Origin of the sequence: Actinomyces sp. oral taxon 448 str. F0400 (genome assembly GCF_000220835.1) — a bacterium.
Lineage (GTDB): Bacteria > Actinomycetota > Actinomycetes > Actinomycetales > Actinomycetaceae > Actinomyces.
In genome coordinates this window covers 2,306,841-2,355,429 of sequence record NZ_GL985606.1, presented here as the reverse complement: position 1 = coordinate 2,355,429, position 48,589 = coordinate 2,306,841, and the positions used below count along the sequence as shown (strand labels likewise).

At 70.4% G+C, this 48,589-nt stretch carries 39 protein-coding genes and 1 tRNA gene; 24 read left to right on the top strand and 16 right to left on the bottom strand.

All coding sequences use genetic code 11. The features are described from left to right. Positions 1-527 precede the first annotated feature (527 nt). Positions 528-1,625 carry an NAD(+) diphosphatase gene (gene nudC, locus HMPREF9062_RS10010; protein WP_009750010.1) on the top strand — a complete coding sequence of 366 codons (1,098 nt, stop codon included), beginning with the start codon at positions 528-530 and terminating at the stop codon, positions 1,623-1,625. 118 nt (positions 1,626-1,743) lie between these two features. Then, the gene (locus HMPREF9062_RS10005) at positions 1,744-3,897 is read left to right on the top strand and encodes an ATP-dependent helicase (RefSeq protein WP_009750009.1); all 2,154 of its coding nucleotides are present in this window, start codon (positions 1,744-1,746) and stop codon (positions 3,895-3,897) included. On the opposite strand, the gene HMPREF9062_RS10000 is transcribed toward HMPREF9062_RS10005, so the two are convergent. Both HMPREF9062_RS10000 and HMPREF9062_RS09995 read right to left on the bottom strand, forming a co-directional pair. Continuing rightward, positions 3,788-4,879: a hypothetical protein gene (locus HMPREF9062_RS10000; protein ID WP_009750008.1), complete on the bottom strand. Its 1,092-nt coding sequence runs from the start codon at positions 4,877-4,879 to the stop codon at positions 3,788-3,790. The genes HMPREF9062_RS10005 and HMPREF9062_RS10000 overlap by 110 nt on opposite strands. 189 nt (positions 4,880-5,068) lie before the next feature. Continuing rightward, entirely contained in the window at positions 5,069-6,382 is a 1,314-nt protein-coding gene (locus HMPREF9062_RS09995) for a YlbL family protein (protein WP_009750007.1), read from the bottom strand. A 194-nt stretch (positions 6,383-6,576) separates the two neighbouring features. Between HMPREF9062_RS09995 and HMPREF9062_RS09990 the strand changes: the two genes are divergently transcribed. Continuing rightward, entirely contained in the window at positions 6,577-8,013 is a 1,437-nt protein-coding gene (locus tag HMPREF9062_RS09990) for a zinc-dependent metalloprotease (RefSeq protein ID WP_009750005.1), read from the top strand. A 129-nt stretch (positions 8,014-8,142) separates the two neighbouring features. On the opposite strand, the gene HMPREF9062_RS09985 is transcribed toward HMPREF9062_RS09990, so the two are convergent. Then, positions 8,143-8,727 (bottom strand): PPA1309 family protein, encoded by a 585-nt coding sequence (locus HMPREF9062_RS09985; RefSeq protein ID WP_009750004.1) that lies wholly within the window; start codon positions 8,725-8,727, stop codon positions 8,143-8,145. Positions 8,728-8,957: 230 nt separating this feature from the next. Between HMPREF9062_RS09985 and HMPREF9062_RS09980 the strand changes: the two genes are divergently transcribed. From HMPREF9062_RS09980 to HMPREF9062_RS09970, 3 genes are all read left to right on the top strand, one after another. Further along, positions 8,958-12,335, top strand: coding sequence for a UPF0182 family membrane protein (locus HMPREF9062_RS09980; protein ID WP_034254957.1), 3,378 nt, complete (start codon positions 8,958-8,960; stop codon positions 12,333-12,335). 150 nt (positions 12,336-12,485) lie between these two features. Further along, positions 12,486-12,559: transfer RNA gene (locus HMPREF9062_RS09975), tRNA-Met, on the top strand. A 135-nt stretch (positions 12,560-12,694) separates the two neighbouring features. Then, entirely contained in the window at positions 12,695-14,452 is a 1,758-nt protein-coding gene (locus HMPREF9062_RS09970; RefSeq protein ID WP_034254149.1) for an alpha/beta hydrolase, read from the top strand. 50 nt (positions 14,453-14,502) lie between these two features. Here HMPREF9062_RS09970 and HMPREF9062_RS09965 read toward each other — a convergent pair whose 3' ends face one another. Next, on the bottom strand, positions 14,503-14,946 hold the full coding sequence (locus HMPREF9062_RS09965; protein WP_009750001.1) for a MerR family transcriptional regulator: 444 nt from the start codon (positions 14,944-14,946) through the stop codon (positions 14,503-14,505). Between the two features lie 116 nt (positions 14,947-15,062). Here HMPREF9062_RS09965 and HMPREF9062_RS09960 point away from each other — a divergent pair, with 116 nt between their 5' ends. Beyond that, a complete protein-coding gene (locus HMPREF9062_RS09960) occupies positions 15,063-16,043 on the top strand; it encodes a zinc-binding dehydrogenase (protein ID WP_034254147.1) in 981 nt (326 codons plus the stop codon). A gap of 97 nt (positions 16,044-16,140) precedes the next feature. Here HMPREF9062_RS09960 and HMPREF9062_RS12215 read toward each other — a convergent pair whose 3' ends face one another. Beyond that, a complete protein-coding gene (locus HMPREF9062_RS12215) occupies positions 16,141-16,692 on the bottom strand; it encodes a hypothetical protein (protein ID WP_009749999.1) in 552 nt (183 codons plus the stop codon). A gap of 223 nt (positions 16,693-16,915) precedes the next feature. Here HMPREF9062_RS12215 and fumC point away from each other — a divergent pair, with 223 nt between their 5' ends. Then, positions 16,916-18,343 carry a class II fumarate hydratase gene (gene fumC / locus HMPREF9062_RS09950; RefSeq protein WP_009749997.1) on the top strand — a complete coding sequence of 476 codons (1,428 nt, stop codon included), beginning with the start codon at positions 16,916-16,918 and terminating at the stop codon, positions 18,341-18,343. A 128-nt stretch (positions 18,344-18,471) separates the two neighbouring features. Here the strand turns inward: fumC and HMPREF9062_RS09945 are convergent, their stop codons facing one another. Further along, entirely contained in the window at positions 18,472-18,912 is a 441-nt protein-coding gene (locus HMPREF9062_RS09945; protein WP_009749996.1) for a VOC family protein, read from the bottom strand. A 192-nt stretch (positions 18,913-19,104) separates the two neighbouring features. On the opposite strand from HMPREF9062_RS09945, the gene HMPREF9062_RS09940 reads away from it, so the two are divergent. The 4 genes from HMPREF9062_RS09940 to HMPREF9062_RS09925 all read left to right on the top strand — a co-directional run bounded on the left by HMPREF9062_RS09940 (position 19,105) and on the right by HMPREF9062_RS09925 (position 22,560). Further along, positions 19,105-19,875, top strand: a complete 771-nt coding sequence (locus tag HMPREF9062_RS09940) for a DeoR/GlpR family DNA-binding transcription regulator (protein WP_034254145.1) — start codon at positions 19,105-19,107, stop codon at positions 19,873-19,875. 194 nt (positions 19,876-20,069) lie between these two features. Then, a complete protein-coding gene (locus tag HMPREF9062_RS09935) occupies positions 20,070-20,948 on the top strand; it encodes a GDSL-type esterase/lipase family protein (protein ID WP_009749994.1) in 879 nt (292 codons plus the stop codon). Then, positions 20,948-21,355 carry a DUF1304 domain-containing protein gene (locus tag HMPREF9062_RS09930; protein ID WP_009749993.1) on the top strand — a complete coding sequence of 136 codons (408 nt, stop codon included), beginning with the start codon at positions 20,948-20,950 and terminating at the stop codon, positions 21,353-21,355. Before HMPREF9062_RS09935 ends, HMPREF9062_RS09930 begins: the two co-directional genes overlap by 1 nt. 41 nt (positions 21,356-21,396) lie before the next feature. Further along, a complete protein-coding gene (locus HMPREF9062_RS09925) occupies positions 21,397-22,560 on the top strand; it encodes a low temperature requirement protein A (RefSeq protein WP_034254143.1) in 1,164 nt (387 codons plus the stop codon). A 113-nt stretch (positions 22,561-22,673) separates the two neighbouring features. Here the strand turns inward: HMPREF9062_RS09925 and HMPREF9062_RS09920 are convergent, their stop codons facing one another. Further along, on the bottom strand, positions 22,674-23,654 hold the full coding sequence (locus HMPREF9062_RS09920) for a zinc-binding dehydrogenase (protein ID WP_009749991.1): 981 nt from the start codon (positions 23,652-23,654) through the stop codon (positions 22,674-22,676). A 32-nt stretch (positions 23,655-23,686) separates the two neighbouring features. Next, positions 23,687-24,271, bottom strand: a complete 585-nt coding sequence (locus HMPREF9062_RS09915; RefSeq protein WP_009749990.1) for a PadR family transcriptional regulator — start codon at positions 24,269-24,271, stop codon at positions 23,687-23,689. Between the two features lie 100 nt (positions 24,272-24,371). On the opposite strand from HMPREF9062_RS09915, the gene HMPREF9062_RS09910 reads away from it, so the two are divergent. From HMPREF9062_RS09910 to HMPREF9062_RS09895, 4 genes are read left to right on the top strand one after another with little or no spacing between them, the layout of a single operon-like run. Beyond that, complete coding sequence (locus HMPREF9062_RS09910) at positions 24,372-25,277, top strand: ABC transporter ATP-binding protein (RefSeq protein ID WP_009749989.1); 906 nt, start codon at positions 24,372-24,374, stop codon at positions 25,275-25,277. Beyond that, positions 25,274-26,044: an ABC transporter permease gene (locus HMPREF9062_RS09905; RefSeq protein WP_009749988.1), complete on the top strand. Its 771-nt coding sequence runs from the start codon at positions 25,274-25,276 to the stop codon at positions 26,042-26,044. The genes HMPREF9062_RS09910 and HMPREF9062_RS09905 overlap by 4 nt, the downstream gene beginning before the upstream one ends. Further along, the gene (locus HMPREF9062_RS09900; RefSeq protein ID WP_009749987.1) at positions 26,041-26,715 is read left to right on the top strand and encodes an ABC transporter permease; all 675 of its coding nucleotides are present in this window, start codon (positions 26,041-26,043) and stop codon (positions 26,713-26,715) included. Before HMPREF9062_RS09905 ends, HMPREF9062_RS09900 begins: the two co-directional genes overlap by 4 nt. Further along, complete coding sequence (locus HMPREF9062_RS09895; RefSeq protein ID WP_009749986.1) at positions 26,715-27,653, top strand: ABC transporter substrate-binding protein; 939 nt, start codon at positions 26,715-26,717, stop codon at positions 27,651-27,653. The genes HMPREF9062_RS09900 and HMPREF9062_RS09895 overlap by 1 nt, the downstream gene beginning before the upstream one ends. A gap of 78 nt (positions 27,654-27,731) precedes the next feature. Here HMPREF9062_RS09895 and HMPREF9062_RS09890 read toward each other — a convergent pair whose 3' ends face one another. The 5 genes from HMPREF9062_RS09890 to HMPREF9062_RS09870 all read right to left on the bottom strand — a co-directional run bounded on the left by HMPREF9062_RS09890 (position 27,732) and on the right by HMPREF9062_RS09870 (position 31,271). Then, on the bottom strand, positions 27,732-28,313 hold the full coding sequence (locus HMPREF9062_RS09890) for a dihydrofolate reductase (RefSeq protein WP_156790020.1): 582 nt from the start codon (positions 28,311-28,313) through the stop codon (positions 27,732-27,734). 82 nt (positions 28,314-28,395) lie between these two features. Continuing rightward, positions 28,396-29,262, bottom strand: coding sequence for a thymidylate synthase (locus HMPREF9062_RS09885; RefSeq protein ID WP_009749984.1), 867 nt, complete (start codon positions 29,260-29,262; stop codon positions 28,396-28,398). Then, positions 29,259-29,948: a hypothetical protein gene (locus HMPREF9062_RS09880; protein WP_009749983.1), complete on the bottom strand. Its 690-nt coding sequence runs from the start codon at positions 29,946-29,948 to the stop codon at positions 29,259-29,261. Before HMPREF9062_RS09880 ends, HMPREF9062_RS09885 begins: the two co-directional genes overlap by 4 nt. 109 nt (positions 29,949-30,057) lie before the next feature. Beyond that, entirely contained in the window at positions 30,058-30,504 is a 447-nt protein-coding gene (locus tag HMPREF9062_RS09875) for an OsmC family protein (RefSeq protein WP_009749982.1), read from the bottom strand. A 269-nt stretch (positions 30,505-30,773) separates the two neighbouring features. Next, on the bottom strand, positions 30,774-31,271 hold the full coding sequence (locus tag HMPREF9062_RS09870) for a DUF2505 domain-containing protein (protein ID WP_009749980.1): 498 nt from the start codon (positions 31,269-31,271) through the stop codon (positions 30,774-30,776). A 53-nt stretch (positions 31,272-31,324) separates the two neighbouring features. On the opposite strand from HMPREF9062_RS09870, the gene HMPREF9062_RS09865 reads away from it, so the two are divergent. Next, the gene (locus HMPREF9062_RS09865; RefSeq protein ID WP_009749979.1) at positions 31,325-32,800 is read left to right on the top strand and encodes a sensor histidine kinase; all 1,476 of its coding nucleotides are present in this window, start codon (positions 31,325-31,327) and stop codon (positions 32,798-32,800) included. Between the two features lie 102 nt (positions 32,801-32,902). Then, a complete protein-coding gene (locus HMPREF9062_RS12975; protein ID WP_009749978.1) occupies positions 32,903-33,079 on the top strand; it encodes a hypothetical protein in 177 nt (58 codons plus the stop codon). A 228-nt stretch (positions 33,080-33,307) separates the two neighbouring features. Here the strand turns inward: HMPREF9062_RS12975 and HMPREF9062_RS09860 are convergent, their stop codons facing one another. Further along, entirely contained in the window at positions 33,308-33,556 is a 249-nt protein-coding gene (locus HMPREF9062_RS09860; protein ID WP_009749976.1) for a WhiB family transcriptional regulator, read from the bottom strand. Between the two features lie 221 nt (positions 33,557-33,777). Continuing rightward, positions 33,778-36,990, bottom strand: coding sequence for an FtsK/SpoIIIE domain-containing protein (locus HMPREF9062_RS09855; RefSeq protein WP_050795282.1), 3,213 nt, complete (start codon positions 36,988-36,990; stop codon positions 33,778-33,780). Positions 36,991-37,172: 182 nt separating this feature from the next. On the opposite strand from HMPREF9062_RS09855, the gene HMPREF9062_RS09850 reads away from it, so the two are divergent. Together HMPREF9062_RS09850 and ligA are read left to right on the top strand one after the other, a co-directional pair. Beyond that, the gene (locus tag HMPREF9062_RS09850; protein WP_009749974.1) at positions 37,173-37,928 is read left to right on the top strand and encodes an SOS response-associated peptidase; all 756 of its coding nucleotides are present in this window, start codon (positions 37,173-37,175) and stop codon (positions 37,926-37,928) included. A 53-nt stretch (positions 37,929-37,981) separates the two neighbouring features. Continuing rightward, complete coding sequence (ligA, locus tag HMPREF9062_RS09845; protein ID WP_156790019.1) at positions 37,982-40,408, top strand: NAD-dependent DNA ligase LigA; 2,427 nt, start codon at positions 37,982-37,984, stop codon at positions 40,406-40,408. A gap of 132 nt (positions 40,409-40,540) precedes the next feature. On the opposite strand, the gene HMPREF9062_RS12640 is transcribed toward ligA, so the two are convergent. After that, the gene (locus HMPREF9062_RS12640) at positions 40,541-42,067 is read right to left on the bottom strand and encodes a L,D-transpeptidase (protein WP_253270699.1); all 1,527 of its coding nucleotides are present in this window, start codon (positions 42,065-42,067) and stop codon (positions 40,541-40,543) included. A gap of 1,048 nt (positions 42,068-43,115) precedes the next feature. On the opposite strand from HMPREF9062_RS12640, the gene gatC reads away from it, so the two are divergent. From gatC to HMPREF9062_RS09815, 4 genes are all read left to right on the top strand, one after another. Continuing rightward, positions 43,116-43,421 carry an Asp-tRNA(Asn)/Glu-tRNA(Gln) amidotransferase subunit GatC gene (gene gatC, locus HMPREF9062_RS09830; RefSeq protein WP_034254950.1) on the top strand — a complete coding sequence of 102 codons (306 nt, stop codon included), beginning with the start codon at positions 43,116-43,118 and terminating at the stop codon, positions 43,419-43,421. Further along, a complete protein-coding gene (gene gatA, locus HMPREF9062_RS09825) occupies positions 43,418-44,947 on the top strand; it encodes an Asp-tRNA(Asn)/Glu-tRNA(Gln) amidotransferase subunit GatA (RefSeq protein WP_009749969.1) in 1,530 nt (509 codons plus the stop codon). Before gatC ends, gatA begins: the two co-directional genes overlap by 4 nt. Position 44,948: 1 nt before the next feature. Further along, positions 44,949-46,454: an Asp-tRNA(Asn)/Glu-tRNA(Gln) amidotransferase subunit GatB gene (gatB, locus tag HMPREF9062_RS09820; protein WP_009749968.1), complete on the top strand. Its 1,506-nt coding sequence runs from the start codon at positions 44,949-44,951 to the stop codon at positions 46,452-46,454. A 284-nt stretch (positions 46,455-46,738) separates the two neighbouring features. Further along, positions 46,739-48,121, top strand: coding sequence for an NAD-dependent malic enzyme (locus tag HMPREF9062_RS09815; protein ID WP_009749967.1), 1,383 nt, complete (start codon positions 46,739-46,741; stop codon positions 48,119-48,121). Positions 48,122-48,589: the final 468 nt, after the last annotated feature.

The following is a 48,589-nucleotide window of genomic DNA, read 5'->3' as shown; positions in this document are numbered from 1 at the left end:
GCGGGCCTCGGCGAGCATCGCCCCCACCCGCCGCCCCGAGGCGTGCTGGGCGGCCGGGTTCGCCCAGCCGCCCAGCCCGGCGCGCAGGTCCGCGGCCACCTGCTCGGCGACCTCCGGACGCACGGGCGAAGTCGCGGCGTGATCGAGATAGGTACGGGTCGCCTGCGGGATGCTCACGGACTCACTGTAGGGCCGCCCCCCTGAAGATCGGATGGTCGGGACCAGTATCGTCACTCTCTCAGACGCCGCCGGGTCGGTGCAGGCCTCTCTTACGAATATCGCCCGCTTCCGCCTGAAGCGTCCTTCAGCTGAAAATTTCCCCGGGGATCGTCTACGCCGCCGTTCCGGTAACCGGGAGGGGCACGCAGTCCTCCTACGCCGCTGCGGAGGAGCTCGCACATATGCTCGAAGACGGACGGCCGGTAACCGACTTCTCCACCTGTCCGGATCCCTCACATACGCGTCCTGCCGTTGGGCGATGGTGGCGGTGAATCCTTCGCGTCGCCGATCGCGCTTACGCTGCCCCCATGACACGCACGGCCGCACGTTCTCTGTCCCGCTCCACCACCGACCGCGACGCGGCCCGCCGCACTGAGCCCGGCCTGCTCGCCGACCTCGCAGCAGATCCCGCTACCCGCCTGGTGCTGATCGACTCGCGTGGACGCGTCGCCCTGGACGCCCCCGCCATCCATCCCGACCTGCCCGAGGACGGCCTGACTCCGCCCGGCCCCGCGGGCCGCGACCGCGACGCGCAGGGAACCGGCGAATCCGCAGACCCTGTCGCCATCGCCTCGCGTCCCCGCCTCGCCCCGTTGCACGTCGCCGACCTCGGCGTCGGCGCCATAGCTCATCTGACAACCGTCTACCTCGGGCGCGAGTCGGGCACCGGCGTCGGGAATGCCGCCGGGGCCTCGTGGTTGGCCGTCGTCGTCCCCGACGCGCCGGCGGCCCCGACCGACGCCGAGGGCGCCGACCGCGCCCACGCCGAGCTCGCCGACCTGCTCGCGCGCTATCCCCTGTCCGCCCTTCGCGCCGTCGGCCAGGACCTCAGCGCCCACGACGCCGGTCTGGCCACGCCCGCCGTCGCCCTGGCCGCCTGGCACGCCCGCGCTCGCTTCTGCACCATGTGCGGCGCCCGTACCACGGCCGACCAGGCGGGGTGGGCTCGCCGCTGCACCGCCTGCGGCACCATCGACTTCCCGCGCACCGACCCGGCCGTCATCATGGCCGTTACCGACGACATCGGCCGCATCGTCCTGGTCCACGGGGCCCGCTGGGACACCGGGCGCTACTCGACTGTCGCCGGCTTCGTGGAGGCGGGGGAGTCCGGGGAGGCCGCCGTCGTGCGCGAGGTCGCCGAGGAGACCGGGCTGCGCGTGGAATCGGTCGAGCTCGTCGCCTCCCAGCCCTGGCCCTTCCCCCGTTCCCTCATGCTCGGCTACCGCGCCCGCCTCGCCCCCGGAGAGCACCTGGCTCGTCCTGACGGCGGTGAGGTCACCGACGCCCTCGTGCTCTCGCGCACCGAGCTGGACGAGGCCCTGGCGGCCGGCACCGTGGTCCTACCGGGTCCCGCCTCCATCGCTCGCATGCTCATCGAGGACTGGTACGGCGGGCCCATCCGGTGAGGCCCGCAGCGCTCGCCCGTGTCCGTGCAATCGCAGTGCGAATCCGGTCGCCGCGACCTCGTCGGTCGGTCTGCGCCCGCGCATCCGCGGCGCCGATACCGTGGCAGGCTGGCCCGTGATGAGTGAGCACGCCCCCCGCCGCCCCGGTATCCTGCCCAGCCCCGCCGCGCTGCTCGACGCCCTGGACCCCGACCAGCGTCAGGTCGCTGAGCACCTCGAGGGCGCCCTGTGCGTCCTGGCCGGCGCCGGCACCGGCAAGACCCGCGCCATCACCTACCGCATTGCCCACGGGGTCGCCGTCGGCGCCTACCAGCCCACCCAGGTTCTGGCCGTCACGTTCACCGCTCGCGCCGCCGGCGAGATGCGCTCGCGCCTGGCCGACCTGGGGATCGTCGGCACCCAGGCCCGCACCTTCCACTCCGCCGCCCTGCGTCAGCTCACCTACTTCTGGCCCATCGCGATCGGAGGCCGGCGCCCCGAGATCGAGAAGTTCAAGGGTCGACTCGTGGGGACCGCCGCCCGTCGCCTGGGCCTCGCCGCCGACCGCGCCCTCATCCGCGATCTCGCTGCCGAGGTCGAGTGGGCCAAGGTCACCACGACCCTGCCCGAGGACTACGCTCAGCGGGCCGCCGCCCTGCGCCGCGAGCCCCCGGGCGGGTTGGAGATCGCCACCGTCGCCCAGGTGCTGGCCGCCTACGAGGAGGCCAAGAACGAGCGCGGCGTCATCGACTTCGAGGACGTCCTGCTCCTCATGATCGGCATCCTCCTGGACCGCGAGGACATCGCCGAACAGGTGCGCGGCCAGTACAAGCACTTCGTGGTCGATGAGTACCAGGACGTCTCCCCCCTCCAGCAGCGCCTGCTGGATCTGTGGCTGGGGAGGCGCCGCCAGCTGTGCGTCGTCGGGGACGTCTCCCAGACCATCTACTCCTTCACCGGTGCCACCCCCGACTTCCTGACCGGCTTCGCCTCCCGCTACAGCGGTGCTCGCACGATCAGGCTGAGTCGCGACTACCGCTCCACCCCACAGATCGTCTCGCTGGCCAACAGGGTCCTCTCGCGCTCGCGGCGCGGGGGAGGGGCCCTGACCCTGCCGGCCGGCGCCGTCGAGCTCGTCGCCCAGCGGCCCGGCGGGCCCGCTGTGCGCTTCGAGACCTACGATGATGACGTCGCGGAGGCCGCCGGCGTCGTCGGGCACGTGGAGCGGCTGCGGGTCCGCGGCGTGCTGTTGAGCGGGATCGCCGTCCTGTACCGCACCAATTCCCAGTCCGAGGTGATCGAGCGCGCTCTGGCCGACGCCGGGATCGGCTACCTGGTGCGCGGCGGAGAGCGCTTTTTCGAGCGCGACGAGGTCAAGCGCGCTGTCGTCATGCTGCGCGCCGCCGCCCGCACCGAGCGGGCCGACCTCACCGGCGATGTCGGCCTGGATGCTCGCATGGTCCTGGGCAGGGAGGGGTGGAGCGAGCGGCCGCCGGCCCCCCGCGGCGCTGTGCGCGAGCGGTGGGACTCCCTGAACGCCATCGTCGAGTTGGCGGATGAGCTGGGCGCCAGGCGCGGTGCGGACCTCGACGCTCTGGTCGCCGAGCTGGGTGAGAGGGCCGCCGCCCAGAACGCCCCGACGGTCGAGGGAGTCACCCTGTCCTCCCTGCACGCGGCCAAGGGTCTGGAGTGGGACGCCGTCCTGCTGGTCGGCGCCAGTGAGGGCCTCCTGCCGATCTCCTTGGCCGAGGGGCACGCCGCCATCGAGGAGGAGCGTCGTCTGCTGTACGTGGGCGTGACCCGCGCCCGCGAGCACCTGGTCATCTCCTGCGCTCGGGCCCGCAACCCCGGCGGGCGCGCCTCGCGCAGACCCTCGCGCTTCCTGGACGGAATCTGGCCCGCTGACGAGGCGGGCCCGGACCGACAGTGCGGGCGGGGCGCATCATCCCGGGCCTCCCAATCCCCCCGGGCGCGCGCCAGGAGAGCCGCCGCCGAGTTCGAGGCCGACAACGACCCGGTGACCGTCGCCCTGTTCGAGGCGTTGCGGGCCTGGCGGGCTCAGGTCGCAAAGGAGCGCTCGCGACCGGCCTACACGGTGTTCCCCGACACCACCCTGCGCTCCGTCGCGGTGGTCAGACCGAGCGTCCTGCCCCAGCTGTCCCTGATCCGCGGTATCGGGGCGGTCAAGCTCCAGGAGTACGGGGCGGACGTACTTCGCGTAGTACGCGAGTTCCAGGAGGCGGACTCGGCGGGGGGCCGTCCTGACGGGGCGGGCGCCGCGGATCGGGAGTAAGGGTCTCGGGCGCCCGCGGACCGTCGGATGCTCGCGGGCGGTCCGCACTCTCGCCCGGCGCCGCCGTCCCGTTCTCGTCCGGCTCGCCGCACAGGCATTCGGGGTGGGGCGCCCACAATCGTTCGAGGCCCACGGCTTCCACGCCCGAGACTTCGACGCTGCGCCCGCGCCATCGTCGGTCGCAGCCGGTCAGAACGTCGGTGGCCGCGCGCGCTGCCAGCGCCGCCGCCTGATGGATCAGCAGCGACTCGGTCTGCGGCGGTGCCATGAGGCGCAGTTGAGTCGCCACCGCCGGCCACTGCGGGTCCACGTCGCGCTCCCACAGGTCCAGGCACGTGGCGCAGGGCGGGGAGTCGGGCCCCAGGAAGGGGCCCACTCGCACGCTGACCTCCCGGACGACCACGGGCAGGTGGCCCACCTCCGCAACGGCCAGGCCGCGCGCCCGCACCGGTTCGATGAGATGGGCCTCGACGGTGAGTACGAGGTGGGGGCGCGTTCCCAACGGCATCCGGGTGCGCACCGGCGGGTCCAGCGTGCGCGCCCAGGCGCTCAACTCCTCGTCCTCGGGCAGGATCGCGCCCACGCCGGCCTCGGCGAGCAGGGCGAGGATCTCGCGGGTGAGCCGGCCGGCTCCGACGATCCCCACGACGGCGCTCCGCAGCGCACGCGTGCGCGCCCGCGGGCTGTCGGCCAGGCGCTCCCAGTAGATCTCGTCGCCGCTGGTGGGCGCCGGAGCGTCTCGGGTCAGGACGCCGGCCTCATCGAGGAGGGAGAGGATCTGACGGACGCGGGAGAGCGGCACTTCGCTCCGTCGTGCCGCCCGGTGGAGGCCGTCGGGCGACAGGTCGGCCGGCAGACGGTCCAGGAGCTGCTGCTCCTGCGGACTCAGGCCGTCGATGACAACGGCGTGGCCCGGCTCGGCTCCGAGCTGCGACTGCCCGACGCGACGCCACAGGATGGGGGACTGGCCTCTGACTCGCATGGGTGCTCCAGACTGCGTCCGGTTCGGGACGGCGGGGCGGGTCGCCGCGGACGCTCAGACGCAGCGTGGCACGGCGTCCTTTGATGACGCCACGGATTCGCACCCTGTGGAAAAGTGGGAAGTTCGGAAGTCCGCTCGCCGGGCGGACGTCGCCCCGCCGTACCGCGGGTCACCGCGAGCGATTGCGGGTCATTGGCTCTGGATCGTTTCGCAGGTGGGCGCCGCCGAGGCGTCCCCGGCGGCGATCGCCTCGACGGTGGTAACCGCCTCATGCAGCGTTGAGACCGCGTAGACGTCCAATCCGTCGGGGATGTTGCCCGTCACCTCCCCGCAGTTTGAGGCAGGGGCCAGGAAGTACCCGGCGCCGTCGTTCCTGGCGCCGGCCATCTTCTGGGCGATGCCGCCGATGGGACCCACGGATCCGTCCAGGGAGATCGTCCCTGTTCCGGCGATGTCCCTGCCGCCGGTGAGATCCCCGGGCGTGAGTTCGTCGACGATCCCCAGGGCGAACATGGAGCCGGCGCTCGGCCCCCCCACGTCGGAGAGCCCGAAGGTCGCCTCGATGTCGGAGTCCGCCCGAGCCGACAGATACAGGCCCAGCAGCGATCCCTCGGAGTCGGGCTGTCCGTCGGAATCCGCGTCGGAAGGTTCGATGGTGGTCAGCGTGACCGTCGTCGGCTCGCCGTCGCGCTCAATGCCCAGCTCGACGCTCGTCCCCGCGGGAATCGTCGTCAGCAGCTGGCGCAGCGCGGCGTAGGTGGTGACAGGCGTCGTCGGCTGTCCGGCCGGGGTGACGGAGGTGAGAATATCGCCCTGCTGGACTCCGATGTCGGCCTGGGAGTCGCTGGCGCCCTCGATGGTGAGGATCATGCGGGTGGCGAGCCCTGTCTCCATGAGTGCGGCGACCACGGCGGTGTCCTGAGAGCTGGTCATCTGCGCCTGGTTCTCCTGCTCGACATCCTCCTGGCTCAGTGACGAGGGGCACACCTGGTCGCGCTCCAGAACCGTCTTGTTGCGTGAGAGCCGGGCTCTCAGGACGTCGAAGAAAGTGACCGGGTAACCGGGGCACCCCGAGACGGACACCGTCGTCATCCGCAACGCCCCGTCGGCGGGGTAGGTCTGTGCGCCGCTGACGGTGATGACGTCCTGGGAGGAGCCGTCGCGCGAAGCGGCGAGCACGTTGTAGGTGGGTCCGGGCGCCTCGATCACCTTGCTGACCGGCACCGTGATACCGGCGACGATCAGGCCCACGGCGAGCAACCCGGCCCCGATACCGGCTGCGAGCCCCGTACCCCGGCGACGGAAATACCGGCTGTCGCTGTAGTCGTCATCGGAGTCCGGCTCATCCGGCTCGTCGACCGGCTTCGGCTCCGATCCGCTCGCGCCGCTCGTTCCGGGCTGCGCGTCCGGTTCGGGGCCCGGGGCCGGTCGGGCGGCGGAATCCTCCCCGGGCTCGGCCGCTCGGGCGGAGGGCTGGGTCTCGTGGTGCTGTTCCTGCGTCACGCCCCCATCATGCGTCCTGTTGGGGGGAGAGCGCCCCGCCGGACCGGGCAGAGGGCCGTTGATGTCGTCATCGCCACGTTCTGCGACGGGCATCTCACGGCTCGCACCCAGGAATTGGTGGCAGGCTGAGAGTGTTGCGCCAGCAGGATCTCATGCCGCTTAGTCCGGCGCCCGCACCACCGAGAGGAACCCCAATGAGCGAGGACCCCTTCGAGGATATCGAGAAGATGCTCTCCACCCTTTTCGGCGCGCAGGTCGCCGGCGACGCCGTCGCGGCGCTGCGCTCTTCCGGCATCGACCCCACTCAGCTCGCCCAGATGAGCGGGGTGGACATGTCCCGGATCACCCCCGTGCAGTTGCTGGCCGTTCAGGAGCAGATGCAGAGGATGATGAAGGACGGCCAGGAGGGCCCGGTCAACTGGACCATGGGGCGCGACCTCGCCCTTCAGGGGGCCCGCCGGGGCGGCGACCCCGCCATCACGGCCTCCGACGCCGAGGCGACGCGCCAGGCGCTGCGCGTGGCCGACCTGTGGCTGGACGCGGCCACCGACTTCATGCCCGCGCCCGGCGAGCGCGAAGCGTGGTCCCGCACCGAATGGGTTGAGCGGACTCTGCCGGTGTGGCAGGACGTGTGCTCCCCTGTCGCCGACGCGGCCACCGCCACCCTGGCCACGGTTCTGGAGAGCCAGATCGGGTCCCTGCCGGCCTCCGATCAGGAGTCGGGGGCCGCCGCTCGGCAGGTCGGCGCCCTGACTCAGGTCATGCGATCGATGGCGGGCACCGCTTTCGGTCTCCAGGTCGGGCACGCCGTCGGCGAACTCGCCGGGCAGGCCGTGGCCGCCACCGACGTCGGGCTGCCGCTGACGCGCGAGCCCGGCACCGCGCTCGTGTCCGCGAACGTGAAGGCCTTCGCCGATGGTCTGGAGATCGACGTCGAGCAGGTGCGCATGTTCCTGGCGGTGCGCGAGGCGGCGGCTGCGCGCCTGTACGCCCACGTCCCGTGGCTGCGCGGCCAGCTGCTGGGCGCCGTCGAGGCCTATGCGCGCGAGATTGGGATCGATGCCGGTGCTATCGAGGACGCCGTCGCGCAGGTGGACCCCTCCGACCCGGAGGCGATTCGTTCCGCGCTGGAGTCCGGCGTGTTCTCCCCTCAGCAGACGCCCGCCCAGGCTGGAGCGCTGGAGAGGCTGGAGACGCTGCTGGCCTTGGTGGAGGGCTGGGTTGAGGTCGTCACCTCCCACGCCGCCGCCCCGCACCTGCCGCACGTGGTGCCGCTGCGGGAGATGGTGCGTCGTCGGCGGATCCAGGGCGGGCCCGCGGAGAAGGTCTTCGCCCGTCTCATTGGACTGGAGTTCCGGCCTCGGCGCGTGCGCGAGGCGGCGCGTCTGTGGGAGCTGCTGGGAGCCGAAGTCGGTGAGGGGGAGCGCGACGCGTTCTGGCGGCACCCCGACGTCATGCCGACGGCATCCGAGCTGGCCGACCCCGAGGACTTCCTGACTATGCGGAGGGCGGCCCAGGACATGGACGCGGAGGTGGATGCCGATCTCGCGTCGCTGCTGGACGGCACGCTCGGCTACGCGGGGAGCGCCCGCGACGCCGACGAGAACCGCCCCGAGGAGCCGGATGATTGATCGACGACCGATCTCCGCACCCGCCCGCCGGGCCGATCGCATCTGCGTCCGTTCGGAACCGGCTCCGTGAGTCCCCGAGAGTTTCTGCCGGCCTCTGCGTCTCCGGTCGCGGCCGGGGTCGGCGGGGGATCAGTCGAGGGTCGCGTTCAGGGCCTCGATCAGCCCCGGTACGAGGACGTCGCCGGTCACGACCCGGTCGGATGAGTCCTGCGTCCGGGAACGGATCGCGCACCAGGCCTCGCCGTTGCGCAGCACTCCGACGACCATTCGCACGTCCTGGCGGTCGGGGTGCGCATTGAGGAAGGCCATACGCTCCTCGGCGTCCCCGATCGCGGCGGCCTCCCGCTCTGCGGCGGGCGGCAGCGCCACCCGCTCGACGGCCAGGGCCGCGCCGTCGACGCTTTCGGGCCAGGCGATCCGGCCCAGCAGGTCCTCCAGGTCCGCGGCGGCGGGCAGATCCTCCTGCTCGATGACAGTCAGAGCCTGCGGGTCGTGCCGGGCATCGGTCAGCGCCATGTCGTCGAGCGCCTCCGCCAGGGCCGGGTCCCGGGCCAGGGCCGCGGCGGTGCGCACTAGCGCGAAGATCCCGACAGGGGCGTCCCAGCCGCGCCGGGCGACGTACTCCTCAAGCTCGACAACGGCGCGGGCGAGGGCCGCCTGACGCGGCGTCGCGGGTGTCGAGATGGGCCGGTGGGCGGGCGTCTGCTCGATCATACGGTGAGCTTATGCGGATCGCTCGTGCCGCCGCCCGCCCCGCACGTGGGAGGCCGGGCCCGAGCGCGCGCAGATGCCTGTCAGTGACGACCCGCCCGCCCCGCACGTGGGAGGCCGGGTTTTGTGAGTCCGGTGGGACCTGTGGGACGATGGTTGCGTCCGGCGTTTCGACGTCGGAGTCCGCATGCGCGCTCGATCGCGCATTCCCCGCAACGACACGGAGCGTGACCGTGAGCACCAGGCCCGACGACGAGTCCGACGACAAGCGCGAGCACTCCGCGCTCGAGGAGTCCTCCCCGTCCAGTCGCGAGGACCGCGTTCGCAGCGGCTTCTTCCAGGGCGATGACGCCGGCGGCTCCTCCAAGCGGCTTCACGAGGCCCCCGACGCTACCGCTGGCGGCTCCCGCGAGGATGGCGGGGACGGGGCCGAGGATGATGGCCCGCTGCACGGCTTCGACCCCGCCTCCTTCCTCTTCGGCGGGGCCGCCCCCTTCGGCGCCCGGCGGTCGGAGGGAAGGAGCGGCCCCCGTAAGGGGGGCTCGTCCGGTTCGGGCGGATCCTCGCGTCCCGTGTCCGGAGGCGAAGGAGGCCGGAGGCGTCCCGGCCCATTGGCCTGGACCCTGGCGATCCTCGCCGCGCTGGCCGCGGTCCTCCTCTTCCTCTCGCGCACCTGGACCGAGGTGCTGTGGTTCAACCAGCTCGGTTTCGCACGCGTGGTGTGGACCCAGTGGATCACCTCCGGCGTCCTGCTCGTCGTCGGCTTCGTCATCATGTTCTCCGCGGTGTTCGCCGCCATGACACTGGCCTACCGCTCGCGCGAGATCACCCTCCCGCACGACGAGGCCACCCGCAACCTCGAGGCCTATCGGACCGCGGTGGAGCCCATGCGGCGTGCACTGACCTGGGGCGTGCCCGTGGTGCTGGCGCTGCTGACATCGGCGTGGGAACTCGCCCCTCACTGGCGGGAGGCGATGCTGGCCATCCACACCCAGTCCTTCGGCACGGCCGACCCACAGTTCGGCCGGGACATATCCTTCTACGTTTTCATCCTGCCGGTGCTTAAGATCGCGGTCTCCTTTCTGACGCGCGTCGTCGTCTTCGCCGGCATTGCCAGTGTCGTCGTCCACTACCTGTACGGCGGGATCTCCGTGGCCCGTCGCCCGCACTTCACCCGGGCGGCGCGTCTGCATCTGACAGTCCTCCTCGCCCTGTTCTCCCTCCTCCAGGGCGCGAACTACTGGTTGGGTCGCTACTCCTCCCTGTACGCTTCGAACACGAAGTTCGATGGCGCCGGCTACACCGACGTCCACGCTTCCATTCCGGCTTCGGCGATCTTGGCCGCGATCAGCGTCGCCGTCGCCGCGCTGTTCGTCGTCTCGGCGCGCACCAGTTCGTGGCGTCTGCCGATCACGGGGGTAGCGGTCATGATCGTCTCCGCTCTGCTCGTGGGCACGGCCTACCCGGCGGTGATTCAGAAGTTCGTCGTCGACCCCAATGCTCAGCGCGAGGAGTCCCAATACATCAGCCGCAATATCAACGCCACACTGGGCGCCTACGGGCTGGACGATGTCGAGACCACCCCCTACGACGCCACCACCACGGCCGAGGCCGGTCAGCTCAAGGAGGACGCCGAGTCGACGACCTCGACTCGTCTGCTCGATCCCAATATCGTCTCCCCGGCCTTCAAACAGCGTCAGCAGAACAAGCAGTACTACTCCTTCGCCTCCCAGCTCAATGTCGACCGCTATCAGGTTTCGGGCGCCTCTCGCGACACGGTCATTGCTGTGCGCGAGCTGAGCCTGGAGGGCCTGGACGCGGGGCAGCGCACGTGGATCAACGACCATACCGTCTACACCCACGGTTACGGCGTCGTTACCGCCTACGGCAACACGGCCAACTCCGACGGGTCGCCCGCGTTCTGGGAGGGTGGCATCCCTTCGACCGGGGATCTGGGCGACTACGAGCCGCGCATCTACTTCGGCCGGTCCTCGCCGTCCTACTCGATCGTGGGCGGGCAGGACGACGGCAACCCGCGCGAGCTCGACTACCCCGATGATTCGGCCGACTCCGGGCAGATCAACACGACCTTCTCCGGCAGCGGCGGCCCGGACGTGTCCAACCCGTTCAACCGTCTGCTGTACGCCGCCAAGTTCTCCGAGATGAACATTCTGTTCTCCCAGGAGGTCCGCTCCGGCTCTCAGATCCTCTACGATCGCGACCCGGCCGATCGCGTCGCCAAGGTCGCCCCGTGGCTGACCCTGGACGGCAACCCCTATCCGGCGGTCGTCGATGACGATGACGACCCGAGCACGCCCAAGCGGGTCGTGTGGATCCTCGACGGCTACACCACGACTAACAACTACCCCTACTCCCAGCACGAGTCGCTGGAGGACTCCATGAGCGACGCGACGACGGGCCAGGCGGACCTGCTCGGCGCCCCGGAGGAGTCCAACTACGTGCGCAACTCCGTCAAGGCCGTTGTCGACGCCTACGACGGGTCCGTCAAGCTCTACCAGTGGGACGAGAACGACCCGATCCTCGATGCGTGGGAGTCGGTCTTCCCGGGCACCGTCACACCGATGAGCGACATGAGTACGGATCTGATGGCTCACATGCGCTACCCGGAGGACCTGTTCAAGGTTCAGCGCACGGTCATGGCCAAGTACCACATCACCGACCCCGAGGATTTCTACTCCGGCGGTGATTTCTGGAAGGTCCCCGATGATCCCACCAAGGAGGGCGACTCCGCGCAGGCCCCCTACTACCTGACTCTCAAGATGCCCGATCAGGATCAGGCGTCCTTCTCCCTGTCCAGTGTGTACATCATCGGGGGCAACACGGATCGCAATGTGCTCACCGGCTTCCTGGGCGTGGACTCGGAGACGGCCGGCGACGAGCCGGGCAAGCGGAACCCCGATTACGGCAAGCTCAGACTCCTGGAGCTGCCGCGCTCCTCCAACGTCTCAGGGCCGGGCCAGGTGCAGAACAATTTCAACTCCGACGGTACGGCCAGCCAGGTTCTCAACCTGCTCAGCCAGCAGGGCTCGCAGGTCATCAAGGGCAATCTGCTGACACTGCCGGTGGGCGGCGGCCTGCTCTACGTCCAACCGGTTTACGTCCAGTCCTCCTCCGGGACGCAGTATCCGCTGCTGCGCAAGGTGCTGGTCTCCTTCGGAGACAAGATCGGTTTCGCCGACACCCTCTCCGAGGCGCTCGACCAGGTCTTCGGCGGTGACTCCGGGGCCACGACGGGTCAGGAGGTCGTCGACGGCGATGCCGCGGCGGCCAATGACACTTCCTCCTCGACCGACCCGGCTGCGCAGCCCGCCGACAACCCCTCGGCCCAGCCGACCGCCGCGCCCTCCGCCACGTCGTCGGCATCGGCGAGCGCGCAGCCCTCGGCCTCCGGTTCGCCCGCCCCGAGCGCGTCGGCGGGCGGCGACCCGCAGGCCGACCTCGACGCGGCCCTCTCGGATGCGAAGACCGCCATGGATGATGCCAACAAGGCGATGCAATCCGGTGATTGGACGGCCTACGGCGATGCGCAGACCAGGCTCAACAACGCGCTCAACCGGGCGGTTTCGGCGCAGGAGAGAATGGGCGGCTGATCGGCCCGACTGGGCCGGGCCGGGCCGATCGGGCTGACCCGAGGCTGAGACGTGCTCGGCATGCGGCGTACCGGTGGATGCGGGTGAGCAAGGGCACGCGGATGCGGTTTGAGTTCGGGGACGGACGACGACTAGGGTGGGTCTTGCCGCCGCGGGGTGGAGCAGTTCGGTAGCTCGCCGGGCTCATAACCCGGAGGTCGCAGGTTCGAATCCTGCCCCCGCTACGAGACGCCGCGATAGGCACGAGGCCTCGGTCCCGCCAGGGACCGAGGCTTTTCAGTGCTCGAGCTAGCGCCACCGCGCGGTGCGGATCTCCGCTGGCACTCTCTTCATGCGTCTCAGACTTTTTGGATGGTTCGGTGTCCTCTCTTTCTGATGTGAGCGTCGTCTCCACGAGCTTCTTCGCCGGGTTCGTAGTCGTCACCCTCATCGCTCTGGCGGCGACGGTCCTCCTGCTGACTCGGCTTGCGAGTCGTCGGCGTCGAACGCATGCGGCCGAGCACGTGGACCAGCGGAGAGGACGCTTTCGACGGCGTCGCCGGTTCTTCGTGGCGGCGTTGCCCGCGGTCCTGGTCTGCCAGCTCTTGGTCACCGGGCTGGCGGCCACGAAGATCAATATGTCGCTGCGTTTCGCCACGACGATCGGGCAGGTCGCCCAGCTGGCTACGGGCCCCGACCACGCCTCCGGCCCCACCCGGCTCGCACCGGTGACCACCCCGAGCGCCGCAGATGGGGGGGAGGGCGACGAGGCTCCGCAGACCGACGCTCCGTCCACGCCTGATCCGGCCTATGTCGCCTCCCTGGAGCAGACGACGGAGGAGGACAATACCTACAAGACGACCTTCCACGGCCCGGCCAGCGACATCACCGACGACGTGTGGTTCTGGACCCCGCGGGGGTACTCGCCCACCGACGGGAAGTCGTACAACGTCCTGGTTTTCCTGCACGGGGTGCCCGGCGCGGCCGACGGCATGGTCTCGAGCCTGGATCTCGGCGCCCAGGTGCAGGCCGCCATCGACGACGGTCGCCTACCGCCGACGATCATCGTCGTCCCCTCGCTCAACGCCGATGCGACGCAGCGTTCCGCACCTGATTGCGCCGATGTCGTCGGACGGGCCAAAGTGGGAACCTGGATCCAGGAGGACGTGCCGAAGATGGTTCAGGCCACGTTCTCCGGGGCCCGTACCGACCGCGAAGGGTGGGCGCTGGGCGGAGTCTCCTCCGGCGGCTACTGCGCGGTGTGGACCACGATCATGCGCTCGGACGTCTACTCCTCAGCGATCTCCATGTCCGGGTACGACGTTCCCGATGTCGGAGGACTGTCCACTCCCGAGCTCCGCAAGCAGAACACTTTGAGCACGCTGGTGGACAACCAGCCGCACGAGCCGATCAACCTGTGGCTTCTGGGGGCTCAGGACGATCCCTTGGACCAGGGATCGATCACCAACCTGCCCCCCGCCGTCGAGGGCGATGACACTGTTGAGGTCGACCGGCCGGTCAGCGGAGGGCACTCGTGGGCCCTGTGGAAGGAGCAGACGCCCGTGTTCCTCACGTGGTGGTCGCAACGCTCGGGAGTCAACCCGAACGGGGCCGCCCCGCCCACGGCCGCGCCCACGCCGACGCCGACCGCTACGCCGACGGCCGACGACTCGTCGGGCGCCGGCCCGGCACCCGACGCCGCAGGGACGAGCGCCGGGGAGTCAGGGAGCAACGGGATGATGCACCGCCTGGCGCGCTCCTTCACCCAGATCAGGGGAACCGGCATCATCATGATGCTCTCCCTGGCGACGATAGCGCTGCTCCTGGCCTGCCTGTCCCAGCCGACCCCGCGGGCTGTTCAAAACGGCGAGAGCGGGACCGTCGCCCGCAGCGGGGAGGGCGACAGCGCGGATGAGGCCGGCGGCGCCGGTGACACTGACGGCCACGATGGCGGCGGGGACGGCCCGGCTCCTTCGGCCCGGTGGACAACCGCGGCCCGCGTGGCGGCCCGGGCGGGGCTCCTGGTGGGGACATGCGTCCTGACCATGTTCCTGGTCGGGCTGATCAGCAACAGGATCGGCGCCTTCTATCTGACGTGGTCGGAGGCCTGGGCGGATATCGGCCCTGCGCTGCGGTGAGCGCGTCGGCGACTCATTGATGCACGCGGCGGTGAGCGGCGCGATTCGGTTCAGGACGTCGCCGACTGCCGCCTCCGGACGGCGTCCGACACCGGCGCGCCAGCGCAGTCCCTACCTTGGGCGATGAGTGCGCGATAGTGATCCGTCTTGTCGGCCAGCGCCCCATCCGCAGCGTCGATCGCGGCGCGGCGTTCGGTCAGACGCCGTCGGTGACGCTCGAGAAGCTCGATGCGGCGTCCATGGCTGGCAGCCCCCTCATCCATGAGGGCGACGAAGCGCTTCATCTCGGAGGTCGGCATCTGCGTATCGCGCAGCATCGCCAGCAGGAGGATCACCGACTGCTGCGCGCGGGAGAACCGTCGACGTCCATTCGGCCCGCGGTCGACCGCCGGGATCAATCCTTCCCGCTCGTACCAGCGGAGCGTATCGACCGAGAGGCCGGAGCGTCGCGCCATCTCAGCGATGCCGATCCAGTCGGTCTCATGGCTGTTCATCCCCCCACTGTAGGCCCCGGAGCGCACTCCAGCTGAGGAACGGATGCGCCAGCCGCATGAGTGCGGGACGGGACGGGCTTGAGATGGAGCGGGCTCCAGCTCATAGCCTGACGATCATGAGCAGATCAGCTGAACAGTCCTCACCGCTCGCACTCGCCGTCGTCGGCTACGACGGCCCCACGGCCATGAAGATCCTCGAACGGCCCCGCCGTGAGCCCTCGTCCGGGCAGGTCCGCATCGGGGTCTCTCATGCCGGGATGGGATTCATCGATGCCCTCTTCTCCACTGGCTTCGGTCGGGTCGAACTTCCCTTCATCCCCGGGCTGGAGGTTGTGGGGACGGTGACCGGTGTCGGTGAGGGGGTCGGTACGGTGAGCCGGGGCGACTCGGTGGCGGCGCTGACCATGCCTGGCGGCGGTTTCTCCCAGGAGGTGATCGTCGACTCGCGCCTGGTCGTCCCGCTGCCGCCGGGCCTGAGCGCGGCGACGGCGGCGGCGACCTGCACGAATACGACGACCGCTGTAAGCGCGCTCGCACGGGTGGACGCACTGTCGGACGCAGCGGTGCTCGTCCACGCCGGCGCTGGCGGGCTCGGTTCGCAATTCGGCCAGGTCGCTCGACTCCTGGGCGCCTCGCGCACTGGGGCGGTCGTGGGATCGCAGGCCAAGGCCCGTTGCGCCGCGGCCCTCGGCTACGACGACGTCTACTTGCGCGATGACCTCGACCGGGTGCCCGAGCACGCGTGGGATGTCGTCGTCGACCCCGTCGGCGGGGAGGCGACACGGATGGCGGCACGGCATCTGGCGCAGTTCGGGACGCTGCTGCGCGTAGGCAACGCCTCCGGCGCACCGGCGGTCGATATCGACTCCCTGGGTTTGTGGCTCACCGCGACCACCGCGTCCGGCTTCAACCTCGGGGCCCTCGCCGCGGCCAATCCCGAGGCGGTCGGCGCCGACCTGCACAGGGCCCTGACCCTGGTAGCCTCTGACCGAGTCCGCGTCGACGTCACCCGCCGGGTTTCGCTGGAGGAGGCGCGCTCGGCGCTCGCGGACCTCCTGGCGGGCGGGACCACGGGCAAGACGGTCATCACGTTCTGAGATGGCTCGCGGGCGCACCGGACCTGCGGAGCGAGTGCCGCCCGCCCGCGTCCCCTCCGCTCCCGCTCGCTCGGCGCGCCGTCAGGGGAGGATCCGCTCATGACCTCCGGTTCTGCGCCGACGGCGGTCGGTGCGCGGCTCGCCGGGGTGCTCGCAGGAGTCGAACGGTGTACTCGACGGCCTGCGCGCTGAAGGCGAGAAGGCCTGCGGAGGCGCCCGAGGCCCGACGCAGATTCAGGGACGTCACGAACTGTCTCAGGGCGGCCCCGGGGTCTCCGGCCTGAAGAAGCACCTTGCCCAGGTGGTCGTGCAGAACGGGCTCCCACCCATCGCCCTCGTGTTCGCGCAGCAGCGTTTCGTAACGGATCCGGGAGGCCTCGTACCAGCCCATCGCCCGGTCGCAATCGGCCAGGAAGACCAGCACTCGCGTCGACTTCTCGCGGCCCCGCAGCTGCGCGCGAGCCGCGACGGGGTCGCCGAGCCACAGTAATTCGATGGCCTCCAGCAGAGGATCCTTGGCGCCGGCCGCCCTGAAGGATGCCAGGTCCGTGATCCGGGGGAGCAGCGTCGCCCCGTCGACGACCCAGCCCGGACCGCCGGGAACGTCGTCGACGGGCCCGGGGCTCCCGCCGGTCTCACTCGCCTCCATGGGAGAAGCCTACCGGCGCACCCCGATTCTCCCGGGCGAACGCCCCGCGCGATGACGAGCGGGGCGCGGGCTCCGGCTTCGGACGGGTCACGGTCGGTGGACCCGCTTGCCGACGTCGAATCCGGACCGCGGCGCCGAGGGCCCCGCTCACGGCGAGGTGCCCGCGTCGACGTGCCGCGCCGATCTTCGCATGCGTTGTGACGCTCTTCGTTAGCCTGGGCCCATGGCATCTGATAAGAGCACCAGTGCACCGACGCGCACCGAGTCCGACTCCATGGGCACCATCGAGGTCGCCTCCGACCGCTACTGGGGCGCCCAGACCGAACGAAGCCTGCATAACTTCGACATCGGCCGCGAAACTTTCGTTCTGTCCCACCCGCTCATCAGGGCCCTGGGCGTGCTCAAGAAGTCGGCCGCCCTGGCCAACGCGGAGCTCGGTGAGCTGCCCCGCGACGTCGCCGACCTCATCGTCAGGGCTGGCGACGAGGTCATCTCCGGCGAACTCGACTCGCACTTCCCACTGGTGGTCTTCCAGACCGGCTCGGGCACCCAGTCCAACATGAACGCCAACGAGGTCATCTCCAACCGCGCCATCGAGCTGGCTGGCGGCCGGATGGGCTCCAAGACGCCCGTCCACCCCAACGACCATGTCAACCGAGGCCAGTCCTCCAACGACACCTTCCCCACGGCCATGCACATCGCCGTCGTCAGCGAGCTGGCCGCGATGTACCCGCGGGTGGAGCAGCTGCGCAACACGCTGGACGCCAAGGCCGGGGAGTACGACGATGTCGTCATGGTCGGCCGCACTCACCTGCAGGACGCCACCCCGATCCGCCTGGGCCAGGTCATCTCCGGGTGGGTCGCCCAGATCGACTTCGCCCTCGACGGCATTCGTCACGCCGACACCTGCGCCCGTGAGCTCGCCATCGGCGGCACGGCCGTGGGCACGGGCCTGAACGCCCATCCGAGGTTCGGCGCGCTGGCCGCGGCGAAGATCAGCGAGGAGACCGGTATCGCCTTCAGACAGGCCGACAACCTCTTCGCCGCGCTCAGCGCCCATGACGCCCTCGTCCAGGTCTCCGGGGCTCTGCGGGTCCTCGGCGATGCCCTGATGAAGATCGCCAACGACGTGCGCTGGTACGCCTCCGGCCCCCGCAACGGCATCGGCGAGCTCCTCATCCCCGAGAACGAACCCGGAAGTTCGATCATGCCGGGCAAGGTCAACCCCACCCAGTGCGAGGCGATGACCATGGTGGCCACCAAGGTCTTCGGCAACGATGCGACCGTCGGTTTCGCCGGAAGCCAGGGCAACTTCCAGCTCAATGTCTTCAAACCGGTGATGGCCTGGTGCGTCCTGGAGTCCATCCAGCTGCTGGGGGACGCGTGCGTGTCTTTCGACACTCATTGCGCCTACGGCATCGAGCCCAACCGCGAGCGCATTGAGCACAATCTCGAGACCAACCTCATGCAGGTCACGGCTCTCAACCGCCACATCGGCTATGACAAGGCCTCCACGATCGCCAAGAACGCCCACCGCAAGGGGCTGTCTCTGCGTGAGTCCGCTCTCGAGCTCGGCTTCGTCACCGCCGAGGAGTTCGACGCCTGGGTGGTCCCCGCCGACATGACCCGCCCCTCCGCCGCCGAGGAGTGATGCGGCGAGGCGGCGCCGTGGGCGGAAGCGCTGGGCGGGCGGTATCGCCGGCCTGAACGATTCTCTCCGCCGGCGGTGCCGGAGGCTGGCTCTCGGCACCGCCTCAGCGGGGGCGATCGGCGAGGTCATCAGTGGGACGGGCGGAGGGCGACGTCGTCGGAGTAGTCCGCGGCGAGGAGCTCGATGCGGTTGCCCTCCGGATCGAGGATGGCGGCCTCGTAGTATCCGTCACCAGTCTCGCGAGGCCCGTCGATGATCCGCACGCCCGCCTCGGCCATGTCCGCCGTGAGCCGGTCGACGTCCTCGCGGCCGGGCAGGCAGAAGGATACGTGCGCCCAGCCCAGGCCGGTGCGCTCGGCGAGTGCGGTGATGTCGGGTCGGCTCATGAGCTCCAGGCGGGTGCGCCGCTCCTCCCACGGTCCGTCGGTGAACTGGAGGATGTGAGTGCGCAGACCGGTTCGGGGGTTCTCGTACAGGCCGTTGGCGTGTCCGTTGAACCAGTGGGAATAGAAGTCGCGGGCGTCGTCGAGGTCGGCGACCCAGATGGCGGCGTGGTCGATGTGCGGCATGTCAGTCTCCTTCGTCCTTCGTTCGCAGCTCTCCGATCATTCGATCGAATGCCGTGAGTGTTGTGTTTGCAACGGTCACCCTGAGAGGTTTCCGTTGACATCAAAGGTATGAGATCATTTGATCACTGTCATTGATCATTCTCGGGAGAAACGATCGCAGTGCCGTCGGGATCGGAGGCAGTGATGTCGGCAATGGCTACCGCGCCCCGGGAGCGCCGTCGGGCGATCCTTCGGTCGCTCAGCCCCACGGAGGTGCTGAGCGTCAACGCGCTCTCCCGCCTCACGGGGGTCTCGGTCATCACGGTGCGCAGAGACCTGGCGGAGCTCGCGCGCGACGGGCGGGTCGTCCGCGTTCACGGCGGTGCGCTGCGGGCGCCCCGGCGCGGCTCTCTGCGACCCGTGGCTCTGCGCCGGGATGAGGACGTCGAGGCCAAGCGCGTTCTGGCCCGGGCGACCGCCGCCATGGTCGAGGACGGCGAGAGCGTCATCGTCGACTCCGGCACCACCTGCGAGCTGGTCGCCGAGGAGCTCGCCGGGCGTGCCATCAGGGCGCTGTGCCTGTCGCTGGGGGCCGCCACCGCGCTCGCGTCCGTTCCGGGCGCGACGGTCACGGTGGCCGGCGGGCTCGTCGACCCCGAGTCGCTCTCCCTGTTCTCCACCGAGGCGGTTGACGCCGTGCGCCGCTTCCGGGCCGATGTGGCGGTGCTATCGACCTGCTCGGTCTCGGTGGCGGACGGACTCACAGTCGTCGAATCCGATGACGCCGCCGTCAAGCGCGCCATCATGACGTCCTCGGCGCGGGCTCTCCTGCCAACGGCACCGCGCAAGATCTCGCGGACGCACGCCTACTGGTTCGGCGAGCTGGCGGACCTCGATCTTCTTCTCACGACGAACGACATCGACCCCTCCGTTCTCGCCGAGCTGCGGGAGGCGGGCCTGGCCGTGGCGGTGCACGAGATCTGATGAGGACGGCGGTGGGCGGGCGGATCCGGCGGGCTCCGGCCGTCGCGCATCGGCGGTTGAGGGTTCGGCTCCCGTGGGCTGCTCCGTCGGTGCTCGTATGCCGGGCTCCGCCCGGAGTCTCGTGACAGCGGGCACGCTCGGCGCGCATTGCCGGTCATACCCCTTCCGACCGTCCGGTCATAAACTCGTTCACCATGAACAGCCTCGACCCGGTTCTCCGTTCCGGCGCCCGCCGTCGGCTGCGCCGTCCCTTGGCGATCGTTGAAGCGGCCATCGCCCGGCGCACTGTCAGGCTCGCCCCCGAGCCCCCCGGTGAGCGCGCGGGGGTCATCGCACCCGACGGGGCGGCGGCTCCCGCCGCCTCCGCCACCGTTCGGGACTGCGGCGCGCCCTTGCGGCTGGTCGCCGTCGGGGACTCCCTGGTGGCGGGCTGCGGCGTCGCCGCGCAGGACCGAGCGCTCGTGCCCCGCATCGCGCGCATTCTGGCCGCCGCCACGGGCCGTGACGTTCAGTGGTCCACCCACGCCCGTCTGGGCGCCACCATGCGCCGAGTGCGCTACCGCTTCCTGCCCGAGGTCGACGGCGCCGATCTGCTGCTGGTGTGCGCCGGATCCAACGACCTCATGGCCCGTCGCGGCCCGGCAGAGTGGACCGAGGATCTTAGCGCGGTCCTCGACGACGCGGCCCGACGCAGCCGGTACGTCGTAGCGTGCAGCGCCGGCCAGCTCTACCGCAGCCCCGCTCTTATGCCGACGCTGCGCTCCGTGCTGCGCGAGTGGACCGATATTCAGACGGACGCCTCCGTCGCCGTCTGCGCCGAGCGGGGCGTCCCCTTCGTCGACGTCGCTCACTGCGACCTGCCCGAGGGGTTCTGGGCCGATGATGGTTTTCACCCCGGCGCGATCGGCTATGAGATGGCCGCCGCCATGCTCGCCCGCCCTATGCTCGCCCAGTTCACTGATGACGAGGACGAGGGCGCCCGCGCGGCGTCGACCGGGCGAGCGGGGGAGCGCCCCGATGCCCTCGTCATGCCCGCCGGCGCGCAATCGCGGGTCGATGAGAGACGGTCATAATGGCGGTTGTCACGGCTGTCGGTCTGGTCGCTGCGGTGGGCGCCGCGGCCGTCCACGTCCTCATCTTCTGGATGGAGTCCATCGCCTGGGAGGGGCCGCTCGCCCGCAGGGCCTTCGGCGGCACGCCCGAAGAGGCGCGTCCGCACGCCTTTTACGCCTATAACCAGGGTTTCTACAACCTGTTCCTCGCCGTCGAGGCGCTCCTGGGCGTAGCACTGGTCGTCCTCGGGGCCGGCAGCGCATTCCGGGCGGGTACGGCTCTCGTGCTCTACGGTACCGGCTCCATGGTGGCGGCCGCCCTCGTCCTGGGCCTGTGTTCGCCCGCCCACCGCGGCGCCGCCCTCAAGCAGGGCGCGCTGCCCGCCCTCGCCATCATCTGCCTGTGCGCGGGACTGCTCCCGGCCTGAGCTCCGCGGGAGGTCCTCGCCGGCCAACCGTCAGGAGTTCCATGTCCGAGTCATTCGAATCGGCAGAATCATCCGGCTCGTCCGCCCGTACACCACTGCTCGAGCACCGACCGGTCGATACGAGCATGCTCTTCTTCGATCTCGTCTTCGTCTTCGCCGTCACCTGCCTGTCCGACGTCGTCAGGGGGGAGCCCGGCTGGCGCGGCCTGCTGCACGCTGGAATCCTGCTGACCATCGTCTACTGGCTGTGGGCGGGCACCACCGTCCAGGCCTCGATGCGAGATGTGTCGACCGGACGCGGTCGCCTGACCGTCTTCGCCGTCGCGCTGGACGCCCTGGTCCTGGCCATCGCCATCCCCGAAGCCTTCGGATCCCGCGGGCTCCTGTTCGCCCTGGCCTACTGGGTCGGGCGCTCCCTCATCCTGGGCTCCTTCGTCGGACTCAGGCCCATCGCCACCCCCTACCACCGCAGTGCGCTGGTGAGCGGGCCGCTGCTCGTGGTCGGCGCTCTCGCGCCGCCGACGCCGTGGCGCGAGATCATCTGGGGCGCCGCCGCCCTCGTCGAGGTCACCGCTCTGTGGCACCTGCGGTCCCGGATGACGGCCATCCGCTACGACGCCGAGCACGTTGTTGAGCGCTTCGGCGCCCTGATCCTCATCGCCCTGGGGGAGACCCTCGTGGCCATCGGGACCCCGCTGACCGGGGCCGAGCACGTCGGCTGGGAGCAGGGCCTGGTCGTGGCGGCCGCCTTCGCCCTCGTCGCGGCGCTGTGGTGGGCCTACTTCCACCATGGCGACCGATTCATCCTCATGCGTTTCAAGCAGGTCGACGCCGGCACCGATGTTGTGCGCTCCATCCTCGCCTACGGCCACCTCGTGCTCGTCGCCGGTATCATCCTCGTCGCAGTGGGGTTCCATGCGGCCGTGGACGACCCGCAGGAGGCGCTCGGGCCGGGGCCGTCCCTCCTGCTCGGCTGCGGGACGGCGCTGTTCCTGGCCGAGTTCGTCCTCATCCGGTGGAACGCCTTCCGAGCCGTCTACCGCTCCAAGTTAGTCGGCGCCCTCGGGGCGGTCGTTCTGGGCGCCGCGGGCGCGGCGCTGGTGACGGTGAGCCTGCTCTCGGCCCTCGTCGTCGCCATTGACGCCTGGGAGATCCTGGCGCCCCGCAGCGCGGGCATGCCGCGCCCCGAGGAGTTCCGCGCTTGAATTTCGGCGCGGCTCCGTGCCTGCGGAGCCGTTCGCCGGTCGTCCCTGAACGCGTGAGGGGGCGGGGCGGAGCCGCGGCCCGCTACGGCATCTACGGCCGATCCGGACGCCCCTCAGCTCCAGGGCAGACCGACGAGCTTGCCGACGTGCGTCCCCGCGGCCATGTCCTGCTGCGCCCTGACGATGTCCTCGAGCGGGTAGGCGTGCACGGGCACCAGATCCAGCGCGCCCGCGGCGATCCGGTCCAGGACCCGCTGGAGTTCGGTCGCGGGCAGATTGTGCGCCTCACCGGCGTACGTGGTCAGCCGCACGCCGGTGGGGATCCAATCCATGGGGTAGAAGTCGGGGATCGTCCACGAGTCCGACAGCATGCCGGCGAAGCACACGGTGCCGTGCACGGCCGTCGCCGCCAGGCAGTCGCGCAGCGTGGGGGCGCCGACGAGCTCCAGAACCGCGTCCACGCCCCCGGGCAGACGCTTGCGCACCCGGCCGGCCACAGCGCCGTCGTCGAGTACGGCCTCCACGCCGCGGGCGGCCAGCAGCTCCAGGCCCGCCCGTCGGCGCGAGGTCGCCAGCACGCGGCAGCCCCGATCGACTGCGAGCGCGGCGGCCGCCAGCCCCAGGGCGGAGGTGCCTCCGCGCACGAGCAGGCTCTGCCCGCTGCGTAGGTCCAGCGCGGTGGTCAGAGCGCCGTAGGCGGTCTGGAGCGTCTCAGGCACCGAGCCGATCACATCCCACTCCAGCGGGGAGGAGAAGGTGATGACCTGTTCGCGGGGCACGACGACGTACTGGGCGTAGCCGCCGTCGAAGGAGCGGCCCATTCCGCCCATCATGGTGGCCGCCTGGGTTCCGGGGGCGAGAACGCCCGCGGGATCGAGGTCGACGACGCCGCTGGCCTCGATGCCGAGCACCCGCGGGTAGGACATGCCCTCGGCCTGGCCGGTCACCGAGTGGTGCTCCGAGCGGTTGAGGCCGAAGCTCATGACTTTGATCCGTACCTGGCCCGCGGCGGGCTCGGGGACGGGCAGGTCGGTGACGTGCAGGTTCTCGATGCCGGGCGCGGTGAGGACCGCGGCACGCATGGTGGATGGCATGAGGCTCCTCCTCGGCGTTCTGGTCGGTCTGCTTATCGCATCGTTCGCGGTGCAGGGCGTCGGGGCCCGGCCCTCGGATCGTGGCGGGAGGGGCGCTCAGTCCTGGCGAGCATTTCGCGCAACCAGTCGATCTCGGCGCGACGGGCGGCTCCCGCCACGCGCACCATACCCTGACGGTAGGGGTCCGGTTCGCGGGAGGCGCGACGGGGCGCGCCGTCGGGGTCGTAGAAGAAGGCCGGCGGCGTCTTGAGGATCGCTAGGCGACGGCGGAGGACCGTCTGGCGATCATCCCTCTCGGGCAGGTGCGACAAGAAGGCGAGCACTGTCAGGAAGCGGGGCATGGATGCCATGGTCGCTTCATCGGGGTGACGCAGCAGTTCGTGGAGGTGCTCGCGGCCGGCGGCGGTGATCTCGATGCGGCGGCGCATGCGGCCGCGCGTGCCGGGCTCGTCGGTGCGGACCAGGTAGCCGGCCTTCTCCAGGCGGGTCAGCGCCGGGTACAGGGCCCCCTCGGACAGGCGGCTGCCGGGGCCGTCGAGCTCGTTGATGCGCCGGCGCAGCTCGTAGCCGTGGAGAGGACCGTCGTCGAGGAACCCGAGGATCTTGAGAGCGAGCACGACACTCAGAATACATCGAATCGACGTAAATGGACGGGACTGCTACGGTGGTGATGCGCGGCCGATCGGTGCGCGTGCATGCGGAAAGGAGACCCCGGGCGTGAGTTCTCATCAGGCCTCCGACGTGGCCGGCACAGCTGGCGCCATCGAGTTCGAGGCCGTCACCAAGCGCTATCCGGTGCCCGCGGGCGGACGTGGGGACGCCCCGAGTGCCGTCGAGTCCTTCTCGGCTCGTCTGCCGGCCGGCTCCACCACGGTTCTTCTCGGATCCTCCGGCTGCGGCAAGACGACCCTGCTGCGCATGGTCAACTGCATGGTCGATCCCACCCGGGGCCGGGTCCTGCTCGACGGGAGGGACGTGCGCGACCGTGACCCGGTCGCGCTGCGGCGCTCCATCGGCTACGTCATGCAGAACGGAGGACTGCTCCCGCACCGTCGCGTTATTGATAACATCACTCTCGTTCCGCGTCTGTGCGAGACCGACCGCGCCACGGCCCGTCGCCGGGCTCATGAGCTCATGGAGATGCTCGGACTGGACGGCGACCTCGCCGGGCGCTATCCCCATCAGCTCTCCGGCGGGCAGGCCCAGCGCGTCGGGGTGGCCCGGGCCCTGGCCGCCGACCCGGGCGTCCTGCTCATGGACGAGCCCTTCGGAGCCGTCGATCCGCTCGTGCGCCGCGAGCTCCAGCGCGAACTCATCGGCATCCAGGCGAACCTGGCCAAGACCATCGTCTTCGTCACCCACGACGTCGACGAGGCGCTGACGCTCGGTGACGAGATCATCCTGCTGCGCGAGGGCGCCCGCATCGCCCAGCGCGGCACCGGCGACGAGCTCGTCGCCGCCCCCGTCGATGATTTCGTCGTCCGCTTCCTCGGCCTGGAGGATGCTCGGCGTGCGTTGCGTCTGGCTGAAGTCGCCGGACGCCGGGTCGTCCAGGACGAGACGGGGCGGACGTTGGGGGTCCTCGACGCCGCCCATGACACGCCCGCGGGAGGACGCACGTGAGGTGGGTGCTCGCCAACACGCCGGTGGTGGGGGCCTGTCTGGGCGCACACCTCCTCCAGACGCTCCCCGCGGTTCTGGCGACCCTCGTGCTGTCCGTACTCCTGGCGCGCCTGGCGCAGCGGGTCGGGCCCCTGCGGGCCGTGATCGCCTCCGGATCGGCGCTGCTGTACGCTATTCCCTCATTGGCCCTGTTCGTCATCCTGCCGATCGTGCTGGGCACCGGGATCCGCGAGATCATCAACGTCGTGGTCGCCCTGACCCTCTACGGGCTGGCGCTGCTCGTGCCGGCCACCGTCGAAGCCCTCGAAGCGGTCGACGACGGGACGCGCGACGCCGCGACCGCCATGGGCATGGGTCAGGTGCGCCGCTTCTGGGCCGTCGAGCTGCCTTTGGCCGGCCCGGCGATCCTGGCCGGTCTACGGGTGGTGGCCGTCTCCACGGTTTCTCTGACGACGGTGGGGGCGGTGCTGGGCGTGCGCAGCCTGGGGCAGTTGTTCACCGACGGATTCGAGCGCGGCGTGAGGGCTGAGATCCTCACCGGCCTGGTGGTCACCGTGCTGCTCGCCCTGGCCCTGGACAGCTTGATCGCCCTGGCCGGCCGGGTGCTCATGCCCTGGGCCGGCGGTGGACCCCGCGGGCGCCGACCCCGGGCGGGCGCGATGCGGACCGACGCAGCCGGATCCGGGTCGTCCCCCGTCGCCGGGGCCGTTGAGACCGCCGAGCGTGAGACGGCCGAGGCGGTGGGGAAGGGAGCGGAGGACGCATGAACTACCTTGCGGCCGCCATCGGCTACATTCTGGACCCCGGCCACTGGAGCGGATACCTGGGTATCGGACACCTGATGGCCCAGCACGTGCTCTACTCCCTGCTGGGAGTGGGGCTGTCCGCGATCATCGGCATGCCGCTGGGCTGGTGGGTGGGCCACACCGGGCGGGGCCGGGGCCTGCTCGTGTCCGCCTCCGGGGCCGTGCGCGCCCTGCCGACACTGGGCCTGATCACCCTGTTCGGCCTGGCCCTGGGCATCGGTCTGCTCGCCCCGCTGCTCGCCCTCATCATCCTGGCTCTGCCCAGCGTCCTGGCCGGCGCCTACACGGGCGTCGAGTCCGCCGACCCGATCGCCGTCGACGCCGCCCGCGCGGCCGGCATGAGCGAGTTCCAGGTGCTCGCGCGCGTCGAGATCCCGCTGGGGGCTCCCCTCCTGGTCGGCGGGCTGCGCTCGGCCGGCCTCCAAGTCATCGCCACGGCGACGCTGGCGGCGTATACGGGCGCGGGCGGCCTCGGGCGCCTCATGTTCCTGGGCCTGAAGACCCAGGACTACGTCATGATGCTCGCCTCGTCCCTGCTCGTCATCGCTCTCGCCCTCGTTTCCGAGGCTTTCTTCACTCTCCTCCAGCGCGTCGTCAGACCCGTCGGCGTGCGCGATCGAAAGGCCCCCTGATGTTTTCGAACCTCACTCGCCGCGGTGCGCTGGGCGCCGTCGGCCTCGCCTCCCTGACCTCCGCTCTGGCTGCCTGCGGCAACCGCTCCGACCCCCTCGCCTCCGACTCCCACTCCCGAGCGAGCGACGGGGCGACCATCGTCGTCGGATCCCAGCAGTACTACTCCAACGAGATCATCGCCGAACTCTACGCCCAGGTCCTGGAAGCGGCGAGTTACACCGTTGAGCGCCAGTATCAGATCGGCCAGCGGGAGGTCTACCTGCCCGAACTCGAGTCCGGCGAGGTCGACGTGATCCCCGAGTACGGGGGCAACCTCCTCCAGTACTACGACAAGAACTCCTCCGCCACCGACGCCGATTCCGTCCACACCGCCCTGCTCACGGCCCTGCCCCAGGGGCTGACGGTTCTGACCGCATCCGCAGCCACCGACCAGGACTCGTACACGGTCACGCGTGCCTTCTCCCAGGAGCACTCCCTGACCTCCATCGCGGATCTCGCCTCACTCGACCGCACGATCACGGTTGCGGCGAACGCCGAATTCGCCACCCGTCCCTACGGTCCCGAGGGGCTGAGGTCTGTCTACGGGGTCGAGGCTCAGATCCCCAACCCCGTGGAGGACACCGGCGGCCCACTGACCGTCAAGACCCTGACCGACGGAGACGTGGACGCAGCCGACATCCCCACATGCAGCCCGGCCATCACGGATGACGACCTCGTCGTGCTGGAGGACCCCGCAGGGCTCATCCTCCCGGAGAACGTCACCCCGCTGGTGCGCAGGGACCTCGCCGTGGGCGCCGCGCAGGCCATCGACGCGGTCTCCGCGCGTCTGAGTCTGGACGAGCTGCGCGCCCTGAACGCGCGCTCCACCGGCGAGCAGCTCGACTCGGCCACGATCGCCTCCGGCTGGCTCGAAGCGCAGGGCCTGATCCACGGCTGACGGGCCACCGGCGCCGGCACCGGGCGGGGCCGGCGCCGCACCGACCGATCGACGACGGGCGTCGGGTCCCCAGACGCGTCATTGGTGCAGGTAGTGGTCCACCCGCCAGGCGGCGTCCCCGCTGACTGGCCGCCAGGTGCCGGGGGCGTCGCTCAGGGCGCCGTCCGGCATCCATTCGTCGTCATCGATGCGGGGAGCGTGGATGAGGAGTTCCCGGGCAATTCCAGCCGAACGCGCCCTCCCGCCCGCGTCCAAGTCGACGGTGGTCACCACGAGCTCGTCGGCCAGACCCTCGAATGCCGTCCGGGCGTAGACACTGCCGCCGCCGATCACCCACAGGCGCGGCAGAGCGCGGTAGGCGCTTTCACGCGGATCGTCCACCGACCCGCCGGCGAGCGCCCGGGCGCCCAGCGCCAGACCGTGGCGGAGGCTCGCAGCTCGCACGGCGCCGTCCGCGGTCGCCTCCCACCCGTCTCGTCGTGTGAGCACGATATTGGCGCGCCCCGTCAGCGCCCCGCCGATCGATTCCCAGGTGGTGCGTCCCATGATGACGGCGCCTCCCAGCGTCGCCGCCTTGAAATGGCGGAAATCCGCGGGAACCCGCCACAACATGGTGCCGCTCGCGCCGAGGACGCCGCAGGGGTCCTGCGCCCAGATCATGCCCAGTCTCATCCGGCCGTCCCTCCTCCCCGTGCCGAGGCCGGTTGCGCTGCGCGCCGAGGCCGGTCCTGGTCGGTCCTGTTCACACGGCCACCGGTGCTTTGATCGCCGGATGGTGCTCATAGCCCTCTGAGGCGTCGATGTCATCCATCTGGTAGGCGTCGATCGACTCCGCCCGTCTCAGCCGCAGCGTGGGGAAGGGATGGGCCTTCGGCACCCGCGAGAGCTGGGTGCGCACCTGGTCGACGTGAGTGTTGTAGATGTGGCAGTCGCCCCCGGTCCACACCATCTCCCCGACCTTCAGATCGGCCTGCTGAGCGAGCATGTGGGTCAGCAGCGCGTAGGAGGCGATGTTGAAGGGCACTCCGAGGAAGAGGTCGGCGCTGCGCTGGTAGACCTGCAGGCTCAGGCGGTCGTCGGCCACATAGCACTGGAAGAAGGCGTGGCAGGGGGCCAGCGCCATGTCGCCGAGGTCGCCCACGTTCCAGGCTGATACGAGCATGCGCCGCGAGTGCGGGTCGTGGCGCAGGGTGTCGATGACCCGGGCGACCTGGTCGATCGCGCCGCCGTCGCGTGTGGGCCAGCTGCGCCATTGCGAACCGTAGACGGGGCCGAGCCCGCCATCGGCGTCGGCCCACTCATCCCAGATAGTGATGCCGTGCTCGTGCAGCCAGTGCACGTTGGTACCCCCGCGTAGGAACCACAGCAGTTCGCCCTTGACGGCCTTCATGGCGACGAACTTGGTGGTGATGCGCGGGAATCCGGCGGTCAAGTCATAGCGCAGGTGACGGGCGAAGACCGAGCGCGTGCCCGTGCCGGTGCGGTCGCCCTTGGGGACGCCGCGGGTGAGGACCTCGGCCAGGAGCTCCTCGTAGGCGACGTCGACGCCGTCGGGCGCGCTCAGGCCCAGCTCCGTCAGGACCGGGTAGGGCCCCGTCGAGCGGCTCACGTCTCGATCACCTCGACGGCGCCGCCCGGCAGTTGCCCGGTCGGGCCGAGGGCCGAGCGGGCGCCCTCGATGACCTGGTCCGCCAGTGCCCTGCCGCCGGCCCAGCCGATGGCCGCGCCGATTCCGAAGGGGATGAGCCGGCCCACCGCCAGGGCCCCGCTTCGGGTCGCCATCCTCCTGGCCATCCGCCGAGCGAGTTTCCTGTTGATGGTCTTGACGGTGGGCAACGGCATCCGCGCCAGGTGCTGGGCGGCCCAGAACAGGGTGGACAGGCCTAGAGAGCCCTGGACCGCTTCCGAGCCCTCTCGCCCGAGCAGGGCGGACATCACCAGGGCGCGGCGCCTATCGGTGTCGATAACACGTAGGCCCTGCAGTTCGGCAACGGTCAGAACGTAGGTGACCGCGGAGGCCAGGAAGACCGCCGTCTGCCCGAGGGTCAGGGCCGTGGCCGTCCCCGTGCCCATCGCCGGCAGCGCGGCGGAGGCGCCGACGGCTCCGGAGGACAGCCCCGCCTCGGTGCGCAGGCGTGAGGCGGCCAGCTCGACGAGCTCGGCGGTGTCTGCGCCGGGGCGCTCGCGGCGCATGCGGGCGATCCGTTCCTCGATCCGGGAGGCCGGGACGGCCAGCGCCTTGTCGAGCGCGCGCTCCAGGGCGGAGCCTCGTGCGGGATCCTCGAAGACGGCCATGGGGTGTCCTCCTGACGGGAGTTCGAATCGGCGCCCCGATGGCCGACGGGCGGTATCGGCAGGCGGTGCCGGCGGGCGGGGCGGAGCCGGCGGACGGATGGCGATGGTGTCAGTCCTGGTCGTCGAGCAGGTGCAGGCGAATGCCGGCGCCCTTGTCGATGGTGTGGCCGACGGTGCAGGCGCGCTCGATGGCGCCCTCGACCCGTGCGGTCAGGGTGGCGCGCTGCTCGGGGGTCAGGGAAGAGAAGTCGGCGACGAGCTGGACGTCGAAGTCGGTGTAGCGCTCCTCCGCCTCGCTTTTCAAAGTCGCTACGACCACATTGGCATCGAAGTCCTCGCCCAGCGCCTTGGCCAGGCGGTGGTCGGCCGACAGGGTGTTGCACGTGCCCAAGGCGATCTTGATGAGCTCGCCCGGGGAGAACTCGCCCGGGCCCGTGCCGATGCGCACCTGGGCGCCGCGGGCGTTGCGTCCCAGGTACTGACGGGTGCCGGTTCTCTCAGCCCACACGGAGTTGGCCTCGGTCGGCGGGATGATCTCGGAGTGCTCGCTGCTCATGGCGTGATCGTGTCACGACAACGGCCTCCGCCAGTAGAGGGCTCGCCGGACAGCGGAATGGCGAGGAGCCGGGCGATGCGCTTCGGAAACGAGTCGATCCCCCGGTGAGATACGAACACTCGTGTTCGATCTCACCGGGGGACCGGGCTGGTGATCCGCAGATCGGCCGATGCCGGTGGCCATGGCGGCGACGCCGGCACACTCGCGACGGGGCTCTCAGCAGGCCCCGAAGCCGAAGCGGCCCGCCCCACCGCCTGTTGTGCTGCTCGTCAGTGCTCGGCCAGCCAAGCCGTGGCCCGCGCCTTCTCATCGGCGATCGCGCGGTCGGTCAGGGACATCGCCTTCTCCTCAATGGTGTGCCCCACCAGCGGGACGTTGACGCTCAGGTCGACTTCCACGGTGAGCTCGGTGACGTCCTCTCCAGCCGGGCGCATCGCGGTGGTCGCCCCGGCGTGCACCGGTGCGCCCTTGAGGGCGACGTCGACACCGCCGGTGCGCGAGCCGTCGTCGGCCGGCTCGCCCCACGACTCCGCCAACGAGAAGGAGACGGCTGAGCGCACGAAGCGCTTGGCGGCCGCCGGCAGGCGGCTGAGCGGGACGGAGCCAGCGATGGTGGACACGAAGCCGCGCCCTCGCGCGGCGACGTCCACGCTGGCGTCCTCGAGTCCGAAGCGGTCGATGCGAGCCTGCTGGTAGGCGGGATCCGAGAGCATGGTGGCAACACGCTGGGGATCGGCTGGGTAGGTCATGGAGATGGTTTTCTTCATGGGGCTGATCCTGCCATGAGGACCCGGCGTCGCGCCGCCGGTACCATCGGGTTGTGCCCAACCTCCTGTCTCCCTCGACCCGCGGCGCCATCGATCTCCCCGGTGCTGACCTCGATTGGCTCCACCAGCTCATCGCCGATTGGCAGGTGATCGCAGACCTATCGGTGTCCGACCTGGTGCTGTGGATCCGCACCAGCACCGGACGTTTCGTCGCCGCCGCCCACTCCCGTCCCGCCACGGGCGCCACCGTCCACCTCGAGGAGGTCATCGGCCGACGTATGCCCGCCGCCCGCGAGGCGATGGCGCTGGAGGCGCTCACCAGCGTGCAGGTCGTCGTCGCCGCCGATCCGGAATGGACCGGCACGACCGCCGTGCGCGAGGAATACGTCCCGGTGGTGCGTGACAGTGAACCCATCGCCATCATCACACGGGAGACCTCGGTGGGCGTCATGCGCGGCGGGCGGATCGTCCACCAGCCCCAGGAGGATCTGGCCGACGCGTTGTGCCTCATGATCTCCCAGGGCGCCTTCCCGATCCGGGGCGCCGCCACCGCGGTGCGACACGGCACTCCGCGCGTGGGCGACGGTGTCGTCAGGCTCGACGACGACGGAGTCGTGGTCTACACCTCCCCCAATGCGCGATCCTGCTTCCACCGGCTGGGGCTGGTCGACGAGATCGACGGACAGGTACTCGCCGAGGCCGTCACTCGGATCATTCCCGAGCGCACGCCCGTGGATGAGACGCTGGCGGTCGTGCTCATGGGGCGCCAGGCCTGGCTGACCGAGATCGAGGTCGGCGGGATCTTCCTGTCGGTGCGCTCCATCCCACTGCGTCGCGACGGGCATCGCGCCGGTGCTCTGCTGCTGGTGCGCGACGTCTCGGAGATCCGACGACGCGAGCAGGTGCTGCTCAACAAGGACGCCACCATCCGCGAGATCCACCACCGGGTCAAGAACAACCTGCAGACGGTCTCGGCCCTCCTGCGACTCCAGGGCCGACGCGCCACCAATGACGAGACCCGCGAGGCGCTGGCCGAGGCCGAGCGCCGCGTCGCCACCATTGCGACGGTGCACGCGGCCCTGAGCCAGAACGTCGACGAGACCGTCGATTTCGACGAGGTCTTCGCGTCCGTGCTACGCGGCGCTGCGGCGGTGGCCTCCGCTGGCGGACGCGTGACCACCCGCCTCGAAGGCGCCTTCGGGGTGGTGGAGGCCGATGCGGCCCAGGCGCTGGCGACGGTCCTGGCCGAGCTGGTCACCAACGCCGTCGAGCACGGGCTTCAGGATCACGACGGCACCGTGGTCGTCACCGCTCAGCGCGATGACGACGAGCTGACCGTCCACGTCATCGACGACGGCGTCGGCCTTGAGCCCGGAGCGGCGATGACGGGACTGGGAACGCGGATCGTATCCACCCTGGTGCACGGGGAGCTGCGCGGCACCATCGATTGGCGACCCGTGAGCGATCCGGTGCGTGAGGCGAGGGGCACCGACGTCGTCGTGCGCGCCCGGCTCGCTCCGTCGGCCTGATCGTCTCGGCATCGCGGGTCGACGCCCGACGCGTTTCGATGACGGAACCGGGAGGCCCGCCGATGGGCGGGATCGCCTCGCACATGGGTTTCGGCTTGAAGCTTGAAGGAGGTGCGCGGCGTCTACAACGAGGTGTGCGGCACAGCCCGTGACCGGGTCGGCGCTGCGACCAGATCTCTCCCCAGTGCGACGGTGCCGACCGGTGCAAGACTCAGCCAGCGACACTGGAACGAGGCGGTGGCGTATCGGGTCGTCTACGACGCCGAGGTCTTCGGATGACGCCTGCGCTGGACACCATGCGGCAGGATAACAAGACGAGCGTTTCCGATCTCATGCCGGCGCGATCGCTCGTGCGCGACAATGAAATAATGAGGAATACCTTGTCTTCCACCGGGGGAGGAGGCATGCGCCGCGCACGGTCGTGCGCCGTGAGTACTCGACCTGCTGAAGCGGAATTTTGAAGCCGTCTGACGGTCCATGCGCTCCGACCGCCCGGGCAATGGACCGTCAGGAGGAGCGGCGGGCGCGAGCCGCTCGCCGTTTGAGGGAACGACGCTCGTCCTCGCTCATCCCCCCCCACACGCCAGCATCCTGACCGTTCTCCAGAGCCCACTTCAAGCAGGTGTCGATGACCTCGCAGCGGGCGCACACCTCTTTCGCCTCGGCGATCTGCGCGATGGCCGGACCGGTGTTGCCGACGGGGAAGAAGAGCTCCGGGTCAACGGTGAGACATGCTGCCTGACTTCGCCAGTCCATGAGGGCTCCCTTCGGGGTACGTCTTGCGGCCCGCCTATACCCGCCATACCGAGCGGTGCTCGGAGATGAGCAACAGGTTGTCGCGTTCTGAGCCAACTTTCACACGCGTGCGCAGGTGTGGCAAGAGTTCAGCGGTGAGAGGTGCGCCGGCGACCTTGTCGTTATGGTCACAGGAACGAATCCTTGATTCTGAGCGATTCGGAGGCATAAGGGAAGCCACGTCAGGTTGCTGCAGCAGTTGCGTCGGCGGCGATCTGTATGGGGACGGTATCCCCCCGGGACACCAGGACCCCGCGGCCCGGATGCGTGGGCGCTCGCGGGTCGGTCACCGCTCGCAGCGAGCGTCCCGCCACCTGCGAGGCCGGTCCCAGGGCGGGCCACAGTACGACTAGATCGCCGCGCTCGCGCAGGGTCGCCAACGGCCCCCGGTACGTGCCCACAACGCGTTCGGTGGTCGCCGAGGCCAGGACGATCCGTCCGCTGTGCAGAGCTCTCTCCACTCGAGAGAGCACCACCGCCTCGGCCAGATCGAGATCGTCGATCGCCAGGACCGGCTCGTCCGGATTTTCATGAAGGCAGCGCTTGAGCGCGGCCAGTGCCGTCGTGCGCCCGGATCCCGGGGGTCCGACCACGAGCACGCAGCCGCGGGGGACCGGCAGGGGCCGGGCGTCATCACCGCCCACGGCCCACGTTCCGGCCAGGGGCGCCACCGTCCGGGGGATCGCGACCAGGCGGTGGGCCGACCTCGCCGTCGCCTCTCGGGGTGCGCACGGGGTGACCACCTGGACGGACAATGCCCGCTCCGCCTCGACGGCTCCGTCGATGACGACGCCGCGGCCCGGAGCCGATCCCGTCACCACGCCGCGCGGGAGGCCCGCCACCGACGCCTGGGCGGGCTGCGGCGCCCCCAGTACGAGCCGCAACCCTATTCTGGAGGCCCATCTGGCCCCCGCCATGGACAGCGGCGCGGTCAGCACCAGTCCCGTGCCCGTCGCCGGGGCCGTGCGCACCAGCAGCTCGAGCAGGTTCTGGCCCTCGCCCGGACCCAGCACCTCGTCGACGGCGGCCGCCATGGCATCCACGTCGTCGACGACCAGCAGTTCCCCGGCCAGCCGCCCGGCGGCGGCCAACGACCACAGGCGCACCAGGCGCCGTGGATCCTCCGCGCCGACAACGGTGCCCAGTCCCCGGTCGAGGGCCGTCAGCCAGCGGGGCGCGGTGCCCGCCAGGCACAGGGACACCGCCCGTTGAGCATCCATGGCCGCGCACGCCGCCGCGAGGGCCGCCGTCGTGCGCCCCGAGCCGGGCGAGCCGATCACCGCCAACGGTCGGTCCACCGGCCACCGCCAGTGCCCCAGGCGCTGCTCATCCGGATGGTCCGTGCCCGCCAGCACCAGACCCTCGGCCGGTCCCGTGGCGGGGCCCAGTTCGGCGGCCTCCCGCGCACTCAGCGATGCGGGCAGCGGCGCGGCCCATGGCCGCCACGGCGATGAGGTCGAGCGGGCGGCCGCCCGCACCTCGGTGATCAGCGCCTCCAGGCGATCCGCCGGCCCGCACCACGGCGCCTGAGCGGCGCCGTGGTCGCCGTCCGTCCCGGCGACCAGGACGCGTCCGGGACGGGGACCGAGAGCGGCCGCGCCCTCATGCCCCAGGACGTCGCGGGAATCCCCGGCGTCGAGTACACGCAGGCACACCCGCAGTGTTGTGTTGGCGCGAATGGCCGGGGAGATGACGCCCGTCGGCCGCTGTGTGGCCAGAATCAGGTGGATGCCCAGGCTGCGGCCCTGCGCCGCGACCCGTACGAGGCATTCCAGGACGTCGGGGTGCTGGGTGGCGAGCGTGGCGAACTCGTCAACCGCGACCACGAGTCGCGGCGGTGCCTGGGTTCGATCCATCGACGCGACATCCTTGGCACCCACGCGCGCCAGGAGCCGCTCGCGGCGTCGGACCTCGGCCTCCAGGGAGGCCAGCGCCCGCCCCGTCGCCGCCGGGTCGAGGTCGGTGAGCACTCCGGCGGTATGGGGCAGGCGGGCCAGGGGCCCGAACGCCGCCCCGCCCTTGTAGTCCACCAGGACCAGGGCGAGACGCGCCGGCGGCAGGTCGAGGGCGAGTTGAAGCAGCCAGGAGGTCAGCATCTCGGATTTTCCCGATCCGGTCGTCCCCGCCATGAGTGCGTGGGGCCCGTCAGCCACGAGGTCGGCGTTGACGGCGTCGGCGTCGCGCACGCCGAGCACCGCCGGCAGGGCATCGGGCCCGCCTTGGGTGAGGCGACGACGCCAGCGCGCACCGACGCCGTCGCGGTCGACCCGGCCGGTGACCTCCTCCAGAAGAACCCGGTCGGGCGCTGCCGACCCGTCCGGGGTCCGTGCCGGGACGATACCGGCCAGTTCTCGAGCCGTCTCCCACCACCGCTCGCTCAGGTCCGGGGCGGGTGACGGCGCCGTGCGCACCGTGCGAGCTCTCCCCGGGGGAGTCCTCGACGCAGCCAGCAGCTCGGCGCTACGCGTGCCCGACTCGCGGCCCCATACGAGGCGGTACCCCCGGTCGACAAGGCTGACATGGGCCCGCCCTCCGGCCGCGATCTGGGCGACCCACCACCTCGCCGCCGCTGCGGAGCCCGCACCGGTCAGCGCCGTGCACTGGCCGGAGGCCAGCTCGAGCAGATCGGCGCGCCTGCGACGCCCGAGCCAGCCGGTCAATGGGCCGTCATCGGTGGAGACCGAGCGGTTCGAGACGGACACGGCCAGGGCCAGCAGCATGGAGGCCGCATCGGGCTCGCCCCCGACCCAGCCCGCCCCCGTGCGTCGGTAGCGGCCGTGCCCGCCGCCGGGGATCGACGAGCCGAGTCGCATGACGGCCATCATCGCCATGGGTGCCGCCGCGAGCATCCCGTAAGTTCCCCGCCCGGTCGTGCGCATGGCGATCACCGCCGCGATGACGAGCAGGAACGTCGACGCCGCCACCGCCGTGCGCACCCAGCGCCGCCGGGAGCGCTCGGGCGGAATCGGCACCGTCAGATCGCGGGGCCGGCGCCGCAGCTCCAGGACCGTGTCCCCCACACGCAGGAGCGCGCCCTCCCGGCAGTGCACCCGACGCCGGCCCAGGCGCCGCCACCGGAACCACCGGCGCACATGGGTGCCATTGGCCGAGCCTACGTCCGCCACGGTCACGGCCTTGGCCGTACTGGTCAGGGACAGATGGCGTCGCGAGACCGCGGGGTCCGTCAGAACATCGGCACGGCCGAGCGCACCTCGCGCGGGGACCGGAAGCACCAGTCCGGCGTCCGACCCGGTGAGCACGGCCAGGTGCCAGGGCCGTGACAGCGCCTGTCGAGCGGCTCGGACACTCGCGGGCGGTGCCGGAGCCCGCGCAGGATTGTGGACGGGCGTGGTGGACGGACCGAGTCGGGACCGGGACGGGACCATGAGGACCATGGCATGACAGTGCCCCGCGCCGAGCGTCTCGCGCACGGACCCTGTGGACGGCACGGATGCGCTCCCGCGCGAACAGCGCTTGTGGAGCCCGCGGGCCGACTCGCACCCCGCCCGCGCGGGCCGAGTGCGGACGAGCCGTGCACCGTCTGGCCACAGCGGTCCCGACGTGTCAGGCTGGCGTCATGTGCGCACGCTACGGAATCTTCAGCGCCACCGCGGCCGTCGCCGAGGCCTTCGCCGCCCGTCTCGCACCGGAGGCCATGCGTCTGAAGCCCTCCGGCACTATCGCCCCCGGTGCGGACGTCGCCGTCGTCGTCCGGCGGCCGGAATCCGCCGACGGGTCCGGCACCGGCGGTCCGGCCCCGTTCGGCCGCCGGGTGCATGCGGCGCGCTGGGGCCTGCTGCCGCCCTGGGCCCGCGACCCGGCTGCCGCTTTCCACGCCTTCAACGCCCGTTGCGAGACGGCCGCAGTCAAACCGACCTTCCGCGACGCCATGCGCTCTTTCCGCGTCGTCGTGCCCGCTTCGTGCTGGTACGAGTGGCGGGCCCAGACCCCCTCCGCCGCTCAGGCCGGGGGGTCCGCCAAGCAGCCCTACGCCGTGCGTCGCGCCGACGGCGGAGGAGACGGTCTGCTCGCGCTCGCGGGCCTGTGCTCGTGGTGGCGCGTCCCCGGGCGGCCGGGGAATGCGCCGGTGCACCACGGGCCGGCTCTGCACGACTCATGGCTGCTGACCTGCACCATTCTCACTCGCGACACCGGTCCCGATCTGGCCTGGCTTCACCCTCGTGAGCCGGTCGTCCTGCCCGATGACGCCGTCGGCGCCTGGCTCGATCCGGACGAGTGCGACGGCGGAGCTGCCGCGGGCCTCCTGCGTCTGCCCCGCCCCGCGCTCGCCTGGATGGCGGTGGACCGCTCGACTCTGACGCGGGTGGCCTGAGTCGTCCGCTGCGAGAACGCCCGGCCCGGGCGGGACGGTGGATGAGCAAAGATATGCCCATGACCGATGCCTCCGCCGGACCGGCGACCGATGACGCTTCCGATCTCGCCTCCGTTCCCGCCGCGGCCCGTGCTCGCTGGGCCGTGCTCGTACGCGACGTCGAGCGCGCGCGCGATGCGTACTACGACGCCGTTGACGCCCAGAGCCCCTGGTCCGACGCCGAGTACGACACCCTCTACCGGGAGCTGGAGGCGCTCGAGGCCACGCATCCCGCCCTGGCTCTGCCCTCGTCGCCCACGCGCAGCGTCGGTGGACGCGTCACCACTGATTTCGCTGAAGCTCCCCACCACGAGCGCATGTACTCCCTGCAGGACGTCTTCAGCCTGGAAGAGGTCGAGGAGTGGGCCGCTCACGCTGCCGCGGAGGTCGGCGTGAGCGACGCCGAGCTGCCCATGACCGCCGAGGTCAAGATCGACGGCCTGGCCGTGGCCCTGACCTATGAGGGCGGTGTACTCACCCGCGCCGCCACTCGCGGGGACGGCGCCGTCGGCGAGGACATCACGGGTAACGTGCGCACCATTGACCCGGTACCGCTGGTGTTGGCGGGGGAGGCCCATCCCGCTGTGCTGGAGGTGCGCGGCGAGGTCTACTTCCCCGTCGAGGCTTTCGCCGCTTTCAATGAGACCCGTCGCAACGAGAACCTCAAACGTGAGGCGGCCGGGCGCTCCCCCCTCCAGATCTTCGCCAACCCCCGCAACGCCGCAGCCGGTTCGCTGCGTCAGAAGAATCCTGCGGTGACGGCCGCTCGGCCCCTGGCGTTCATCGCCCACGGCGTCGGCGCCATCATTCCCGCCCCGGGGGAGGAGCTGCCCGACGAGCAGCACGAATGGTACGACCTGCTCGCCACCTGGGGCCTGCCCGTATCCCCCTACAACGCGGTGGTGCACGGGCGCGCCGAGCGGGAGGCCTACATCGCCCGCTACGCCGAGCACCGACATGATCTGGTCCATGAGATCGACGGGATCGTGTTCAAGATCGACTCCCGCTCCCTGCAGGCCCGGCTCGGGCACACCTCGCGGGTTCCGCGCTGGGCGACCGCTTACAAGTACCCGCCCGAGGAGGTCCGCACCCGCCTGCTCGACATCGACGTCCAGGTTGGGCGCACGGGCCGGGTGACTCCCTTCGGAATCATGGAGCCGGTGCTCGTCGCCGGGTCGACCGTCGCCCGCGCGACCCTTCACAACGCCACCGAGGTGACTCGCAAGGGAGTTCGCATTGGCGACCTCGTGGTGCTGCGCAAGGCCGGTGATGTCATCCCCGAGATCGTTAGCCCAGTGACGCAGGTGCGCGACGGTACCGAACGGGACTTCGTCATGCCCGAGCGCTGCCCCTCGTGCGGCACGGCACTCGCCCCGGCCAAGGAGGGAGACATCGACCTGCGCTGTCCCAACACGCGCTCCTGCCCTGCTCAGCTCACCGAGCGGGTGGCCCATATCGGTTCGCGCGGAGCGCTGGACGTCGAGGGCCTGGGCGACGAGGCCGCCGCTGCGCTGACTCAGCCCGACTCCGGACGCGAGGAGGCCCTGGCGGCCCTGGCGGCAGGGCACGTCCTGGAGACCGAGAGGGGGCGGGTGCGTGTCGCGGCCGCCGAGCTCGAAGCTCTGCCCCCCTCGGAACGGATCGGCGCCGCGCGCCGCGCCCTCGAGAAAGCGGATGTTGTCGAGCAGTCCCCGGTACTCACCAATGAGGCGGACTTGTTCGACCTGACGGCCGAGGACCTGCGCGAGGTTATGGTCTACCGTCCGATCGCCCGTCGTGGTGCGCTCACGGGCGACTGGCGTCTGACTCGCTTCTTCTGGTCCAAGCAGACCTACGGCAAGGACGGAGAGGTCAAGAAGCCCACCTCGGTGGGCAGGAACGCCACCGCTATGCTCTCCCGGCTCGCTGCCGCCAGATCCAGGCCGCTGTGGCGGATCCTGGTGGCCCTGTCGGTGCGACATGTGGGACCGACGGCGGGGCGCGCTCTGGCGATGCACTTCGGATCGCTGGAGGCGCTGCGCGAGGCGGATGTGGACGAGCTGTCCCAGGTCGACGGCGTGGGGCCGGCCATCGCCGCCTCGTGGATCGAGTGGTTGACCGTCGGCTGGCACCGTCAGGTACTGGACCGCTGGGCCGCCGCCGGCGTGCGCACCGCTGACGAGTCGGTCGGGGAGCAGGAGCCCGCACGTACGTTGGAAGGTCTGACCGTGGTCGTCACCGGCTCCCTGGAGCGCTTCACGCGGGACAGCGCCAAGGAGGCGATCGTCTCGCGGGGGGGAAGGGCGGCCGGGAGCGTGTCGAAGCGCACGAGTTTCGTGGTCGTGGGGGAGAACGCGGGTTCGAAGGAGACGAAGGCCCGTGAGCTGGGCGTGACCATCGTGGACGAGGGGGGCTTCGAGCGTCTCCTGGCCGACGGCCCCGACGCGGTGACGGGCTCATGAGGCCTTGTGCCAGCAGGTGCCGCGATCAGGCGATTTGTCACTCACCGCCCATCGGGGACGTCTCTGAGGAGAGTCTGCGCGCGCGTCCGCCGGCCGGCGAGATCACACCGACCGGCGGGCGCAGCCGCACCGTCAGTTGTGACTGTCGACGATGGTGCCGATATCAGCCCAGTCGTAGAACCAGTGAGCCTCGTCCACCGGCATGTTGAGGCACCCGTGCGAGGCGGAGTACCCGAAGCTGGAGCGCCATGGCGCGCCGTGGAGGGCGTAGCCCAGGTGGAAGTAGCTGATCCACGGGACGCCCTCGGTCTCATAGCTCGAGCCGTCAGCATTGTCTCCGCGCATCGTCTGGCTCTCGTACTGCTGGTAGACGTGGTAGATGCCCGTGACGGTCGGGGTCGCACCGGCGCCGTCGACGACGCTGACCGGTCCGTGGACGAGTGTGGCCCCCTCATAGGCGGTGACGGTCTTGTCCGACAGGTTGATATCGATCCACTTCTCACCTTCGGCGGCCTGATAGGGCAGGTTCTCAGCACCGGCGGCGACGGGGCGGTCCTCCCATGTCGCTTTGATCGTCTTGGTCTCGTAGTTGCCCGAGTAGGACTGGTCGCTGGAGAACGCCTGCACGACGGCAGTGGTGATCGAGTCGGTGTTGGTGACCTCCCGCCCGTCGACCGCCTCGACGGGCGTGGCCATCACGTCCCCGTTCGAGTTGACGTTGCGCTTGCCGTTGACAGGGTCCTCGTTGACGTCGTCCGCCTGGGCGCTCACCCACTCCGACACCTTGTCGGTGTCCACGCTGATGGACGGGGCCGAGGTGTCGCTGGGAGTCACGGTGATCCAGGAAGCCTTCGTGGCGCTGCCGGCCGTGTAGGCCTCGCCGTCGGGATCGGTGACTGTGACGTCCTGAGCGATCCACCCGTTGGCCTCGTCGGCCACGGTCTGAGCCTCGGCGTCCGAGACGGAGGGGGATTTCGTCTCGAAGGCGACCGAGACCGAAGCGGGGGACAGTGATGCCGCAGCGGAGGCAGCCGCGCTCTTCAGGGCGTCGGAGTCCACGGCGGTGCCCTCGGCCCCCGACGTGACCTCGAACCCGGTCCCCGTGCCGTTGAGCGCGATGCTCGCGTTGCGGGCGACGGCTCTGTCCGAGGGGATGAGTGAGGCGGCGTAGGAGATGACGGCCGCCTCGTCGGTGGTCGTGATCACCGGGACGTTCCCGTTGGAGACCAGCGCGGTGAAGCGGTCGGCCACGCCTTCGCCGCGGGCCAGGGCGGCATCCGCGGTGGCCTCGGCGTCTACTGTGGTGCCCAGGTCGGCCAGTGTCGCCGTGGCGTTCGCGTCGCCGCTGATGGTGACGGTGGCGTTTCCGATCCTGTCGTTGATGGCGGTGACGATGTCGTCGCGGTTCATGCCGGTGACGTCGATCCCCCCGATCGTCGTCCCGGGCACGGCGATGTCCTGGTAGTGCGCGGCGTAGGCGTACCCCCCCACTCCGACGACGCCGAGCAGTACGAAGGCGGCTGCGGTGACCCATGCGGTCAGCCGGCGCCGGCTCCCGACAGACCTCTGGGCTCGGGGAGCGGAGGCCGCGGTCAGCGGAGTCGGCCCGGTCGTCGAGGCGTTCCGGGCCCAGGACGGTGAGGACGCCTTCACCGGCATCGACGGGTCGGCCTCGACGGCGGCGTTCCGGGGTTGGGGCGATGGCGCGCTCGGCGGGGTCGGCGGGGTCGAGGGGGCCGGTGCGGTCGGTTGGGACGGTTCTGGCGCCGGAGCGTCCTCGGCTCGGGCGGCGGCCGGCGGGAATGCGGCTGGTTCCGCCGGCTCCGCTGGCTGGGACGGCGATTCGGGCCCCTCGTCGCCGGCGGTCTCCCGGGGTTGGGGCGATGGCGCGCTCGGCGGAGTCGAGAGGTCGGGCCCCCCGGCGGAGGCATCCTCGACCTGAGCAGGAGAGGCGACGTCGGGCGCCGACCGAGCGGACTGAGTGGAGTCAGCCGGGGTGGGTGAAGCGGCTGAGGGAGTGTCAGCCCCGCTCGGAGAAGGTGAGGCGGGGGACTGGCTGACCGGTAGCGCCGGAGCGTCCTCGGCGGAATCGGGCGGCTCGGCCGTCGACCGGTCCGCAGGCGGCACGACGGCCGCCGCGGAAGCCGGCGATTCATCGGTCAAGGCCGACTCAGCGGGAGTAGCGGTCGCCGGACTGACGGGCGACTCGTCATCCGTCGAGGCCTGGCGGGCGTCGGCGGATGGGTGGCGCGTACCGGTGGCCGGGCCGTAAGGGGTTTTCGCGACGACCGCGTCACCGCTCTGCGGCGCGGGTGCGCTCTCCGATTCCAATGGCGGCGTTTCCTCGATCTCCGGTCGGGAGTCGGGGGTGAACTCTTCCGTAGGCATGGGGTCCTCGTCCCGAACGGCGCGTGTCGGGCCGTCCTGTTTTTGCTCCCGTACGGACTTACGAGAGCTTCGGAGTCCATAACAGCGGCCGATTGTTGGAATGTCAACGGTGCGTGCTCTTCATGTCATGTGACATCGTGCATGACCGTTGAGACGACCTCGCTTCGTGCCTGCGCGAGACGGGCGGGACGCCGCCCACGGGACCGGCGGAGGATTCGTGAGCGGTCGTGATCCGCACGCGACGGGCGTCGAGGCGGCGGGTCCCCGATCCGGGACGGGCACGTCCGGCCGGGTCCGGCACCCCGATACACTCGGCTTCATGTCTGCCATCTCCTCCGACGAGGTCGCCCGTGTCGCGGCGCTCGCGCGGGTGGCGCTGAGCGAGGAGGAGGTGACGCGCCTGGCCGGCGAGCTGGACGCGGTCGCCTCAGCCTTCGCCCGTGTCACCAGCGTGGTCACGCCCGATCTTCCGGCCACCTCCCATCCGGTGCCCCTGACGAACGTGCTGCGTGAGGACGTGCCCGGCCCAACGCTCGACGCCGGGGAGCTCCTCGCCGGCGCGCCGCGGGCTGAGGGCACCATGTTCCTCGTGCCGCAGATCTTGGGGGAGGACTCCGCCTCATGACCGCCGACGCTCTCACTCGTTTCACAGCGGCTGAGCAGGCCGCGGCGCTGGCGGCCGGTGAGATCTCCTCCCGCGAACTGACCCAGGCGCACCTGGAGCGCATCGCCGCCGTTGACGGCGCCGTGCACGCCTTCCTCGATGTCGATGCCGCCAAGGCCCTGGCCGACGCCGACGAGGCCGACTCCCGGCGGCGCAGTAGTGATGAGTCCGGCGAGCCGCTCGGCGAATTGGCCGGTGTGCCGGTGGCCGTCAAGGACCTCATCGTCACCCATGGCCAGGTCACCACCGCGGCGTCCCGCATTCTTGAGGGCTGGGTGCCTCCCTACGACGCCACGCTGGTCGCCAACCTGCGTGCCGCGCACCTGCCGATCCTGGGGAAGACCAACTTGGACGAGTTCGCCATGGGCGGCTCGACGGAGCACTCCGCCTTCGGCCGCACTGCCAATCCTTGGGATCTCGGCCGTATTCCCGGCGGCTCCTCGGGCGGATCGGCGGCCGCCGTCGGATCCTTCGAGGCGCCGGTGGCCGTGGGTACCGACACCGGCGGCTCCATTCGCCAGCCCGCCGCCGTCACCGGCACCGTCGGCGTCAAGCCGACCTACGGCACCGTCTCGCGCTTCGGCGTCATCGCCATGGCATCCTCGCTGGACACCCCCGGCCCCATGGGCCGCACCGTCCTGGATGCCGCTCTGCTGCACGATGTCATCGCCTCGCACGATCCGCTGGACTCCACGAGTCTGGTCGACGCCCCGCGCGGCATGGCCGATGTCGTGCGCGAGGCCCGGGCGGGCCGGGATCTGACGGACCTGCGGGTCGGGGTCATCGCCGAACTCGACGGCGGCGAGGGCTATCACGCCGGCGTCGTGGACTCCTTCCATTCCGCGCTGGAGCTCCTGGAGCAGGCGGGCGCCCGTGTGGAGACGGTTTCGCTTCCGCACCTGGAGTACGCGCTGGACGCTTACTATCTCATCATGCCGGCCGAGGCCTCCTCGAACCTGGCTCGTTACGACGGCATGCGTTACGGCTTGCGCGTCGAGCCCGAGACCGGGCCCATCACCGCGGAGACCGTCATGGCCGCTACCCGTGGGGCCGGTTTCGGCGACGAGGTCAAGCGCCGTATCATTCTGGGCACCCATGTGCTGAGCGCCGGTTACTACGACGCCTACTACGGATCGGCGCAGAAAGTGCGCACCCTCATCCAGCGCGACTTCACCTCCGCCTGGAGACGGGCCGACGTACTGGTCTCACCGACGGCGCCGGTGACGGCCTACCGTTTCGGTGAGAAGGACGATCCGTTGGCCATGTACAAGGTGGACGTGACGACCATTCCGGCGAATCTCGCCGGTGTGCCGGGTATCAGTCTGCCGTCGGGCCTGAGCGACGGCCTGCCCGTCGGTTTTCAGGTCTTGGCGCCGCAGCGCGCCGACGAGCGCCTCTACCGCCTCGGCGCGGTGCTCGAGGCCGCATTGGAGGAGGGCTGGGGCGGGCACCTGCTCGACCGAGCCCCCGAGCTGGAGGTGAAATGAGATGAGTGAGGCCCCGATGGACGTGATGGACTATGACGAGGCCGTGCACCGCTATGACCCCGTCGTGGGGCTGGAGGTGCACGTCGAGCTCGGCACCGCGACGAAGATGTTCGACGCCGCGCCCAATGTCTTCGGCGCCGTTCCCAACACCATGGTGACTCCCACGAGCGTTGGCCTGCCGGGCGCCCTGCCGGTGGCGAACAGGCGGGGGGTGGAGTACGCGATTCGCATCGGCCTGGCGTTGGGCTGTCAGATCGCCGAATCGTGCCGGTTCGCGCGCAAGAACTACTTCTACCCGGATCTGGCCAAGGACTTCCAGACTTCTCAGAGCGAGGAGCCCATCGCTTTCGACGGCGCGCTGGAGGTCGAGTTGGAGGACGGCGGTTTCTTCACCGTGCCGATCGAGCGCGCTCACATGGAGGAGGACGCCGGTAAGAACACCCATGTCGGCGGGGTGGACGGTCGCATCGAGGGCGCCTCCCACTCGCTGGTGGACTACAACCGCGCCGGGGTACCGCTGGTGGAGATCGTCACCCGCCCCATCGAGGGCGCAGGCGCTCGCGCTCCCGAAGTCGCCGCCGCTTATGTGCGCACCTTGCGCGATATCTTCCGGGCCCTGGGCGTATCGGAGGCCCGCATGGAGCGCGGCAACGTGCGCGCGGACGTCAATGTCTCCCTGCGCGAGTCCCCGCGGGCTCCGCTGGGTACTCGCACCGAGACGAAGAACGTCAACACCTTCCGGGGCATTGAGCAGGTGATCCGCTATGAGATTCAGCGCCAGGCCGCGATTCTCGCCGTCGGCGGCACCATCGAGCAGGAGACCCGGCACAGCCAGGCCGATGGCACGACCCGGGCCGGGCGTGTGAAGTCCGACTCCGATGATTATCGCTATTTCCCTGAACCGGACCTCGTCCCGGTGGCGCCCAGCCGCGAGTGGGTCGAGGAGATTCGCGCCGCCCTGCCCGAGATGCCGGCCGCGAAACGACGTCGGCTCAAGAAGGAGTGGGCGCTCGCCGACGATGAGATGCGCGACGTCGTCAATGCCGGCGCGATGGAGCTCATCGAGGCGACCGTCCTCGCCGGGACGAGCGGTCAGGCCGCCCGCAAGTGGTGGATGGGCGAGCTCTCCCGCGCCGCGAAGGACCGCGAAGTCGACCTGGAGGAGCTGCCGGTGACTCCGGTGCAGGTCGCCGAGCTCCAGGAACTGGTCGATGCCGGACGCCTGACGGACACGCTGGCTCGCCAGGTGCTCGACGCCGTTCTGGCCGGGGAGGGGGATCCGAAGGCGGTTGTGCGGGCGCGTGGTCTGGAGGTCGTCTCGGACGAGACTGCGCTGCTGGCCGCCGTCGACGAGGCCCTGGCCGCCCAGCCCGATGTCGCGGAGAAGATCCGCGGCGGCAAAGTCAAGGCCGCCGGGGCGATCGTGGGGGCTGTCATGAGGGCCACACGCGGCCGGGCCGACGCCAGGCGGGTGCGTGAGTTGATCATGGAGCGCGTGGGTCGGTAGGACCTGGGGCGGATCGGGCTGGCCCGACCCGCTCGAGGCCCGGTGCGCGCCCCATCGAGCGGGCTTCCGGCGAGGGGGCCGACAGCGGTGATGGCCGGCGACGGGGCGCTTCCGCTCGAACGCCCCACCCCGCCGCTACTGTCTCACGGAGCGGTCATGGTGGGACCGCCCGCACCGATGACGACGATGACGACGATACAGTCGCCTTCGTCGAAGACCGACTTCGTGACGATCCGTGTCCGGCCCGCCGGTCCGCTCGTCCGTTCTTCCGAAGGAACGCATACATGGCTCAACCCAGCCCCAGCTACACCGTCGCTCTGCATCTCGAGGTGCCCGCCTCCCAGAAGGCGGTCACCACTCTCGTCGACACCGCATCGGCCGTCGGCGCGATCGTCAACGGCGTCGACGTCGCGGACACCGACGGCGCCACCCTCATCGTCGACCTGACCGCGGACACGCGCGACTCCAAACATCGCGGTGAGCTCGTCGAGGCGCTTCAGGCCATCGACGGAGTCATCGTGCGCAACGTCGGCGATTCCACCTTCCTCACCCATGTCGGCGGCAAGATCGAGATCGCCTCGAAGTATCCCATTCACAACCGGCGCGACCTCGCTCGTGTCTACACCCCGGGCGTCGCCCGCGTGTGCAAGGCGATCTACGACCACCCCGAGCGCGCGCGCCAACTCACCATCAAGAAGAACACGGTCGCCGTCGTTACGGACGGTACGGCGGTTCTGGGCCTGGGCGATGTCGGCCCGTCGGCCGCGATGCCTGTCATGGAGGGCAAGGCCGTCCTATTCAAGCAGTTCGGCAATGTTGACGCCTGGCCGGTGGCGCTCAACACCAAGGATCCCGAGGCGATCATCGCGGTCTGCAAGGCCATTGCGCCCGCCTACGGCGGAATCAACCTGGAGGACATCGCCGCACCCAAGTGCTTCGACATCGAGGCCCGTCTGCGTGAGGAGCTGGATATCCCCGTCTTCCACGACGACCAGCACGGTACGGCCATCGTCACCCTCGCGGCGCTGATCAACGCTCTCAAGGTCGTCGACAAGAGGATCGAGGACGTGCGCATCGTCCTGTCGGGCGTGGGGGCGGCCGGCAGCGCCATCGCCAAGCTGCTCATGGCCCACGGGGCCACCGACATCGTCGGCTACGGCCGCGCCGGGGCGCTCGACGGCGCCCACACCGACGGCATGAACGAGCACCGCAAATGGTTGGCGGAGAATACCAACCCCCGTCACGTTACCGGCTCTCTCAAGGAAGGGCTGGTCGGAGCCGACGTCCTCATTGGCGTCTCCAGCGGCAACCTGCTGAAGCCGGCGGACCTGGCGGTCATGAACGAAGGGGCCATCGTCTTCGCCATGGCCAACCCGACGCCCGAGGTCGATCCGATCGGGGCCGCGGACTACGCCGCCGTCGTGGCCACCGGCCGCAGCGACTTCCCCAACCAGATCAACAATGTGCTGGCCTTCCCGGGGCTGTTCCGCGGTCTGCTCGACACGGGCATCACCGACATCTCCGTGGAGCTGCTGAGGGCGGCGGCCACCGGCATCGCCGGTGTCATCGACGACGAGGTCAGTCCCGTCTACATCATCCCGGGGGCGTTCGATACGCGAGTGGCCTCCGCCGTTGCGAAGGCGGTTCGCGAGTTCGCCGGGAACTGACCGGCTCGCGACCCCACGGTCCGCGGTGCGGCTCGCGGCGGTGGGGGGGGGCGGCGCGCGTGCGGACGTGAATCAACTGAGCGTCGCGTCGTCGCCCGTGCGCTCGGCAGACGTCGAACATTCGTTCCCGGCGGGCGGTCGCGCACGGGGCTCGGCCGGCTTCGTGCGCGACGACGCGCGCTGTGTCTCGGGCGGATCCACGCGACGCTTCCGGTGCGCAACGTCATGGTCATATGTGCGTGTCGAGGGTCACTAAATATGACGTTGACTCGTCTTGGGACGTTTGGTTAACGTACTCCTTGTTGCTGATCGCACCTTCGAGTGCGTGATGGCGACCCCACGGAGGTATCCGGTGTCGAGTACGGCTGACGTCGATTCGGCAGCATGATCGAGGTGCTCACAGCGAGTTCGGGCTTCGAGCTCATGACTTGACTGTGAAGAATCGGTTCGTGTAAGGTTTCCTCTGTT

What these genes read in the sequence shown, in the direction of transcription:
- nudC (WP_009750010.1), top strand. Translation starts at nt 528, where the DNA reads ATGACACGCACGGCCGCACGTTCTCTGTCCCGCTCCACCACCGACCGC.
- HMPREF9062_RS10005 (WP_009750009.1), top strand. Translation starts at nt 1,744, where the DNA reads ATGAGTGAGCACGCCCCCCGCCGCCCCGGTATCCTGCCCAGCCCCGCC.
- HMPREF9062_RS10000 (WP_009750008.1), bottom strand. Translation starts at nt 4,879, where the DNA reads ATGCGAGTCAGAGGCCAGTCCCCCATCCTGTGGCGTCGCGTCGGGCAG.
- HMPREF9062_RS09990 (WP_009750005.1), top strand. Translation starts at nt 6,577, where the DNA reads ATGAGCGAGGACCCCTTCGAGGATATCGAGAAGATGCTCTCCACCCTT.
- HMPREF9062_RS09985 (WP_009750004.1), bottom strand. Translation starts at nt 8,727, where the DNA reads ATGATCGAGCAGACGCCCGCCCACCGGCCCATCTCGACACCCGCGACG.
- HMPREF9062_RS09965 (WP_009750001.1), bottom strand. Translation starts at nt 14,946, where the DNA reads ATGAACAGCCATGAGACCGACTGGATCGGCATCGCTGAGATGGCGCGA.
- HMPREF9062_RS09960 (WP_034254147.1), top strand. Translation starts at nt 15,063, where the DNA reads ATGAGCAGATCAGCTGAACAGTCCTCACCGCTCGCACTCGCCGTCGTC.
- HMPREF9062_RS12215 (WP_009749999.1), bottom strand. Translation starts at nt 16,692, where the DNA reads ATGGAGGCGAGTGAGACCGGCGGGAGCCCCGGGCCCGTCGACGACGTT.
- fumC (WP_009749997.1), top strand. Translation starts at nt 16,916, where the DNA reads ATGGCATCTGATAAGAGCACCAGTGCACCGACGCGCACCGAGTCCGAC.
- HMPREF9062_RS09945 (WP_009749996.1), bottom strand. Translation starts at nt 18,912, where the DNA reads ATGCCGCACATCGACCACGCCGCCATCTGGGTCGCCGACCTCGACGAC.
- HMPREF9062_RS09940 (WP_034254145.1), top strand. Translation starts at nt 19,105, where the DNA reads ATGGCTACCGCGCCCCGGGAGCGCCGTCGGGCGATCCTTCGGTCGCTC.
- HMPREF9062_RS09935 (WP_009749994.1), top strand. Translation starts at nt 20,070, where the DNA reads ATGAACAGCCTCGACCCGGTTCTCCGTTCCGGCGCCCGCCGTCGGCTG.
- HMPREF9062_RS09930 (WP_009749993.1), top strand. Translation starts at nt 20,948, where the DNA reads ATGGCGGTTGTCACGGCTGTCGGTCTGGTCGCTGCGGTGGGCGCCGCG.
- HMPREF9062_RS09925 (WP_034254143.1), top strand. Translation starts at nt 21,397, where the DNA reads ATGTCCGAGTCATTCGAATCGGCAGAATCATCCGGCTCGTCCGCCCGT.
- HMPREF9062_RS09920 (WP_009749991.1), bottom strand. Translation starts at nt 23,654, where the DNA reads ATGCCATCCACCATGCGTGCCGCGGTCCTCACCGCGCCCGGCATCGAG.
- HMPREF9062_RS09900 (WP_009749987.1), top strand. Translation starts at nt 26,041, where the DNA reads ATGAACTACCTTGCGGCCGCCATCGGCTACATTCTGGACCCCGGCCAC.
- HMPREF9062_RS09895 (WP_009749986.1), top strand. Translation starts at nt 26,715, where the DNA reads ATGTTTTCGAACCTCACTCGCCGCGGTGCGCTGGGCGCCGTCGGCCTC.
- HMPREF9062_RS09890 (WP_156790020.1), bottom strand. Translation starts at nt 28,313, where the DNA reads ATGATCTGGGCGCAGGACCCCTGCGGCGTCCTCGGCGCGAGCGGCACC.
- HMPREF9062_RS09880 (WP_009749983.1), bottom strand. Translation starts at nt 29,948, where the DNA reads ATGGCCGTCTTCGAGGATCCCGCACGAGGCTCCGCCCTGGAGCGCGCG.
- HMPREF9062_RS09875 (WP_009749982.1), bottom strand. Translation starts at nt 30,504, where the DNA reads ATGAGCAGCGAGCACTCCGAGATCATCCCGCCGACCGAGGCCAACTCC.
- HMPREF9062_RS09870 (WP_009749980.1), bottom strand. Translation starts at nt 31,271, where the DNA reads ATGAAGAAAACCATCTCCATGACCTACCCAGCCGATCCCCAGCGTGTT.
- HMPREF9062_RS09860 (WP_009749976.1), bottom strand. Translation starts at nt 33,556, where the DNA reads ATGGACTGGCGAAGTCAGGCAGCATGTCTCACCGTTGACCCGGAGCTC.
- HMPREF9062_RS09855 (WP_050795282.1), bottom strand. Translation starts at nt 36,990, where the DNA reads ATGGTCCTCATGGTCCCGTCCCGGTCCCGACTCGGTCCGTCCACCACG.
- HMPREF9062_RS09850 (WP_009749974.1), top strand. Translation starts at nt 37,173, where the DNA reads ATGTGCGCACGCTACGGAATCTTCAGCGCCACCGCGGCCGTCGCCGAG.
- ligA (WP_156790019.1), top strand. Translation starts at nt 37,982, where the DNA reads ATGCCCATGACCGATGCCTCCGCCGGACCGGCGACCGATGACGCTTCC.
- HMPREF9062_RS12640 (WP_253270699.1), bottom strand. Translation starts at nt 42,067, where the DNA reads ATGCCGGTGAAGGCGTCCTCACCGTCCTGGGCCCGGAACGCCTCGACG.
- gatC (WP_034254950.1), top strand. Translation starts at nt 43,116, where the DNA reads ATGTCTGCCATCTCCTCCGACGAGGTCGCCCGTGTCGCGGCGCTCGCG.
- gatA (WP_009749969.1), top strand. Translation starts at nt 43,418, where the DNA reads ATGACCGCCGACGCTCTCACTCGTTTCACAGCGGCTGAGCAGGCCGCG.
- gatB (WP_009749968.1), top strand. Translation starts at nt 44,949, where the DNA reads ATGAGTGAGGCCCCGATGGACGTGATGGACTATGACGAGGCCGTGCAC.
- HMPREF9062_RS09815 (WP_009749967.1), top strand. Translation starts at nt 46,739, where the DNA reads ATGGCTCAACCCAGCCCCAGCTACACCGTCGCTCTGCATCTCGAGGTG.